Raw genomic sequence first — 57,045 nt, 5'->3', positions numbered from 1 at the left:
TCACGTCCTCGACGCGCGCCTGCCCGATGAGCACGGTGGTCAGTCCGGCATCCTGGACCAGACCGAAGCTCGCCGCCACGCACGGGCGGCGCAGGTCGCCGTCCACCAGACAGGTGGAGACGCCCGCCTCGGCGAGCGAGAGGGCGAGGTTCACCGCGGTGTTGGTCTTGCCCTCGCCGGGCACAGAACTCGTCACCACGATGATCCGGGGCCGCTCGTCGACCTGCGAGAACTGCAGGTTGGTGCGCAGCTTGCGGAACGCCTCGGCGCGCTTGGAGTGCCCGTCGGCGCTGACGAGCGGCTGCCTGGGGGCGTTGCGGTCGAACGGGATGGTGCCGAGTCCCGGCAGCGCGGTGAACTCGTCCAGCGCCTCGCTTGTCTTGAGCGTGGTGTCGAGGGTCTCCCGCAGGACGACGAGTCCGGCGCCGAGCATCAGCCCGGCGAGCACTCCCGCGGCCAGGTTGAGCAGCGGGCGGGGCGAGATCGGCCCGGCGGGCACGACGGCCTCCTGAGTGACTCCCAGGGAGACCGGCGACGTGACGTCGTCGTCCGCGCGGCTCGCCCTGGACCGCTTGGCCGAGTGCTTGGGCGTCTCCAGTCGCTCGACGACCGCGCTGAACCGCTTCGCCACGGCGTTGGCGATGCGCGCCGCACGCCTGGGCACGGTGTCCTTGACGGTGATGTCGATGAGCACGGTGTTGAGCGGGGCCTGCGCGGTGATCCGGGACGCCAGCTCCTCGGGCGTGGTGCGCAGCCGCAGCTCCTTCACCACGGGTCCGGTCACCTGACGGGACGTCACGATCTCTGCGTACGACTGCACGCGCGCCTGCGAGAAGCTCTGCCCCTGGTTGAGCTGGGCGGTGTCCTCACCGGTGCGGGTCGCGACGAAGAGCTGGGTCCTGGCCTCGTAGACGGGAGTACTCAAGCCCGTCACGGCGAGCGCCGCCCCGATCGCGAGAACCAGGCAGACCACGACGGTCGGCCAGCGTCTGACAAGGGCCTTCAGGAAACCGTGGAGATCCAAGTTGTACCCCTCATAGGACCGAGGGAACCACCCGAAAGGGGGCGTTCTGTTCCCTATGCACGGCGCCGACCATAGGGACTCGCCCGCCCCGATCCAGGGAGCCACCCCTGTGACAGCCCGTCAAACGACCCTGCTGCCCCATCCGATGGATCACCTGACCGGGATATCCGCTTGAGCCATCGAGGAGCGGGGCGCTCCCCCATCCGGTTCCTTTTGATCCGCTTCGCGTAGGTCGAGGTCGGTATTTCCCATTAATTCCATGTATCTAGTTCTTGTTGACGGCCGACGCTGCAGCCTGGCCCGGACTTGAGCCGAGGAGAGTGAAGACGATGACGACATCGCCCAAGTGGCGGGTTGCGCTGGCATCGGCGGCATCGACTGCCGTGTTCGTTGCGGCACCACTGGTGGGAGCGCAGACCGCCCACGCGCAGTACCCGCCAACGCCCCCCAGCCTGACCCTCAGTACGACCGCGGTGCCGGTCGGGGGATCACTGACCTTCCGTGGCACGGGCTTCGCCCCCAACCGCCTGGTCGTGCTGGAGTTCCACTCGCGTGAAGTCGTTTTGGGCAGGTACAGGACGAACGGACAGGGGACCGTCACCGGCAGGGTGACCATCCCCCGCCGCGCCGCGCTCGGGTACCACGTCCTTGAACTGGAACAACGTAACCCCCACCTGGAGGTGACCGCCGTAATCAAGGTGTTGCGTAGGCATGGCCACGACAACCGCCACGGCTGGCACGGCCACAACGCCGGATGGGAAGGGCCGGGGCGCTCCGAGCACCACCACCACGGCCTCGCCGACAGCGGCAGTGAGAAGGCCCTCGCCGTGGGCGGCACCGCGGCGGGTCTGATCGCGGCGGGCGGGGGCACCATGCTGGCCGTGCGCCGTCGCCGCAGTTCATGACGGAGCAGGACACCAGCACGGCGGTACCACGGCGTCCCGGCTCCGGCCGGGACGCCGTCCGCGTGCCCGGCTCCGGCCGCTCCCGCGACCGGGCGCCGCGCCGCCGCCGCACGCTCAGGGCAGCCCTGCTGGCCGCCCTTGCGCTCCCGTTGGCAGGCGCCGCCTGGATCGGTGTCACCGGACTGCTCGCCCGCTCCGAGCTGTTGGCGGCCCAGCGGGACCTCGATGCGCTGCGACGGTCGGTGACCTTCGCGTCTACGGCCGGCGCCGCCTCCGGTGTGGCGCCCGTGCCGGCCCGGCTACGGGAACAGGCGGTGCGGTCCGCGGCCGCGCACGCCGCGCGGGCGCACCGCCTCACCACCGGCCCGGCCTGGTACCCCGCCGCCGCCCTGCCCTTCCTCGGGGACCCGGTCAGGACCGTGCGCGGCGCCGCGTACGTGGCGGACCGGCTGGCCGGCGACGTGCTGTCCCCGCTGCTGCGCGCCCTCCCGCTGCCCGCCGCGGACGGCCGCGGGGGCGGGATGCCCGAGGCCCTCAGGGCGTTGCAGAAGCACGCGCCGGACGTCGTCCGGGCCGCACGCGTCACGGCCGAGGTGCGGGACGACGTGGACGGCCTGCCCCGGTCCACCTGGCTTCCCGCGGCCGACCAGGCCCGGGCCCGGCTCGTGCGGCAGGTCGACCGGCTCGCCCCGGTGATGACCGACGCCTCCGTCGCGGCCCGCGTCCTGCCTTCCATGCTCGGGGCGCAGGGGGAGCGGCGTTACTTCCTCGCGTTCCAGAACACCGCCGAGGCACGCGGCACCGGGGGCTTGCCAGGAGCCTTCGCCGTGCTGCGGGCCGACCGGGGCCACCTCTCCTTCGAGCGGTTCGGCAACAACACCGAGATGGAGAAGGTGAAGGCCGGTGTCGACCTGGGTGCTGATTTCACCACCCGCTACCAGGGCAGCGATCCCACCCACGTGTGGGCCAACTCCAACATGAGCCCGCACTTCCCGTACGCCGCCCGCATCTGGGCCGCGGCGTGGCGCGAGCACACCGGCGAGCGCGTGGACGGGGCGATCGCCGTCGACCCCGGCACGCTGAGCCGTCTGCTGCGGGCCACCGGCCCGACCCGCATGGCCGACGGCACCAGACTCACCGCCGACAATGTCGTGGACCTCACCGAGCGGGCCAGCTACGCGCGCTACGACGACACCACCCGCCGCAAGGCGTTCTTCGTGGACGCTGCCCGCGCCGCAGCCGGTCGGCTGACCGCCTCCGTCAGCGACGTCCACCTGCTGCCCGCCCTGCTCCTCGCCCTGCACGACGCCGAGCGGGACGACCGGCTGAAGGTGTGGAGCGCCCACGAGGCGGAGCAGAGTCTCCTGCAGTCGCGCCCCTACGCGGGCACACTCCCCAGCACCCCCGGCCCCTACGCGGGCCTGGTGGTGAACAACGCGGCCGGCTCCAAGCTGGACTACTACCTCGACCGGAGCCTGGTCTGGCAGGCGGGCGGCTGTCCGGGCGGCGAGCGCCCGGTCACCGTGACCGTGACCCTGGAGAACCGGGCCCCGGCCTCCGGACTGCCCGGTTACGTCACGCTGCGGGAGGACTTTCCGCCCTACGGCACCCGGCCTGGCGACAACCGGCTCCTCGTGTCGTACTACGCCGGGGTCGGCGCCGGCCTCACCGACGCCACCCTGGACGGCCGGCCGGTGCTGCTCTCGTCCGGCGTCGAACGCGGCCACTCCGTGTTCACGCTGGACCTGGAGCTGCCCGCCCGCTCCCGCCGCACCCTGGTGCTGCATCTGACGGAGCCGCACGCGGACGACGCCCCCACCGTGCTGCGGCAGCCCCTCGTGACTCCGCTGCGGGCCACGGTGAAGCCGGGCGGTGGCTGCGGTGCCTGAGCGCGTGCGCCGTGTCGCGGCAGCCTGGCTCGCGGGTGTGCTGCTGCTCGTGTCGTGCGCGGCGCAAGAGCGCGCTCTGGACGATCCGGCGGGCCGGGCCACGGGTGCCCGGTGGGCCGCGGCGCACCGGGTGGAGCGGCTGCGGGTCAAGGTGCTCGAAGTGCTTCCGCACGACCCGCGGGCGTTCACCCAGGGCCTGGAGATGGCCGGCGGAACGCTCTACGAAGGCACCGGCATCTCCGGCCGCTCCTCGGTGCGGGCGGGGCCCGCCGGCCGTCCCCCCACGGTCCGCGCGACGCTGCCCGCGCCGCTGTTCGGCGAGGGAATCACCGTGCTCGGGCGGACCCTGTGGCAGCTGACCTGGCGCAACCGGATCGCCGTCGAACGCGACGCCCGGACGCTCGCCCAGCTGCGTCGCGTCCCGTACCCGGACGACGGCTGGGGGGTGTGCCTCCAGCGTGCCCGGCGCCGACTGGTGACCAGCGACGGCTCGTCCCGGCTGGCGTTCCGCGACCCCCGCACGCTGGCGAGGACGGGCCAGGTCACCGTGACCGAAGGGGGCCGGCCGGTGACGGAACTCAACGAGCTGGAGTGCGTGGGGGCCGCCGTGTACGCCAACGTCCTGTTCACCGACCGGATCGTGCGCGTCGACCTGGCCACCGGCGCGGTGACGGCCGACATCGACGCCTCCGGTCTGCTGCGCGAGGACGAACTCGTTCCCGGCTCCGCGCTCAACGGCATCGCGGCCGTACCCGGAACGGACCAGTTCCTCATCACCGGGAAGTTCTGGCCCAAAATGTTCCGTGTGAGGTTCGTCCCGGCCTGAGTGAGGGCATCCGCGCCCGGCCCGGGGAGGAGGCACACAGCGACGCAGATCACCGCTCGCGCCACTACAGTGCGGCTGGATAAGTGGGTAGTCTCAGACGGACTGCATAAGTTACCGCCTAGTAATCACACCTTCGGTACACCTGAAGTACATCGAAGGAAACCCCTCGCAGGCCCGAGGAGCCCCCAAATGCAACTCGCCGCGATCATCGTGTCGCTGGTCACGATCGTGGTCGGCGTGGCACTGTTCGCCCGCGCCCTCCTGCAGATCTACGCCCACATGAGGCTCGGCCAGCCCGTGCCCGCCGGGTCCCGCACCAACGATCCCGTGCAGCGCACCATCACCGTGGTCAAGGAGTTCCTCGGCCACACCCGGATGAACCGCTGGGGCGTCGTCGGCGTGGCGCACTGGTTCGTGGCGATCGGCTTCTACACCCTGCTGCTGACCATCGTCAATGCGATCGGCCAGCTCTTCCAGGCCGACTGGATCCTGCCGATCATCGGCGACTGGGCACCGTACAACGTCTACGTCGAGTTCATCGGCACGATGACGGTGGTCGGCATCCTGGCCCTGATCGTGATCCGCCAGCTGAGCAAGCCGAACAAGCCAGGCCGCAAGTCCCGCTTCGCCGGCTCCAGCTTCGGCCAGGCGTACTTCGTCGAGGGCGTCATCCTCATCGTCGGCGTCTGCATCTTCATGCTGCACGCCCTGGAAGGCGCCCAGCACCACGTGGACGGCTACGAGGCCTCGTTCTTCATCTCCTACCCGGTCGTCTCGTGGTTCGAAGGCATGGACATCTCCACGCTCCAGAACCTCACCTACTTCTTCGCCGGCCTGAAGATCGCGACCTCCTTCATCTGGATGATCACGGTCTCCCTGAAGACCGACATGGGTGTGGCCTGGCACCGCTTCCTCGCCTTCCCCAACATCTGGTTCAAGCGCGAGGCCGACGGCGGTACGACTCTCGGCGCCCTGCAGCCGATGACGAGCGGCGGCAAGCCGATCGACTTCACCGACCCCGGCGAGGATGACGTCTTCGGCGTCTCCCAGATCGAGCACTTCTCCTGGAAGGGCCTGCTGGACTTCTCCACCTGCACCGAGTGCGGCCGCTGCCAGTCGCAGTGCCCGGCGTGGAACACCGGCAAGCCGCTGTCCCCGAAGCTGCTGATCATGTCGCTGCGGGACAACGCGCACGCCAAGGCCCCGTACCTGCTGGCCGGCGGCGGCAAGACGATGGAGGGCGAGGAGAAGGCCTCGGCCGAGGCTCTCAAGGACGTGCCCGCGTCCGCTCTCGCGGAGGCCGAGCGGCCGCTGATCGGCACCGTCGAGGAGAACGGCGTCATCGACCCGGACGTCCTGTGGTCCTGCACCACCTGCGGCGCCTGCGTCGAGCAGTGCCCGGTCGACATCGAGCACGTCGACCACATCGTCGACATGCGCCGCTACCAGGTCATGATCGAGTCCGCGTTCCCGTCCGAGGCGGGCACGATGCTCAAGAACCTGGAGAAGAAGGGCAACCCCTGGGGCCTGGCCAAGAAGCAGCGCCTGGAGTGGACCAAGGAGGTCGACTTCGAGGTCCCGGTCGTCGGCAAGGACATCGAGGACCTGTCCGAGGTCGAGTACCTGTACTGGGTCGGCTGCGCCGGTGCCCTCGAGGACCGCGCCAAGAAGACGACGAAGGCCTTCGCCGAACTCCTCCACATCGCGGGCGTCAAGTTCGCGATCATGGGCGGCGACGAGAAGTGCACCGGCGACTCCGCCCGCCGCCTGGGCAACGAGCCCCTGTTCCAGGAGCTCGGCATGGAAAACGTGGCCGCGCTGAACACGGCCTTCGGCGAGGAGCTGGACGACGAGGGCAACGTCACGCCGGAGTCGAAGAAGCCGAAGTCCGCGAAGAAGATCGTCGCCACCTGCCCGCACTGTCTGAACACGCTCGGCAACGAGTACCCGCAGCTCGGCGGCGACTACGAGGTCATCCACCACACCCAGCTGCTCCAGCACCTGGTCGACGAGGGCAAGCTGATCCCGGTCACCCCGGTCGAGGGCATCATCACGTACCACGACCCGTGCTACCTGGGCCGCCACAACAAGATCTACACGCCCCCGCGCGAGATCATCGGCAAGGTCCCGGGCCTGCGCAACGAGGAGATGCACCGCCACAAGGAGCGCGGCTTCTGCTGCGGCGCCGGCGGCGCCCGGATGTGGATGGAGGAGCGGATCGGCAAGCGCATCAACAACGAGCGCGTCGACGAGGCCCTGTCCCTGAACCCCGACATCATCTCCACCGCCTGCCCGTTCTGCCTGGTCATGCTGACCGACTCGGTCAATGGCAAGAAGAACGAGGGGGCGGCGAAGGAGTCCATCCAGGTCGTGGACGTCGCCCAGCTGCTCCTCGACTCCGTCAAGACGCCGGCCGACCCTGCGGGCGAGGCGGAAACGGCGAGCGAGCCGGAGCCGGAGCCCGTGAAGTAGCCGGAACCCGTGAGCGGGTGGCGTTCGCACGCCGCGAAGGGGCCGGGGTCGCCGAGCGCGACCCCGGCCCCGCTCGTATGCACATGCACTGGTCATGGGGATCTGCTCATCGGGTGAGAGTTCTCGTACGACTCAGCGTCGTGCCCGCTTCCCCGTGGACAGCCATACACACTCAGTTAGTCCCTTTTTGTTCAGCTTGGAGGGCGAATGTGGCTGTTCGGGGAGATCATGCCCCACGCGCCAGTAACAGGACCTGTCCAGACCCAGGTCGCCCGGAAACAGCCATCTGCCGGGCGTGGCACCGGCAAGCCCCTCTGGTACGCGCCGGCCGCCGTCCTCGGCGACGCGGCCGGCGCCGCCGTGCCGGTGGGCCTCGCCTTCCTGCTGGTCGACGGGGGGAAGGCCGTGGCATGCGCGGCGGTGGCGGTCGTGACCTGGCTGCTCGTCCGCGCCTCACGGGCCCGCTACGCCGCCGGCCGACTGGGAGAGGGCGACACCATCCGCCCCGCGCTGCGGGACTGGCTGGTGCTGGTCGGCCTGCTCGCGGTGGTGCGGGCGGCGACGGGCGAGGAGTCCCCCTTTCTCCTCGCCCTGACCGCCCTGGTGCCCTGCGCCCCGATCAGCGCCGCCGGACACGCGCTGATCCACCGTCATCTGTCCGCCCGGCGCCGCGACGGCCTGGCCGTGCGCCGGAGCCTGATGATCGGGGAAGCGAACGCCGTCGACGCCCTGGTGAGCCATCTCGCACGGCGGACCGACCACGAGTTCGTCGTCGTCGGGGTGTGCCCTATCGGGGACGAGGAACCGCAGGCACTGGCCCCGGTCGCCGCCCGACTCGACCGGCAGCCGCCGCAGCGCCTGTCGGGCGACTCCGCCCCGGTACTCGGGGCGGCCCGGCGGCTCGACGTGGACGTCGTCCTCGTCGTGCCGGGGCCGTCCATGAACGGCACGCGTCTGCGGCGGCTGTCCTGGGCCCTGCACGGTGACGGATGCCCGCTCGTGGTGGTGCCGGGTCTGACCGAGGTGGCAGGGCGACGGGTGGGAGTCTCCTCCGTGGCCGGGCTCACCCTGCTGAACGTGGCCCCGCCCCTGGGCCGGGGGCTCGCCGCCCTGCTGAAGTCGGTGACGGACCGGCTGGGCGCCGCGCTGCTGCTCGTGCTGCTCGCCCCGGTGTTCGTGGCGGTGGCCCTCGCCGTACGGCTGGACTCAGCGGGCCCCGTCTTTCACCGGCAGCCCCGCATCGGCCGCGGCGGAGAGCCCTTCACCATGGTGAAGTTCCGCACCATGGTCGCCGACGCGGAGCGGCTGAGGCACCAGCTGGCCGGGACGAACGAGCAGGACGGCCGGATGTTCAAGATCCGCCGCGATCCGCGGATCACCCGCGTGGGCAGGGTGCTGCGCCGCTACTCCCTGGACGAGCTGCCCCAGCTGTACAACGTGATGCGGGGACACATGTCCCTGGTCGGTCCGCGGCCACCACTGCCCGACGAGGTCGCCAGGTACAACGAGGTGGAGCTGCGCAGGCTGGCCGTCAAGCCGGGACTGACCGGCCTGTGGCAGGTCAGCGGGCGCTCCGACCTCTCCTGGGAGGAGACGGTCGCCCTGGACCTCAGGTACGTGGACAACTGGTCGCCGTCCGTGGACCTCGGGCTGCTGTGCCGGACGGTGCGGGCCGTCGTCACCGGCACCGGCGCGTACTGACCGCACCACACGGAGTTCCTGGCGCCCCGGCCGCCCTCCGGGACGACCGGTGTCCCGACGTCAGGACCTACGAGGTGAACCGGAGTGAGGAGTACAGCTGAACCGTCCGCGCGTAGAGCGGCTTCAGACGGTGGCGCATACGGTCCGTGGTCAGTTTCTCCACGGCACCGCCCACGGCGTTCAGGATTGCGCGCTGGGGAGTGACGGGCCCCAGGGCTGACATCAGCGCACCGGCTCGCTCGCGGAATTCGCCCTCCGGCGCCGTCCAGAACCAGGAGCGGGGGTCGACGGCGGCCCCGTACATCCGCTGGAAGCCCAGGTCCTTCTCATGGGTGAGGTTCCACAGGGTCAGACCCCGGATGGTCTCCCTATCGGTCAGATAACGCCGCCACGGGGTGGTGGGGATGACACGCGTATGACTGCTCATCTCCGCCACCGGCACTCCTCGCAGTGCATAGTTCATGAACTGCTCGTCGGTGGAGAACCCCAGCCTGCCCCGCCGGTGCCGCTCCAGGCTCAGCTGCCAGGCCCGCTCGATGCGTTCGAGCAGCACCGGGCCGTGCTGCTCGGGAACGACGTAGAAGGATCCGCTGTACGGCTGGTGCCTTCCGGTCTTCTCACCGAGTTCCACGTGCATCTCGTCGCACAGGTCCCAGTACCAGCCCCATCCCTTCGTCTCCGGTCGCATCAGCTCGGGCTCGAACTGGGCCCCGACCCGGTCTCCGAGGGTGGCGAGCATGTCGTCCAGCGGGCGGACACACAGCAGGTCCGGTTCGATGAAGACCTGTGTCCCGCCGCGCCCGCGCAGCGCCTCCATCGCGTCCAGGTGGTACAGCGAACTGACCCACCCCTTGCCGAGGCCCTTCGGCGGGCGGTGCGCGAACGGCGCCAGCACAGTCTCCACGCCGATACGGGCCAACTGCCCCGCGTACGGCTCTGGCAGCGGCCGCGTAGTGACCAGTACCAGGCCGGCGTCCGGATTCCAGCGACGGACGGAACCGTACGCCGAGGCCATGCAGCGGAAATACGCCAGCGCCGGCTCCTCACCGAGCCGGCCCCGGCACTGGGTGCTCTCGGCACGCGCCATACGGACGAAGGCCATCGCCACCGTCACACGATTCATCGCGGAAACCGTCATCCTGCCTCATTTCGTCGAGCATCTCCGGGCGCTCCGTGTCGTCGAAAGCCCCGCTACGCCGTGCCACCCGCCTCTCGTCCGCATCCTTTTGTGCGGACCCCCGCGCCGAGCACGATCCGGGCCGCGGCGGCGCACCACCCGCAGGCGAATGCCAAGTCCTCGATCCCCCCGGCCGCCCGCGCGGGATCGCGCACGACGCCGCTCATCACGATCCGCGCCAGCCCACGCGGCACCCTCGCCATGCGACGCATGGTCAGACTCGCTCCCCACCGGCCCCGCAGTGTCCGCTCCGCGGCCGCGGAGGCGGCACCGTGACGGTGCCACCTTTCCACCAGCCCCCTCAGCGTGAGCCGATCGAGGTCCTGACTCTCCGTCACCAGGGCCGCCCCGATCCACACCATGCGAGCCCCAGCTGCGGCCAGCCGTGAGAAGAACACGGTGTCCTCACCGCCGGACCTGTCGAACTCCTCCTCGAAGGACAGCCCCGTCCTGTGCACCGCTTCCATGCGTAGCAGGGTGTTGTTCGACGCCGCCACACCGATCAGGGGCCCGTCCGGCTGGGTCCACTCCGGTCGCAGTGTCCTGCCTCCGGCGAGCCAGCGAGGAGCGTCGGCCGGGACCACGGCACGGACGGGCCCCCACACGACGTCCGCTCGATGGGTGCCCGCACCGTCCAGCAGTGCCCGCAGCCAGCCGGACGCCGGCATCTCGTCGTCGTCGACGAAGACGAGAGCGTCATGGTCGGCGGCCGTCTCCAGCGCCGCGTTGCGTACCTGGGCGAAGCCACGGCGCGCCACGCGGCGGTAACGGACGCCGTGCCGCGCAGCGCAGTCGCGCACGCCGGAGTGCCCATCGGCCGAGTTGTCCAGCACCACGACCTCGACCACGTACCCCGCAGAGCGCGCTTCCGCCGCTTGACGTACTAGTTCCGCCATCAGCGGGCCCAGGGGGCGGCGTCCCAGAGTCGGCAGGGCGATCAGAACAGTGTGCATGTAACGACTCCGAAGCAGTTGCAGGACCTCGAGCCGGGCGGGGACGGGGGGCGCATGTCCTTCGGGTGCGTTCCGCCGCCGGTCATACGCGCGTCGTGGCGCCCACAAGGTCCGCGTACAGCGCATTCACGCGCCGCACCCAGCCCTGCTCGGTGAAGTGATCGGCGTACGCCCTACGGCAGTGCTCCCGCAGGTCCGGGAAGACGGCGGCTGCCTGTCCGAGGACGGGGGCGAGGGGCTCCTGCCAGGTCGTGACCAGGCCGGTGCCCAGTTCCCTCACGGACTCTGCGGCTGACGAACCCTCGAAGGCGATGACGGGCAGGCCGGCCGCCAGGGACTCGATGCAGACGAGCGGCACCGCCCCCTCGAACACGCGGCTGGAGAAGACCAGACCCCGCCAGGACGGCAGCCGTCGGCGGAGTTCGCCGCGGTCGAGGTGGTGGAGGAACCTGACCGACGGCGGGGCGGCGGCTCGGCAGGAGGCCATCAACTCGCCGTCGCCCACGATGTCCAGGGGCTCGTCGTCCGGCCAGCGGCGGAGCAACTCCAGGACGCCCTTCTCCGCTGTGAGCCGGGCCGCGACCAGCCAAGGCCCCTTGTCGTCGGGTGCCGCCTCACCGGCCGGCGGTGCACCGACGAAGTTCGGGATGAGTTCCAGGCGTTCGGCGGGCACGCCGGCCCGCCGGTAGATCCGCCCGGCCAGGGGGGACAGCACCACGATCCGGTCCGCACGCGCCAACACCGGGTCGGCCGCCGCACCCCGCCTGCCCGCCCAGGCGAGCGGCAGCGTCGCGGTGCGCGAGTTCCGGTAGCAGCCGTGCCGCAGTCCCGCCCAGCGGTCGCCGTCCAGGCAACTGGTGCATTCCGTCCCCTGCCGGTAGAGGGTCGCCGTCGCGCACATGGGCCGGTAGTTGTGCACCGTCGCGACGACGGGACCGTCCCAGGCGCGCAGCCAGGCCCGCCCGAAGTTGGGGAAGAGGTTGTGCACATGCACGATGTCCGGGCCGTACGTCCTGATGTCGGCCAGGGGATGGCAGCCGTGCCCGGTCGCCACGCGGGCGGCGGCCCGCAGCGCGTACAGCGGAGCTCCGGCCAGTTCGTCGGTGTGCGCGGCGAACATCCGCACCTCGTGGCCGGCCGCGCGCAGCGCGCGCACCTGGTCGAGCACGGCCTCGTTCTCGCCGCTGGGGCGGCCCGACGCGTAGAAGCTGTGAACGACTGCGACCTTCATGACCGAACGGATCCGCCCGTCAGTCGTGGCGGGTGCAGTGCCACACGGGCCAAGTAGGCGGGATTGTTGCGCAGGTAACGTCGCCACAGCCGACGGGGCTCTTTCACGAGGCGGTACGACCATTCGAGACCGTGGCGCTGCAGCCAACCGGGCGCCTGTGGTTTCAGCCCCGCATGGAAGTCGAAAGCGGCGCCCACCCCGAGCAGCGCCGGAGCGGTCAGCCGGGCCCGGTGCTCGGCCATCCAGCGCTCCTGCTTCGGTGTCGACAGACCGACCCAGACGAGGTCGGCCCCGCTGTCGTTGATGCGGCGCACGACGTCCTCGTCCTCCTCGGGTGTGAGCTGCCGGAAGGGAGGGGACCAGCAGCCCGCGATCCGCAGCTCGGGGATGCGGCGCCTCAGGTTCCGGGCGAGCAGCTCGGGAACTCCCTCCGCACCGCCGTACAGGTAGGACGACCAGCCGCGGTGCCGTGCCCGCTCGAGCACCGACACCATCAGGTCGGCGCCCCGGACCTGTCGCATCCACGGAGCGCCGGCCCGGTGCCCGGCCCAGACCATCGGCATGCCGTCGGGCACGGTCAGTCCCGAGGCGTTGTGGATACGGCGCAGCGCGGGGTCACGCTGGGCCTCCATGACTCCGTGCACCCCGGTGACGCACACATAGGCGCGCTCACCTGCGTCGACCCACCGTTCGATCTCGTGCACGGCCGCGTCCCGGTCGACCGTGCTGATGCCCACGCCGAGCACGTCGACACGTTGCAACGGTCTCGTTCCCTGTGTCAGCACTGGTGGGGGCGGCCTTCCAGCTGTGCCTTGACCTGGTCGTAGATCCAGCGGTAGGTGGTCTCCAGGCCGTCGACCAGTGAGTGCTGTGGTTCCCAGCCGAGTTCCTTACGGATACGGGCGTTGTCGCTGTTGCGGCCGCGCACGCCCAGCGGGCCCGGGATGTGACGGTGCCTCAGCGTGGTGCCCGCGATCTGTTGGACGATCGCATACAGCTGGTTGACGGAGATCAGACGGTCCGAGCCGATGTTGATCGGGTCGGCGTGCTCGCTGCGGGTCAGACGCAGTGTGCCCTCGACACAGTCGTCGATGTAGGTGAAGCTGCGGGTCTGTTCGCCGTCACCCCAGATCTCCACGTCGCGGCCGCCCGTGAGGACGGCCAGGGCCACCTTGCGGCAGGCAGCCGCCGGGGCCTTCTCGCGGCCGCCCGTCCACGTTCCGTGCGGGCCGTACACGTTGTGGTACCGGGCGACGCGGGTGGCCAGCCCGTAATCCTCGCGGAAATGGCGTGCCATCCGCTCGCTGAAGAGCTTCTCCCAGCCGTAGCCGTCCTCGGGCATGGCCGGGTACGCGTCTTCCTCGCGCAGGGGGCTGACATCGGTGTCCGTCTGCCGGTCCGCGGCGTACACACAGGCGGACGAGGAGTAGAAGTAGCGGCTTGCTCCCGCGTCCCGGGCGGCGAGGAGCATGTGCGTGCTGGACAGGACGGACAGCATGCAGGCGGTCTTGTTGTTCTCGATGAAGCCCATGCCCCCCATGTCCGCGGCGAGGTGGTAGACCTCTGCCGCCCCGCCGTCCAGGACCCGGTGGCAGCAGTCGAGCAGCGAGACATCACCGACGATGTTCTCGGCCCGGTCGTGACGTTGGTACCACTCGTGAAGCGGCTTGCGATCGACCGCCCGCACGGTCATTCCCTCCGCAAGCAGACGCTTCACGAGATGCCCGGCGATGAAACCGCCGGCCCCTGTCACCACGGCCATGTTCTCAGCCACGACTTGTCTCCCTGGCGTTGGCAGACTGTTTCGGTCGGCACATACGCTGCCGCTGCACATACGGAATTCCAGGCATATGTCACACGGCCCGCCGTTATCTCACCCCCATGGATGAGCGCTGCGGGACACGGTTTTCCCGCCACTGTTCCGGCGCGGGCCCGGCAATCGTTGGTTTTTTCTGCGCTGCGCCCGTTGGAGCCGCTGCATTCCCAACAGCACACCACTCGCCCAGAAGAACGGTGCCGCGCCGAAGGGCGACTCCAGCACCACTCCCATCAACGAGACAATGAGAATGGAAATCACCAGAAATACGCACAACGATGTCAGTTCGTCGGGCCTGCGGGATCGCAGAGTACGGGCCGCCGCGCCCAGGATGGCCACCAGGAGGGCGGTGACCATGGAGAGACCGACCAGGCCGAGCCGCGCGAAACAGGTCAGGAGGTAGTTGTGCGGAGAACGCACTCCCATCCCCCGCCCGAGGGGCAGGTCGGCGTCGGACAGACGCAGGAAATCCGTTCCGAAACCGACACCGATCACCGTCCGGCCGGGATCGTCGAGCGTGTAGTCGATCAACCTGTGCCATGAGATCAGCCGCGCCCGGGTGGTCCCCTCGGCGCTGAGCGCCGCCTTCTGGGACGTCGACGCGCTGCCCGTCGTCGCAACGAGGCGCTGGCCCGCGGGACTGCCCGGGAGCAGCACCAGCACCCCGAGGACGACGGCGCATCCCAGCAGTGCACTGCGCAGCGGTCTGCGCCCGGTCTCTCTCGGCCTGAGCACGAAAGCGGCCACCACACAGGCAAGGCAGGCCAGAAGTCCGGCCCGGGAATGCATCGCCAGGGTCAGCACCAGCGCGGCCCCCGCCACCACCGCGTTCAGCCCTGCCTTTCCCGCGCGCATCCGCAGGATCGACAGTCCGCCGAGAACGCCCAGCATCGCGGCGTCGAAGTCGGGCCGCAGTTCGAAGATCCGCGTCTCCGCGTCCAGCGCCGGCATGGCCCGGATGACGTCTCCCGCCATCACCGCTGCGGCCACCCAGGCCAAGTGGGCCACGAGGGCGCCGTGCAGCAGCCGAACCGTGCGCTTCCTGGTTTCCTCACCGGCCCGCTGGTATGCACCCGCGGACAGGTAGGCGACACAGCCGTAGATGAACGGGGCGGCGTCCCGGGCCGCCGTCCGCATGTCCCCCTCGGCGCCGAACAGTCGGAAGACCGCGTACAGGACCACCAGCGTCAGCAGCACGCCGGGGCCGTAGGTCCGGCCGGCCGCCTTCCGCGTCACCGCGGAGAAGACAGCGTGCAGAACCGAGGCGGCCAACAGGACGTCGCCGATGTAGACGGATCCGATCGGCACATGGGAGATCCAGCGGCCCCCGGCCATCAGGGCGGCGGCAACCAGGCTTCCGGCCAGCCACCTTCCGTGGCAGTCCACCGCCGTGGTCTGCGGGAAAGAAGATGACAACTCGTTGGTGGCCGGGCGCCCGAATTCGGACGCATTCCGGCGAAGCATCCGCACTCCCGTTTCCATCCGCACTGGAACCATGGCGTACATTCTGGCGGCCGGAAGATGCCGTCATCATTCAACGCCGAACAGCGTGTCGAGATCATTCAGCGGATTTCGCCGGCCACCTGATCAGCATATTTAAGGACGGGGGTTTCGGTCGCCTCTGGAAAATCAGCGGAAAATTTCACGCAGATGCACGCCGTCGAATTGCTTTCTCTATTGATAACGTCTTCCGTATGCCCTGCCTCAGGAGGTGAAGGGATTGTCGCTCTCATGGCGGTCACGAGGTCGGGAGAAAGCCGCCCAAGGTACTGAAGCCCGTTTCCGGACAGGGAGCACATTCCGCCTGCGTCCGTTCGGGAGCGGTCGTTGAGTGCTTCGTCCTCGGTGTGGTCGGCGCTGGTCGAGGCGGACGGGGGACCGGGGCCGAGTGTGCGGTCGGGGCGTTGGCGGGGGATTCTGACCAGCGGTCTGGCCACGGCGGCCGCGCAGGGCATCTCGCTGCTGGCGGGCCTGATCGGAGTCCCGATCATCGCGCACCGTGTGGGTACGGCGGAGTTCGGACTGTGGCTGAACCTGACGGCCGCTTCGCTGGCGGTGCGGGGAGCGCTGGACTTCGGTCTCGGCTCCGCAGTGATGGCGCTGGTGTCGGAGGCACGGGGGCGGAAGGATGCCCGGGCGTTGCGTCGGGTGGTGGCGACCGCGCTGGTGTCGCTGGTCGCGATCGCGGTGCTGGTGCTGGTGTGTTCGGGGATCGTGGCCTTCGCGGTCGACTGGGACCGGATGCTCGGCGTGGGCGGGCAGGTGCCGGCGACGCGGGTGCGCCTGATGGTGTTCGCGGTCGCCGCCGGCGTAGCGGTGAGCCTGCCCCTGCTGGTCGCCCGTCGGGTGTACCAGGCGTTCCAGCGTGGTCATGTGGTGGCGCTGTACGCGTCGTTGGCGGCGGTGGTCCAGACGGCGGGGCTGTGGGGGGTGGCCTCGGCCACGCGGGGCCTCGGCTGGTTTCTCGCCGTATACCTGGTGACGTGCGTCCTCGCTGACGGAGCGCTGACGTTCTTGTTGCTGGGGCGGGCGGCCCACGGCCCGCGTCCCCGGCTGGCGGACGCCGACCGGCGTACCGCGCGCCGGCTGGGGACCGAGGGACTGCAGTTGCTGCTGCTGGGCGGCATCAACGTGGTGGCGTTCCAGTCGGACACGTTCGTCATCGGGCACTACCTGGGTGTTTCCCGTGTGCCGGAGTATGCGCTGCCGTTCAAGGCGTTCGTCATCGTCCACGGGATGTCGTCGATGTTCCTCACCCCGCTGTGGGCCGCCTACCGGGAGGCGTGGGCGCGGGAGGACCACGCGTGGATGCGAGCGGCGTACGCCCGGTCGCTGATGACGACGGCGGTCGCGGCGGCGCTGATCGCCGGCGCACTGGCCTTCGCCCTTCCCGTGCTCCTGCGCCTGTGGATGGGCGAGGGGACCCTCGCGCCCTCCGCTGGTCTCCTCGTGGCGCTCGCCTGTTTCTCCCTCATCATGTGCACGAACGACGCCGTCAAGGTGCTGCTCATGGGAATGGGCGTGGTGCGCCCCCAGTTGTGGCTCGGAGCGGCCATGGCCGTGCTGAACGTCGCCGCCTCCATCGCCGCGGTCACCCGCATCGGCGTTGCCGGACCGCTGTGGGCAACGGTCGTCACCCAGACCGTCGTGGTCTTCGTGCCCTCCCTGCTCCTTGCCCGCCGCGGACTGAAGCCGAAGGCCGCGCAGGCCACGGCGCCCCCGCCGCACGTCCCGGTGGGCCCATCCCACCCTCATCACCTCGACTAGGAAGGGACGACACCGTGCGCAAACGGCGCCAGGTCATCTACCTGGGCTGGCAAGGCTTCAAGAACTTCGGCGACGACTTGATGCACCGGACATGGCAATCGGCCCTCGCCGACCCACTTGCCGTCTCCGCTCCCGCGGGCCGACGGGACTTCGTCGCGGCGACCCCCCGGTTCGCGGTGGACTTGGTGCGGCGGATGGACACCGAACGCATCCTGCTGCTGGGAGGCGGTACGACGATCGGATTCGCGGACTGGGCCAGGCGCACCCGCCTGGCCATGACGTGCTTCGGCACGCACGCCCTGGTGATCGCCGGCGCAGGTGCCGCCGCCTCGTACGACCGGTTCGCCCTGAGCCTGCAGGCCGCCGACTGGGCGGCCTGGCGCGGCATGCGCAACGTCGCCCTCTTCGGCGTCCGGGGACCGATGACCCAGGAAGAGTGCGCACGGCACTGGCACAACACGCCCGTCATCGGCGATCCGGCCCTGCTGTACCCGGTTTACGCACCGCTGAGGCCGCCCCCCGTGCCCCGGCCCGTGCTCGGGGTGTGCCTCGGCGCATCTCCGACGAGCCGGTTCGACATCCCGGCGGTCGCGGAGGCCGTCAGCGCTTATGTGTCGCAGCACCCGAACCACGGCGTCCGGGTGCTGCAACTTTCCGGCCATGACGCCGCCACGTCCCAGGCGCTGGCTTCCCGCCTCACCGCGCCCGTCGTCGCGTTCGACGGAGACGTCTCGGCGATGATGCGGGCCATCGCGGAGTGTTCACTGCTCGTCTCGGAACGCCTGCACGGCGTGGTCGCAGCCGTGGCCTGCGGTGTGCCCACCGTCCCGCTCGCCTACGCGACCAAGTGCGACGACTTCTGGCTGAGCGCGACCGGGCAGCGGCCGGCTCTCAGGTCGGGGGCAACCCGGGACCTGATCCTCGAAGAGATGGAGAGGGCGACCGACCCACTCCGGGCCCGGACCGTGACCCACAGAATCGGCACTCTTCAGGAGAGCTTCCGTGGTGTGGTCGACCTCCTGCGCGACTGGAAGGACCACCGCATCGGGACGCGGGAACTGGTCGCCCACTCCCAGCAGTTCATGATTGCCCACGCATGAGTGTGTTTTCGGGGCAGGTGATTTCCAGAGTCCTTAAAGGACGTGTTTTGATTTCCCTACTGGTTCGGCGTGCTTCCGTAACTTCCGATCCGCATCGGCTACGTTCCCTCCGAGTGGCGGTCCCGTCCGAAAATCTCCGTAGTGGGGAGACGTCAGTGATTACTCCGCTTCCCCCTCTTCCCCCCAGGCTCCGCAGCGTGCTCTACAGTCACGTGCGCAAGTCGCCCGAATCCGTCGGCGGGCGCCATTCCGCGACGCAGTGGCTGAACGACGTGATGGTACGGGCCTTGAGCAGGGACCTCCGGGACCGCCCGGTCTCCGCTACCGCGGAGACCCGTTTCGGGGCCGTGTTCTCCGTCAACACCCACGACGTCATCCAGAGGTACCTGTATCTCTTCGGAGTGTGGGAACCGAACCTCACTTCCTGGATCCAGGGAAGGCTGCGGCCCGGGGACACCTTCGTCGATGTGGGGGCCAACATCGGCTACTTCACGGTGCTCGCGTCCCGTCAGGTCGGGCCCACCGGGCGGGTCGTCGCCATCGAGGCGTCCCCTGAGTTCCATGCGGCCCTCAGGGGAAATCTGAGCGCCAATGAATGCCCTAATGTCCGGAGCGTGAACACCGCGGTCTCCCACACCACGGAAAGCCTCACCTTTTATCTCGAGCAATCCACGAACCTCGGCGCGACCAGCATCGTCCCCCCGGCGAGATCGCCCCAGTCGACCTTCGAGATGACCGCTCAGCCCCTTCCGGCGATCCTGACCTACGACGAACTGCGCAGCGCGAGGATCGTCAAGATCGATGTCGAGGGTGCCGAAGCCTCCGTGGTCCAGGGGCTGAGCCCGGCGCTCGGCGACCTCCGGCCCGATGCGGAACTCGTGATCGAGGTGTGTCCGCAAAGGCTGAGCAGTCAGGGCCGCCGAGTCGAAGAGATCATCGACCCGCTGCGGCAGCACGGCTTCCACCTGTACCGGCTGACCAACGAGTACGGCCCCCACACCTATCCGCACGCCCTGCGGAGCCCCGCTGTACCGGTGCGCTGGCGCGGGCCGGTCACCGACACCAGCGACCTGGTGTTCTCACGGGTGGACGCCGAGCAGCTGACATAGCCCTCTCCGGTTGGCCCGTGCCTCGCGCGGTCCATCTCCCGGGCCGGCGGGGGCACGCTCCATCCAGCTCTTCCACAACGGGGTGATCGGCGCCCCCGACGAGCGAGGTGGCGGCCCGATGACGCACGGCCAAACCCGAAAGGTCACCGAAACTCCCCTGATTCTCCGCTTCAGGGTCCCTTAGGTGATGTCACAGCTCGGCAGCAAAGCCGCCCCATTGCCCCGGGTCCGGTACGCCACCCTCCGGGACCAGGTACGTTCGAGAACGTGGCTGGATTCAGGAACGGGCGCGGCCGGCCGGACCGCGCCCCTCAAGCGCGACCGCAGCATTCCCCGTACGGACAGCAGGCGCCGCAGGGCCCGTCGTACGGCTACCCCTCCGCGCCGCAGCAGCAGTACGGCGGGGCGCAGCCCTACGGTGGCCAGCAGCGGTGGCAGCCGCCGCAGGACCACGGCGAGCCGGAGTACTTCGGCGACGCCGGCCAGGGCCACCCGCACACCCCGGACCCGTACGCGGCCAACAATCCGGGCCACACCCAGGCGTTCTCCCTCGGCGAGGACCCCTACAACGAGGGGGAGACGTATCGCGCGGGCCAGGCCGCCGCTCCGCCGATCGGGCCGCGGCTGCACTGGAAGGACCTGCTGCGGGGCATCGTGACGTCCCCGTCCCAGACGTTCCTGCGCATGCGTGACTACACGATGTGGGTCCCGGCCCTCATCGTCACCTTCCTCTACGGCCTGCTCGCCGTCTTCGGCTTCGACGGCGCCCGCCAGGACGCGATCAACGCCACGCTCTCCAACGCGGTGCCGATCGTCCTGGTGACGGCGGTCGCGATGGTGATCAGCTCCTTCATCCTGGGCGTGGTCACCCACACCCTCGCCCGCCAGCTCGGCGGTGACGGGGCCTGGCAGCCAACGGTCGGCCTCTCCATGCTGATCATGTCGCTCACGGACGCCCCCCGTCTGTTCGTCGCGATGTTCTTCGGCGGCGACGCGTCCTTCGTCCAACTCCTGGGCTGGGCGACCTGGATCGCGGCCGGCGCACTGCTGACCCTGATGGTCTCCAAGTCCCACGACCTGCCCTGGCCCAAGGCGCTGGGCGCGTCGGCGATCCAGCTGATCGCAATCCTGTCGATCATCAAGCTGGGGACGTTCTAGAGCGAACGCCACCACCGCCATCGAGGCCCTCCCCAACCGGAGGGCCTCACGCGTTCGCGCGGGCGAGGTTGGTTACGTCGAGTGCCGGGCGGATGGCTTTGGCGAGGCGTGTGCCATCGCCGGTGGCCCAGAAATGTAGGTAGAACAGGCGTGGTTGCTCGTTGAGCATGTGATTGTGCAGCTCGACGATGTCGATGCCGCCGCGCCGCAGGGCACGGATCACCTTGTTCACCTCGTTGGCGGTCATGACGAAGTCGCCGTTGATGGCGGCCTTGTTGTTGCCCAGGGGCTGGAAGTTGACCGCGGTGGTGATGCCCAGGGCGGAGGGAAGGATGTGCCCGCCGTCGGTGACCGTTTCCCGCCGGGGGATGGAGTATTTGTAGACGCCTCCGTCGGCGGTGCCCTTGCGACCCATGGCGTTGTCGATGGCGGTGGTATTCAGGTCGATACGCGGCGGGCTCGGCTTTGTCGGCGACGCGGCCGGGATGCTCGTGGCCGCGAGGGCCTTCTTGAGGCCGCGGGCAAGGGTGACGGGATCGCCCATCCCGTGGATGTGGGTCCACCAGATGGCGGGAGACTGCTGCAAGAGGTGTTTGTGGAGCGCTGTCTGCTCGATGCCGGCCTTCTGCAGGGCATCCGTCACCCTGGGCTGTTCGTCCTCGGTGACCACAAGATCGCCCATCATCATGGCGCCGTCGCGGTACTTGGCGAAGTTCGCGTACCCGCCGAGCGCGAAACCCGCCTTGATCGGCACGCCCTTGCTGGTGACTTTGAGGTCTGTACGGGCCAGTGCGACGTGGTAGACGGTCCCACCCATCAACGAGCCGGTACGACCGAGCGCGGCTGCGATCGGCTTCCAGTCGGATTCCTTCGTGGGCAACGGGGCGGCAGACCGCGAGGGGGGATCGGTGCCGAGGTCGGATATGGAGGTCGGCGGGGCCGCCCCTGTGGCCGCCGATGCTCCGCCGAGGCCAGAACCGGCCACGACCAGTGCGGATGTCGTCAGCAGGGTCAATGCCAGCGCGCCGAGGTTCGATGCATTCCGTCTGCGAGACATGGAGCCTCCTCTGTGCCGAGAAACTCCCCCTTACGCAAGGAAACTGCGTCGGCACGCATGGTTCGCAGTGGGCGTGGCGCTCGGGTGAACCGGGTGAGGTCCCCACCGACCTCAGCCACAGCGCAGAAACAGCCGGCTCCGCAGGACCGCCGCCGCCGAGGCCGGGACGCACCAGACCGAGCCGGCCCCACTCCTGCTACGACGTGAACAGTTGTCGCCCCCGCCGCCGAGCCCTCCGCGCAACCCACTGTCACCGTCGCGGAGGCCAAGGCCGCCCCAGGCTGTGGCCGCGCACAGCGCCGGGCCGTGGGGCCCGATCACGTTCGTACCAGGCCGCCGTAATGGCTCAGAGAGCGTCTTTCGACGGCGTGATCGGCGTGCCGGACTTACGGCATGGAGGCAACACGGACCACGGGAAGTTGATCCACTCATCCGTCCGCTTCCAGACGTACTCGCACTTCACGAGGGAGTGGGACTTCTCATAGATCACCGCGGAGCGGACCTCGGCGACGGTCTCCAGGCAGAAGTCGTGCACCAGCTTCAGGGTCTTGCCGGTGTCCGCCACGTCGTCGGCGATCAGCACCTTCTTGTCGGTGAAGTCGATCGCGTTCGGGACGGGAGCGAGCATGACGGGCATCTCCAGCGTGGTGCCCACACCCGTGTAGAACTCGACGTTGACCAGGTGGATGTTCTTGCAGTCCAGCGCATACGCCAGGCCGCCCGCGACGAACACTCCGCCGCGCGCGATGCTGAGCACTATGTCGGGCTCGTATCCGTCATCGGCGATGGTCTGGGCGAGCTCCCGGATGGCGCGGCCGAACGTCTCGTAGGTCAGGTTCTCTCGTATCTCGGTCATGTCTCGCTCACACCTGGGTCCGATGGAAGTTGAGGAAGGAGCGGGAGGGAGTGGGCCCGCGCTGCCCCTGGTAGCGCGAACCGTACCGCTCGCTGCCGTACGGGTACTCGGACGGCGAACTGAGCCGGAACATGCACAGCTGTCCGATCTTCATGCCCGGCCAGAGCTTGATGGGGAGGGTCGCGAGATTGGACAGCTCGAGGGTCACGTGCCCGGAGAAGCCGGGGTCGATGAACCCGGCGGTGGAGTGGGTGACGAGCCCGAGCCGCCCGAGGGAACTCTTTCCCTCCAGCCGCGACGCGAGGTCGTCGGGCAGGGTGATGACCTCGTACGTACTGGCGAGGACGAACTCCCCGGGGTGGAGGATGAAGGGTTCGTCGCCCTCGGGCTCGACGAGCCGCGTGAGGTCGGCCTGCTCGATGGAGGGGTCGATGTGGGGGTACTTGTGGTTCTCGAACACCCGGAAGTAGCGGTCGAGCCGCACGTCGATGCTCGAGGGCTGCACCATGGTCGGATCGAACGGATCGATCACGACCCGGCCCTTGTCGATCTCGGTCCGAATGTCCTTGTCTGAGAGAAGCACCCCCCGAGAATACGCAAGGCGCGCGGAGCCACCACAATCGTGACGACCCCGCGCGCCCGTACCGCTAAACCGCTACCGCTTCTCCAGCGCCACCGGCACCGCACTGCGGAGCCGGGCGCAGCGTGGACACCGGACGAGCCGGCCGGGGCCGAGGCGCTCGGCCTGCTGCATCGGGAACGAAGCGGTGCTGAACACGTGCCCTTCGGCACAACGGACGACGGTGCGCTCCATCAAGTCCTCAGAGTCCCTTCCCCAAGAGCCTTCGTCTCACTGGCGTGACGGACGACGAAAGCCACATTACGGGACTAAAGAGACGACTCTCCAGGGGGCACTCCGACGGCGCACGACCCCTCTCCCGGACCCCCACCGTACGCCCCAACTCCGGCCCTCCGCAGGCACATCCACCCCCTTGAACGGCTTCGGACCCCACGGCTTCAACACCGGGGGTCCGACATGAGGTACAGTGAGCGAGCGTTCACCGACACCGTGTTTCACGGCGTCTTACGCGGGTGTAGTTTAATGGTAGAACATCAGCTTCCCAAGCTGAGAGCGCGAGTTCGATTCTCGTCACCCGCTCCATGATGAAGGCCCAGGTCAGAGACCCGGGCCTTTTTGCTGTCCTCGGCGATCATTCGCCGCGTGCCAGATTCGTGCCAGAAGGCTTCTCGGCCGCCTTCTTGGCCGCCTCAGCGCGAGCCTTGCGGACGGTGGCGTCGAGGCCGGCGGCGACCTCTTCCTGGCGCTCCTCGTCGGAGTGCTGGTAGATCAGGGCCGCCTTCTCGGAGGACTGCCCGGCGCGGACCATGGTGTCCTTGAGGGTGGCACCGGACCGTGTGGACAGCGTGTGCCCCGTGTGGCGGAGGTCGTAGAAACGGAAGCCCTCGGGCATGCCGACGATCTCCCGCGCCCTGCGCCACTTGCGCCCGAAGGTACTGCGCCGGAACGGAGCCCCTTTCTCGCCGACGAAGATCAGCCCATCCGGCCCCGGCTCGGCGTAGCTCTCCAGGTGCCAACGGAGCTCCCGACGGAGGAACGCGGGAAGAATCACAGTCCGGGTTCCGGCCTCGGACTTGGTGTCGCCCTGGACGCGCCGCCCGTTCATGCGCTCCGGCTCGGCGAGGCGGACCCGGATGCGCAGGTTGTCGACGTCGACGTCCCTGCGCCGGAGGCCAGCCAGCTCTTCCGGCCGGAGCGGACCGTAGGCGCCGAGGTACACCATCAGCCGCCACCGCATCCCTACGGCGGTAGCAAGAGCGTCGACCTGGGCGACGGTGGCGATGCGCCGCTCGGCCGCCTTCTCCTTACCGGCGCCCCTGATCCGGCACGGGTTGCGCTGAATCAGCTCGTCGTCGACGGCGGTTTCCATGATGGCTTTCAGGAGCCGGTACGCCTTGGCTGTGATCGTCTTGGCGCCTGTGACCCGCAGCCGTTCGGCCCGCCACTCACGGACGCGAGGTGCGGTGATCTCGTCCAGGTCCAAGTCCGCGAAGGCGGTCAGGTGCTTGTCGAGGAGATAGCGGTAGAGGTCCCGGGTCAGCGGAGCCAACTCGCGCTCCTCCACCCACTTGTCGGCGTAGGCCCGGAAGCTCACCGCGCCGGCCTCGGGATCTCTCCACTCGCCCCGGCGGATCTCGGTCTGCTTTTCAGCGAGCCAGTCATCCGCGTCGGCCGTCGTCTCGAAGGTGAGGGGAGCCGGACGCATCACGCCGTCAGGGCCTGGATAGCGCGCCTGGTACCGGCCGGAAGGCAGCCGCCTGATCGCCCCGAAGCGGCGCCGCCTGCCCTTGCTGTTGGCCATCAGGCAGCCCTCCCGTAGCGAGCACGGGGTCGCCTGCGCGGCTCCACCGTGTGGGACGTGATGAACTCTTCGACCGCGCTCGCCGGGATACGGACGTGACGGCCGACCTTGACGTACCGGATGCGCCGCTCCTCGATGAGCCGCCGGGGGAAACGGGCAGTCGTTCCAAGCAGTTCGGCGACCTGGTCCACGGAGAGATAGCGGTCGTTCATGTGGTCGGCTGTCCTTCCGTTCCGGGGGCGGGTTCGAGGGACGCGGTGAGCCAGGATTCAGCGGCGCTGAGACCCGTGCCGGCGAACACCCAGTGGGCGAGAACGAGTGTGGTTTCGCCTTCCTTCGGGACCGCTGAGACCGCTTGGGCACGGCGCCATTCGGCGCGGGCGTCGCGGAGAGCGCCGAGGGTGGTTGAGTAGCGGCGGGACTTGGTGGAGAAGTGGCCGCGGAAGCCGAGCATGTGAGCCCAGGCCCTCAAGCGGAGGTCTGCCAGCTCGGGGCGTGCGCCGAGGGTCCAGGCGGTGCGGATCATTCGCCGGGCGTGTTCGGTGATCCTGGCCTGCGCCAGCTCGGCGAGGAACCTGATCGGTCGGTCCAGGGTGCCTGTTCGCCGTCTCGGCGCCCTTGGTGGCGTACTTGGCGATGTACGAAGCTACGGCGCGCTCGGTCAGCTCCTGACCGTCGTCGAAGTCGGCGGAGCGGATCGTGCGGACGTCGAGCTGGCGGCCGAAGACGAAGGCATGTGCACGGTTGTCGACTTGTCAAGTGACTGACGATGCGAACTCCCCTGGCTGGCCTAGTCAGTTGTGACTGGGCTCCCTCGGCCCTGTCCCGCGGATCGCGTGAAAAGCGTGCTGACGACGCGCACCGCAAGTGGTTAAGGTCCAGCCATGGGATCAGTGCGCTCGAGTGAGCCTCCGGGCAGACAGAGCATTGGGAGCCGATTGGCCGCGATCGGCGGCGAAGTGATCAAACGGCCATGGCTGCTGTTCAGCTGGCTCGCTCTCGCTGCTTTGGTGGTAGGAGCTCAGCACTGGGTGCCGCAACCGTGGTCGGCGGCCGTCTATCCGATTGCGTGGATCATTGCGCTCTGGCTCTTCAATCGGGCAACGTCACATCAGTTCAGACGGTAGACGGCTTCAAGTTCCTGCCTATCGGCAGGAAGCAGCACGTCAGAGACCTGCAACGCCCGCCCCGAGGCGTCACACGCGACGACCAGGACACTGAGGACGGGAACACCGTCCGACAGATCCAGAAGCTCTACTTCATCACTTTTGGGCAGTCGAGCCGAGACTCGCTCCGTAACGTGATCGAAGCGAACTCTCTTCCGCGTCTCCAGGTGTTCACGGACGCTGCCACTCAGGGACTCGGGGCGCTCCAGATCGGTTCCCTCGACCATGCCGGCGGGGAAGTAGGACGAGACCAGCTAGGCCGCTTCGCCATCCTCTTCGACAAGGAAACGGCGCATGAGGACGTCGGCCCGCTTCGGCAGCCCGAGGGCCGAGGCAACGCGAGCCGGAACAGGCACGCGCTTGACCTGAACCAGACGTCCGGGCGCCTGCGATTCGTCGCGCTCCAGCGCCTCGCGACCCCTCTGGTCCTTCTGTTCGACGACTTCCGGACGGCCGCGGACGATCGTGCCGTATCCCTGCCGGGACTCCAGCCAGCCATCCCGTTTCAGCAGCTCCAGCGCCCGGACGACCGTGGGGCGGGACATCCCGAACGCCTGGACCAGCTGGTTCTCGCTCGGAACCCGGGTCCCGGGCGGGTAGGTGCCATCCTCAATACGGCGCTGAATCGTCTGCGCGAGGCGCACGTACTTCGGTGCCGCCACTTCATACGCCATGGACGCCGCCTGTCGGTATTGGCCAAGTCAACTGGTCAACCAGACTAGCGACATTTCTCCTGCCCCAGTAGAAGCGGGGTACTCCTCCCTCAGGACGGCCAGGCATCGGCCACCACGAAGGAGACCACAGTTCCACCGAAGCGACTGGGCCCCGAGTGCCAGGAGTCGGCGATGGAGTCGACCAGGAGCAGTCCGCGCCCGTGGGCATCGTTCGCTTCTGGGTGCCGCATGCGTACGCTCGCGGGAAACCCGGGGTTGTGCACCTCGACCCGCAGCGAGCTTCCGTCCCGGTACCACTCCACGCGGACCATCCAAGCCTCGTGCGACCGTCCGTAGAGGATGGCGTTCGTGACCAGTTCCGAGATCATCAATGTGCAGTCATCCACCGAACAGGCCAGGTTGTGGGGAGCGATGAACCTCCGGAACCAGCGTCGGGCCCGTGGCACGGAATCCGGTGCCGGCTGCAGGGTCATCGCTCCGAGCCGTGCTGAGCCTTGGCCGCTGTAGCGATCGATGATGTAGGCCATCCGCGCTCACTCCTTGCCGCTGCCGTCGCAGTCGAGGCAGCGCCGCTTCGACGTGGCACGGCTTCGGTCATTGGCCGCGGAGAGCGCCAGCGCCGTACGGGAACTGACGCTCTTCCAGCCACGCCCCAGACATCCCCGGCATAAGCGAGCACCCTGATCCGGCCGCCGACTCGTCACGTCGTGCCCCTTCCATCCAAGTGGCCTTAGCCACTTTGTGGATAGTGGCATTAGCCACTTCGGCTGTGCAAGCATTTCGACGCAACTGTCGCACTGTCAGGTGAGGGGATAGCCCTGCTCGAAGGCCCAGCGGTGCGGAGGGTAGGTGGCTTCGGCGAACTCCAGCGGCCGATCCTGCAAGTCAAAGACGACGTGATGAACGATCAGGACTGCGGACCCTGGCGCCAGCGCGAGGTCGGTCGCTTCTTCATCTGTAGCGGCCCGAGCGCACATGCGGTCCTCCGCGTAGCTCCCTTGACGCCCAGTCATGGTCTCGACGTACATGAGCGTCCCCTCCTGGATCCGCTCGGGGTCCAGGAGCTTCGGAGCACGCTGACCGACGTCCGGAGCAAACCACGAGGTAGACAGGGTGATCGGGCCGCTCTGGTTGTTCGTCACACGCCGGCGGTGCACAGCTCGACGGTCCTTGCCCAGGCCCAGCGCCTCAGCAACGTGATCCGGCGCCTCCAACCATCCGGCTGACGTGATCACCGCGTACTCGCCGGCCGTGTAGATCTTCCCGGTCTGCCGGGCCCGTCCGTACAACTCACGTGCACGCCGATTGACTTCCAGACTCCGCACGTACGTGCCCGAACCCTGCCGCTTCTCGACCAGGCCCTGATGACTCAACGCTTCGAGCGACCGCGCGGCCGTAGGCCGGGACACCTTCCAGTCAGCCGCGAGCTGCCGCTCCGAGGGAACTTCGTCTCCCGGTCGCAGGTCGCCCCGAAGGATCTGATCGCGGATGTAGTGCGCGATCTGGAGGTACTTCGGCTGAGCCTCCTCAATCTGAGGCATCCACCCTCCTTGTCCAAGTGGCTATGGCCTCTGGCCACTATAGGGTGAATGGCCGATCCGTGACCCCGTACCCTGAGCGCATGACGCGGTTGATCGTCGCAGCAGGAGGAGGGGGCGACGCGGTCGCCTCCGCAATGCTTCACGCCGCCCTGTACGGCGACGAGGACCAGGCGGTGATCCTCACGTACGCGTGGGACCGCCTGCTGGTCGACCCGCTACCGGGCCCACGGGGAGCAGCCGACTTCACCGGCCTTGGGCAGATCATCCCGGCCGTACGAGCAGTGCCGGCGGACGCCCGCCCCATCGCTCCCGCAGGCTCCACCCTCCCCCGTCTGGCAGCGGAGCTCCCGCACACCTTCGCACTGATCGACCCCTACCAGGGCGCCGAAGGCATCACGCGTCAACTTGAAGCTCTGGTAGACCACTTGGAGCCCGCGTCGATCGATCTCCTCGACGTGGGCGGAGACATCCTCGCTCGCGGCGATGAGCCGACTCTCAAGAGCCCTCTCGCCGACGCCCTCACGCTCGCCGCGTGCTGCCAGGTGAACGCCCCCATCCGGCTCCTGGTCGCAGGCCCGGGGTTGGACGGCGAACTGCCCCCCGACAACTTGCGCGGCATGCTCGGCCCCGTCGTCCACACCTTCACCGCGAACAATGTGCAGCCGATCAGCTCTGTCCTGGAGTGGCACCCGTCAGAGGCAACCGGGATGCTCGCGGCCACGGCACGGGGCGTACGAGGCACCTGCGAGATCCGTGACTCGGGGGTTCCCGTGCCGCTCACGGATGAGAGCCCGAGGGTCCATGAAGTCGACCTTGACGACGCCGTCAGCCGAAACCAGCTGGCCCGCGCCATCATGCCGACTGAGAGCCTCGACCAGGTCGAGCAGTACAGCCGCGAAGTCTGCGGTTACTCGGAGATCGACTATGAGCGCAACAAGGCAGCCTGGCTGAAGGAACAGCCTCAGGTGGAGTTGAACCCTGCTGCAGTCCTGGCCGAGCTCGACCGGTTCGAGGCGGAGGTTCGCAGGCGCGGAGTCAGTCACACGACGTTCCGCCGCATCACCGAGGCCCTGAACCTCAGCGGCTCGCAACGCGACCAGCTTCGCCAACTCCTCATCGACAGCCGACCGGAGCAGTACGTCGCGCCCCTGTGGCACATCCCTGCCGAAGCCTGAGTAACAACTTTCTCTACTGCTTCAAGGCCCGCGCACGGCGCGGGCGCGCGCCGCCTCTGCGGCGCGGCCTGCCTCCTGTCTCCGCCCCGGCTGGCCGCGCCCGGCGGCGCGCTACGTGCAGCGGGCAGAGCAGAGAAAACCCTCTGTGGCTGAGGCCGGTCGGCTCCACGGCTTTAGGCAGCCAATTTGGCGCGAGCCTCGAAGATCATGGCCCAAAATCGGGCACTAATGGGCAGGCTCACAAACCTGCCCGATCCGCGGGCCGGCGTAATGGGCCATGATCACTCGCGCCAAATCAGCTCCAGCCCAAAGCCGTTCCGCCGACCTCAGCGCGGAATACCAGGGTCGAATGTAGATCAAAGTCTCTCGGCTGCCTGCGCCAGATTCTTCACGACGGGACAATTACCCTCCCTATCTCCCCACGCAGCATTGAGATAATTCGTCGCAGCCCTCTCGGCGACAACTAGGTCGGCATAACCTGCAGCACAGGATAGGTACAACATGTCTATCAGGTCGTTAGATTGCCACTTAGTGTTCCCCTGCGAAAGCCTAAAATTCAGGGCGTCGGCGTACAGGCCCCAAAAGGGCATCGATGGAACGTTGGCATGGAGGTGCTGAGCAAATTCCGGCACCTTATCTCCAGCTATGCCAAACTCAGAGAATATTCGTGCAACTTCTGTCGACATATCCAATATGACCAAGCCGTGAGACGCACCCCTACGCCTCGCCTTAGAAAGTGAGCGAAACTCTGGATCGTTCATCACCTTGGTGTAGGTACTCTCCCAGATTCCAATCTTCTCGGATTCAATCTGGTAGGGCTCCATTAGGGTGTCGTAATCTGCCGCTATACAGGTGAGCTGATCAAGCAATCGAGCAACCTCTGCCGGGAAACCATTAGCCCCCTCTTGCGGTAGCCGCTCGTCGAACATTCCTGCCGCATCTAGGGTAAAGATAGGGGGAGGCGTCCACGGAACCTCTCGGGCTCTCGCTGAAACGAGACTACGCACCTCATCCTTTCGCACCTGTATGGGATACCTCATCCTCCACCCGCGCGACAGGCTTAGAATCGTTGAAGCCAGCCCGACTCTCTTCTCTCCGTAGGTCGCGGTGGTTTCGAGGAAGTGCCCCGCAGACATAGGAAGGATCAGGTCACGACTTTTGGCAAGGTGAATGAATTTGTCGGCCGCAGAGGCCTCCGAAGGGGCCACGTTCCCGCCATTCAATCGCTTGGCAAGCGTGCTCCAATGACATTGGTCCAGATAGATCACCTTCCTGCCATCGACGGGCGAAGCGTCGCCTCCCTCACTCATGTCAACTTCAAACGAATGCCCACTCTTCGTTACCACTTGAACTGTACGGGTGTCGAAATAGTAGGAGATTGCTTCCAGCGAAGAATCACCCTCCTGCATTGCCTGAATAGGGATACTTAGGCACGGGCCTCCTTTCAACTCGATTTCTCCGGTCTTGGCGGCGAGCTTCAACGTGATCCTGTTGAAGCGTCGCGAGAGCCTTTCCAGGACACCTTCGCCTGATTCGACCACGAGCCCCCCCCTGTGTCAGTGGCTGCGTGAGTAGCCCGTGACTAAGTGAACGGGCTAACGCAGGTTCACATCCGATCCGTGGCCGAGCGCATCTTGCGACGCACATCAACCAGCCTCTTTTCTGCGTTGTCAGAGTCTGCCTGAACACGGGCCATCATTTCTTCGGTAAACGTCCGCCCTCCATATTTCTTCTTCACTTCAATGAAAAGATGATCCACTCTATCGAGACACAAAAGGGCTGCCTGCGCTGCTATCGCAGAGATACGCAACCGCCCTTCGACGCTTGATTCACTCAAGGCCATATTTCGGAGTTCCTCGTCTTCGCTCGCAATCAAAGAAAGCTGCAGGCCAAGTAGGTTGAGATGTGAGCTTAGAACATACAACTCAAGCCGCTGATCAATAGACAACCCCGCATGCCCCTGGATTCCTTCTACCCTTTCACACAGCTGCTCAACGCCATAATAAAGATGTGCGATCTCCTTCAGCGGAGCGTCCGCTTTCAGGTTTACGAGAGTGTCGCGGATATCAGTAGCTTGCGTGCGCGTTCCGTGCAGTTCCGGCAACAGAGCCGACGCTAGAGACTTTTTTCGGTCACGCCATTCGCGAAATTGCCCGACGGCCGGTATGACACCTGCACCAAACAGCAGAAGGGTGGCAACTACCAATCCCCACGTGGCCAGAACGATCGGATCTTCCATCCTGGACTCCTTCTCCGAAGACGCCAAGCAAATGAGGTGACCTTTGAAGCGATGCTCATCCCCAAGCCAGTTCAGAACGAGGAAGAGAAGCCGGCGGACTGGCCGAGGTGAAATGGTGAGCCCGCACGAGTGGGAACCCAACCCTGTCGTAGGGCGGCCTGGATGGCGTCGGCAACATCGGAGGGCAGTACCGGATTACCCGAGTGTCCGAGCCAGTTCCCGGTGTGAGGCTGGTTCGTGGTGACGACGAGAGTCGTCCCAGGATGATCCGCATGCTCCACGGCGTAAGTACACGGCGACCAGCAGAGGGCCTGACTGTAGGTGGGCCTGCGTCGCAGCCGCCAACGGTAGGTCGTGCCGTCGACGACTATGCGCCGCGCTCCCTTACGGCCCAGTGCCATGTCTGCCCCCTCGATGCCGGGATGCTAGCGGACCCAGCCCACAGCGGAGGCCCAATGCGATGTCCGGGCCGTCCCTGGGCCGTGCGAGGGCACCCAACGCCGACCGACAACGACAGAAGCCCACGGCATCTGGACTGGTCAGAGCCGTGGGCTTCTTCTGTCTCGCTGGTCAGCGGGACCGGTGATCAGTAGACCGGCTACTGACCGCAGTTGCCGGCGCTTGCCACGCCCATTGAGACTCCGCCAACCTCGACGTGAACTCCGCCACTCCTGAAGGCCTTTATAAAAGTTCGTAGGGGCGATCCTTTAATTATTGGATCACCCCTACGACTGAAAGTTTCGCGTACGCAGTTCCTCACCTACCGAGCTACAGCGTGACAGAGAACCTCCATGGACCGGGTTGCCCGCTTCACGGCTACTTGCGATTGGTGCGTTATCCGCTCCCTAGGTTTCCCCGACCTCTCTAAGGCGATGATGAGGCCTTTGACAGTGGTCTTCAACCTGCGCAGGACGCGATCGAGCCGGTACAGCATTAGCCTCGATCGCACGTCGAGCGGGCCAAGAGCCTCTCGCGCCGCCTCCAGTGCCAGGTCCAGTGACCCATCTGCATACTGCAGATACGCACGCAGGAATGCCACGGCCGCTTCACGGTGCTTCTTTTTTTCCTCTGGATCCTCTACCCGCGATGCAGCTTCCAGATTCCCTATAGCGTAGAAGAACTGCTCGAATCCCTCTAACAGTGCACCGTCTAAATCCTTCGTCTTCCGTCGCTTCAGTTCGGTGATTTCAGCCACCTCTGCCACGGACGGCAGCGTGTAGCCCGGACCGCTGTGAGTTACCGCATCCAGGAATCGGCTGACGCCCGCACGCGGTTCTGTCCAAGCGTCATCCTGAGCTAATTCATACCCTGGACCGCTGTGGGTCAGGGCGTCTAAGAAGCGAGTTCCCATACCTACACGCCACCTTCCTCAGCAGTTGAACGACCTACGACCATTCTCGTTACGCCAGGCTCATTCTCTACTGATGGCCGAGATGGTTCCGTTACTGCCGCATGCTGAGTCATCGCGAGCCCGGGCGCCGCTCGCTGCCACTTGTCAAGGATGGCAGGTGCCCCCGCACCAACCACTATTGCCCCAAAGACGCCTAGTTGATCCGTTGCAGCAAGCCCCCATGCAACGCCAGCGCCTAATAAGATCCGTATGACCTCACCAGTGAAGTACATCGACTTCGTCGGCCCGTTCTTGACTTTCCAGGGCCATTGGTTCCGCAGTTGCAAGTGCTTATAGAGGGTCCCCAACGACACCAACACTCCACCGGCAGCGCCATAGCAGAGCATCTGCCCATGCAGCATAGGACTCCCCCCAGGTGTCACAACACAAGCCTGCGATCTACAAGGGTAGCTGCGGCCCCCTACGACTGTCATACGCCTGGTGTATCCTTCCGGCCGCCACAGCACGGCCCGTCGGAACGCAGACCTCCATCACTCGGCGTAAGCCCAGGTGAACAGGGCGCATCGCAACCTTGACCGTCGGGTCTCGGTCACGTGCGTGACCGAAAATCGTCTCTGCTGCGCGTGCCTCAGCTATCCCAAGCTCTTCAGACTCGGCAGTCACGAACGAGGGTGCGTAGGGCCTGGTGACGTTGTTCGTTAGTTGCGCCGGCTGATTTGATCCCGGCAGGGTGAGTGTCTAACTGCGTGACAACGCCGACGGACAGCAGCGGACAACCGCGCACATCTGCGGACCATCGCAGCAGGTGAGAGGCACACCAGCCCCAGGTCGAGCGCTCAGGCAAGTTGCTTCGGGACGAAGAGGTCATGCCAGACGCGTGCCAGAACGTGCGGGGAACCGCGGGGAATACCGGGGAAACCAGAGGACCCGCCTACCAGCCGCCAGCACCTTCCACCGCGGGTCAGGTCAACGACAGGTCCCAGATCACCTCAGCTTCCCAAGCTGAGAGCGCGAGTTCGATTCTCGTCACCCGCTCCATGCGAAACCCCCAGGTCAGAGGCCCGGGGGTTCTTTGTTGTCTAGGCCAATTTGCCGGTGGCGTGCCCTCTGCGTGCCCTAACCGGCCTCGGGCTCTCGTCCGGGGCGGTTTGCTTGAGCGGACGGGGAGTTGATCTCCCGAATGTCGCCCGACGGGTCAGCATCAACCGGCACTGGCTCCGGGCCGGGACCCTCCGCGCCGTGCGGCAACCCGGCGAGCAGTCCTCCGGGGAGTGCGGCGGTCAGGTCGTAGGACCTCGGCCACCGGGCCCCGTCGATACGCCTGGCCGAGCCGTCATGGAAGGACTGCTCCCCCAACCGGAGAGTCTTGGGGCGGTAGGGGCGGAGGACTCGCCACGGTCGGGGGTTCGGCGGGCGACGGCCCGCCCGGCGGCCACACGCATTGCGCCGTCTCGCCCGGATGTGTCCGGTCGACCGGCGGTCTGCTGGTCTCCAGCCAGGGGCGGATCTGGTCGGCGCCCCGCTCGGCGTCGAGCGTGAGGTGCAGACGCGTCCCTCTCCCCGACGGGAGCGCCGGATAGCTGCGTTGCTCGCCCCCGGCGAACAGCATTCGGAGAGCGTCCGCGACGTGGCGGGCCGCTTCGGCATCCATGGAGACGATGCGCACCTCTACCCTGCCCTCGGCAGGAGGGGCATCTGGAACGTCCACGGTCAGGGATGAGTACGGTGAGTGCAGGGATTCGTTGGTCATCGGACGAACCTGTCCCGGGCCCTGGGAACGGCCCGTAGGTGTCACGCGGCTCCTACCGTGCCGCGCGCCGAGGACGAGACCAGCCCGGTCACCGGTGTACGAAGTACCCTCGACTCTCCCCACCGTACTCCTCGCAGCCTCGGCGCAGCCGCTTCCGGTCGCAGGCGACGTACGGTTGACGTACCGAGGGCACCACGCACTCCGGCCGCCACGCCGGGTCGTCCTCGGCGAGAGAGGAACCCCGGGCCGCCCCAGTGGTCGGCGCGGAGACGGGTCGGCATCATGTCCGCCGCGGTCGAAGCAACTACGCAAGCTCATCATGGATGGGACCGCGCTGAGCACCCGCGCCGGTCCACGCCCCGGCCGAGGGGAAGCGGAATGGCCCTTTCCCGGCTGGACATCCGTCGGCGGAATCGAGGGGAGCGGACGCTCGTCACGCTCGCCGGTGACATCGGACCGGCCACGACGCCGCTGCTGCGGGCCGCATTGGAGCGGTGTCTGCTGGACGGTGTCACCGTGATCGACGTCGACCTGACCACGGTCGGCTCCTGCGACGCCAGGGGCTTGGACGTCCTCCTGTCGGCATCACGGCGCGCCGGCCGGGTTCACGCCTCCCTGCGGCTGCACCACCCGTGCGCGCAGATCACCCGACTCCTTGCTGTCACCGGATCTGCTTCCCTCCTCCTTCCGGCTCCCGTGAGCCCCGTGCCGCCCGCCACACCCGGCGACCTCATGAGTACCGCGACGCGGGCGCCCGAGGACCTCGCTCGTCGGCCGCATCAGCCGGTCCTCAAGGACGCGATCCGCCTTCGCCGGCTGACCCGCTGGCAGGCCGAAGACATCCGCGAGGACATCGCGGACCTGGCTGCGGAGTCTGTCGCGGGCACCCCCGGCGAGGCGTACCACGACCGTGGAGACTTCCTGCACCGCTTGGCGGCCATGGCCCAACGCCCCGGCTTCGCGCTGCTGGTCGCCGAGACCACGGTGCTGGTCGGTTGCGCCTTCGGATTTCCGGTGGGCCCTGACGGCTCCGGCCGCCGGGGGTTCGACGGAACGCTCCAGCAGATCATCCAGCGGCTCGCCTCCCGCACGCGGTTCGTCGTCCTCACCCAGGTCGTGGCCCATCCGCACGCTCAGCGCCGCGATATCGCCCGCCGCCTGCAACAGCGTCTGCTCACAGACCTGCACTCCACCCTCGGGGTCACCCTGCTGCATCCTGCCGACCAGGCAGGACAAGCCGCCTTCTCGTCCTGGGGCTGGCAGAACATGGGTGAGGTCGTCGGGCTGCCCGGCCCCGTCGCCCCCTGCGTGTTGAGTCTGCCTGTCGAAGGGCTGTCCCCGGCACGCCGATGATGTGGCAGAGGGGCGATGAGCCGGCGTTCGTACCGGCCGCGGCGGTCACGCCACCCGTCGTCTGCCGTACGGACGTATGTCCGCGCGACCGCTGCGCGCGGCGCCGTCCGCCGCGGCCGGAGTAGCCTGGCACCAACCGAGAGCTTTTCGGGCGAACGACGACGGCGGCGCCATTCCCGGCGAGTGACGAACGCGGGCAGCCGGAAGTCGCCCGGGACGGGATCGCACGATGGACGACATCTCCAAGCCCGCCGAAGGTCCGGCACCCGCCGGACACACCTACCGGATGCCCTTGCCCCGGCTGCGCCTCACGCGAGATGCCAGCCACGGCCCGCTGGACGGAGCGTGGTGGCCGCGCTGCGACGAACTGGAACTGGAACTGCCCGCGCTGGTCGCCTTCTTGGATCCGAGCGTCGGCACCGTCACCCACGTCACCGTGGGGACCGCCGCCTGGCCCGATGCCCCGCAGAAGGTGATGGCGCCCGGGCATGTGATCGAGGTGGTCCTGACCGACCTCGCCGCCGAGGCGCATGCCATCACCGTGGACTGCGGCACCGTGGGACGCTGGGAACTGCTGGTGATCCCACCGGACGAGCCGGCCGGAACGGCTGCCCAGCTGCTGACCGCTGCCGCCGCCCCAGGGAACTCGCTGTCGGCTCCGCTCCTGCTGGCACTCGCCGAGTGCGGCCCCGACGGACAGGACACATGGGAGTCGGAAGGAGGAGCCGGGCTCAGGTGAGCAGCCCCCGGTCGGGCCCACGTGCCCGGGCCGACCCGGGCGTCTACGACCCCTCGATGGAGCGATGCCACCGGCAGACCCTGCGTCGTCCCAGCCCGCCGCCCTGACCGGCCCGGTCCGTGGCGGGTGAGTGGATGACGACCGGACGGCGCGCGGACCGCTCCGAGAGCTTCGGGGAAGCTCTGCTGGGCGAGGTACTCGATCGCGCGCATGAACTGCCGCCCCATCTCATCGGGCCCTTGGTCGCCGACGTTGTGGAGCGGCTCGGGGGCCGCCGGCCGCAGGTGCTGCTGCAGGACTACGGACAACTGCTGCTGGTACCTCTGCCCGGCGAGGGCCTCACGGAAGGCGAACCGCAGGTGATCGACGACTCCGAGGCGGGCCGCTGCTTTCTCGACGCTCATCCCGTCGAGCTGCCCGAAGACGACGGCGTGCGGGTCCACCTGCCGCTGCTGGACGGCGGCGACCAGGTCGGGGTCATGGCAGTGACGTTGGACAGCGTCGATGACCACGACCGCCGCATACTGCGTAGGATCGCCGCCCTGGTGGCCGACCTACTGGTGACCAAGCACGGCTACTCCGACCTTTTCTTCGGTGTCCGACGCGGTGAACCAATGAGCGTCGCCGCAGAGATCCAGTGGTCCCTGCTGCCACCGCTGGCGATGATCATGCCTCGGGTCGCCGTTGCCGGAATCCTGGAACCCGCCTATGACGTGGCGGGGGACAGCTTCGACTACGCCCTCAACGGAGACGTCCTCCACGTGGCCATGATCGACGCGATGGGCCACGGCCTGGACGCGGCCACGATGGCCACCGTGGCCATCGGTGCCTACCGCCACGCCCGCCGCGCCGGCACCGGGCTTCCGGAGATCTACGACTTCATGGACCGCGCTGTGGCGGACCAGTTCGGCCCCGAGCACTTCGTCACCGCGCAGATGCTGCAGCTGGACACCACGACGGGACATCTTCAGTGGGTCAACGCCGGGCACCCGTCACCGATGCTCGTCCGTGATCATCGTGTAGCCCTCCGGCTGACCGGTCCGACGACCCTCCCTGTCGGCTTCGGCGGTCCGGAGCCGCAGATGTGCGAGATGAAGCTGGAGCCGGGGGACCGCCTCCTCTGCTTCACCGACGGACTGATCGAGGAACACGCGATGGGTGAAGAGCAGTTCGGAGAGGGCCAGCTGATCGACTGGGTGAACCAGTTGGAGAGAACCGGCCGCGGGATCCGGACGGTGGCGCGCTCCTTGTCCCACACGCTCAAGCGGGCGCGGGGCGGACACACCACGGACGACGCGACGCTGCTCCTGGTGGAGTGGAGCGGATGACCTCACCGGTGTCGTCCAGCGCCGCTCCGCCGCCCACGGCTCACTCGTCACTCCGGCGACGCCTGTGCGCTTCCGGTGTCGATGAGAATCTGTTCCGCCTGGGCGACGTTGTCGGCCCGGACGGCCTGAGCCATCGCGGCGCGGGCGGCCTCGGGGGCCGCGTCCGGCGGAACCACCAGCAGCGAGAAGACGTCCTGATCACCGCGAGTGATCAGGACGGTGTCGTCGCCCACCGGAAAGGAGTCGATGCGCACCACCCGGTCCTCGACGACGATCCGCGTCGGAAGCCCTTCCCAGGCCGCGGCGTCCAACCCGACGCGCGTGACGGGGCCGAGGTGGCCGATGAGGGCGCTCAGCAGCGCGGGCAGCTCGGCACCGATGTCGCGCGACCGCGGCCACCACGCACCATCGAGGACGCCTTCGCGCGCCTCCGTGGTCTCCAACCGGAGCAGCGCACACCCCGGCTGCACGGCCTCGTGAACACCACTGGGCAGATGCCGGGAAACAGGCCGTGCATCGGAGCCGGTCATGAGGATCACCCGTCTTCAGGATTCGGTGCGATCACGGGACTCATCTCGCCTTTTCCACGCTACTCCTCGTGCCGCGGGCGTCGATGTCCCCGGAATCGCCCTGTCCCGGGCAGCCGGTCGGCCAGAACGGATTCGGCACACATGAGGCCGGGAAGCCCCGTGAACACACGAGAACTACTAAGGGGTGCTTTCCGAGGCCAGACACCGTTCGGCTGCTGTTTCCGCAGGTCACAGCCCTGTCTGGGGGGAACTCCTAAAGCGGGTGTCGCCGGTTCGAAGGCGTCCCCGCCGATTCCGCGGACGACGTCCTGCGCGTGGAACAGGCCGCGACCGAGTTGGTCGACGATGCCCTGTGCACGACTCCGAACGCCGACCATCAGCGGCATTGAGGTCCTCCGCACGGAGCGGGTACGGGACATCCGCGCGGCGCACGGTCCCGAATCAGGAAGGCCGGGCGGTGACAGCGACGTCAGCACTCCCGCAGCGGATCCGGCGTCATCTTGACTACATCGCCTGGCTGGTCGACAGATGCAACACCGGCTCCGGATTCAACCCAGCTCACATCCGTTTCCCGGTTGGGGGTTGGACAAGCCCGACTCGGTCTCGGTTCTCGCCTGTCCGAAGACATACGAGGCTGCTGCCCACCCCCGCCAGCCCCATTCGGGAAAGCGTGCGGCAGCCGCTGGTTTCCGGGCGCCGCGTCACGTCAGCCGACGAAGCGTGTGCGTGCGCAAGGCCCTTCGCTGGAGCAGCAAGGGCGAGGAAGCGTGGGCGTCACCCCTGCACTGACGGGAGGCTTCGGACAGGCCGTGCCCAGAGCGTGCCCGTAAGAACGGACAACCACGGTCAACAGAGGTCTCCAGACGCCCCTGGCAGGCATAGCCCGAGCTGCGAAAGCGCAGGTCAGGAGGCATTCGGCGCTGAAGCGCCGTCGCTTCCCAAGCTGAGAGCGCGAGTTCGATTCTCGTCACCCGCTCCATTTCGAACCCCCAGGTCATCGACCCGGGGGTTGTTCGTCGTCTAGTCCAATTCGAGGGTGAGGTGTCCTTGGCGTGCCCTAAGTGCCGATGGGGCGCCCGTGCTGTCCTCCGACGACTGACCTCCCGAGCCTCGTAGGCTGCTGGACTCACCGCCCCGAGGCTGAAGGGAACCGAACCGTCCGTGTTCCTGCACGTGACTCGTCATGGGCGGTGCGCAAGCCGCTTGCGGAAGTGGGCACTTGACCGCTGAGGGACCTGCGTCAGAGCGGGAGATCATCAGGGAGTACCCGGAACGCCTTGTAGCGGCCCAACGGACGTACGGCCCGGAAATCTCGTCGGTCGAGGGTGAGAATCGCGTCCGTGTCGTAGTCGGCGGCAAGCGCCACGTTCACCGCGTCGGCGAGGTCGAGGTCGAGCGCGCGGTAGCGGACACGGACAGACTGGGCGGCGCCCAGGTGGTCCTCCGTGATCTCCGGCATGACGACACGACCCCGGCTCATCCAGCGCCGCAGGTCGTCGACCGCGCTGAGGGCAGCCTCCCTGCCGAGCTCACGCGTCGCCACGTGATCCAGTTCGGCCAACAGGAGCGGGGACATGACCAGCAGGCCCGCCGCCATGATCGCTTCGTTCGCCGCCCGGTGTTCCGGATGAGCCGAGTCCAGGGCTGCCAGAAGGCCGGACGTATCGGCGATGACAATGATCACGCGGCGGATCCGGAACCCGAGCCGGTCTCACGCCGGACGGCTTCCGCGACCGTGTCGCGGACATCCGACTTGGACAGCGTGCGCCCCGGCCCCTCGAAGGTGCGCGAGAACAGCGGCTCGTCCCAGACCCGGTTCGCCATGGCCGCAAGGTGGATGCCCTGGCGGATGATCTCGGCCTCGCTTATGCCTCGGCGCTTGGCAGCCTCCTTGATGATGGCCAGGTCCTCGGGGTCGGCGTAGACGTTGGTGCGCTTCATGGACATGTACCAAGAGTAGTCCATGTACCGGATTGATGTATTGGGCGCACGTCCCCATGGCCTGTTGCCGAGGACGGCTTTCCAGCCCTCCGCAGACCCGGATATCCGAGCCATGGTCATCACCGAGCTGTATCGACACACCGCCGACGGGCCCTCGGCCAGGGAAGGGCGGACGGACTCGACGGCCTCGCCCGCGCCTCCGGAGTCGACGTCGAATGACAACCGGAAGCCGACCCCACCTATGCATCCGCAACCACACATGTCACGGGCATGAGGCACCTGGACGCGGAATCCTCCCAAGGTCCGTCGCGGTCGCGTCCCGCCTCGTGGTGTAAGGGATCAAGGGTTACGCGTTCCGGTACGAGGCACCTGACGGTCTCCGCGGGTGCGGCAGTCCACGAGGCGCCCAGCCGAGGCGAGTTGAACCCTCGACTCGGCGGAACCACCGTCCCCGACCTGCGGATTCCGGCGCATGATCGGCTACACCACCCGGCGGGACGCCACCATCTCAAGGGCCGAGTATCTGCGCTGGTCAGAGCCCATGGGGGCCACCCAGGCGCCGTCGCTTCCCAAGCTGAGAGCGCGAGTTCGATTCTCGTCACCCGCTCCATGATGAAGGTCCAGGTCATCGACCTGGACCTCAGTCGTTTCCGGGCCGCGTCATGCCAGGCCGCTTAGCAGGCGCCCTACGACCTCCCTCGTTCCGGCCCTGGTGTCAACAGTGGGGGCGCCGCTACTCGGACGTGACACGCCCCTGCCCGATGCCGACCGCGCTATCGTTCAGCCCTATCCGAGCAGGTCGAGAGGGTGTCCCCCAGCCGGCCTGCCGCCTGGGCAGGAGACCGCTGAGCCAGAGCCGCGTCCGCACGGCGAGCACCGCTTCTACAAGGCGTCGCGGCTCAGACCTTCTCGGCACTCAGGCGCGGATGCTCGGCGGTGAGCAGCCCGATGTCTTCCACGTCCGAAGTCAGAATCGTCACCCGGCCAGGATGCTGCAAGGCGGTCGCGCACAGCATGGCGTCGATGGCGTACTTGTGGCCGTGCAGCCCCGCTGCCCGCAGCAAGGCGGCAGCGGATTGCGCGACGGCTTGGGTCACGGGCTCGGCACTCAGGCGGGACAGGGTCCATTTCAGTGCGGCGTCGTTGATCTTCGGATGGATCACCTCGACCAACATGGCCGCCGAGGTGATCACGGGCAAGTCCGCGTCGCGAGCCGCCGTCAGCCACTCGTGGATCTCCCGATCCCGCTGTACGGCCTTTGCCAGGCCCTCGCTGTCCAGAACCAGGACACCGCTCACGCGGCCACCCCTGCGTTCGTGGCGCCTCCAGTCAGCCGGGCACGCTTGGCCGCCACGGCCTCGGGGTCGGCCGGACCGTGCACCTTGTCGAAGTCCGCGATCAGCTCGTCCAGATTGTCGCGCTCGATCTGCCGCTGGGCCGCCTTCTCCAGGTAAGCCGAGACACCTCGCTTGCCGACCCGCTCACGGATGGCCTGCAGGGTTCCGGCGGTCAAGGTGACGGAGATACCGCTCGTGGGGCCGTCGCCGGGCGGGAAGTCAACGTCGTCGTCAGTCACACTCCGAGTATGCCATTCGAAATGGCACAGCGGGCGGCGAGTGCACCGCGCGGCTCCGATCGAATGACGGAGGACCCGGCGCCAGGCTCTCGTGGAAGCAGTGCGGCCGCAGCGCCCCGTTCAACAGCTGATCCCCGCACCAGGCGGACCGCGTGCAGCCGTCTCCTCGGTGGCGTCGGCCTGCCGTCTTCCGAGGTCCCGTGCCCTCCGCATGCCCGTAAGGACGGAAACCCACGGTCGACTTCGGTGCGATCCGACACGCACGATCACCTCGAGGGTCAGGTATTCATGCTGGTCAGAGCCATGGAGCCTGTGCGAGCGCTGTCGCTTCCCAAGCTGAGAGCGTGAGTTCGATTCTCGTCACCCGCTCCAGCAGAAACCCCAGGTCAGCGACCTGGGTTTGTTTGTCGTCCAGGCCAAGACGTTGCTCGCCGACTGATCACACAGGCCTGGGTCTTGCTTCCCGGACTGGTGAGTCGTGGACCAGCCAGGACAACGACAGGCGCTGTAATACTTCCTGTCGTACATTGGTTACATGGCAACCCAGCGTGCGGGACGTACCGAGAACGTCTCCGTCTCCCTGCCGGCCGACCTGGTAGCCGTGCTGCGGGAGCGGACCGGGAAGCGGGGACTGTCCTCCTACATCACCGAGGCGGTCAGGCACCAGCTCGAGATGGACGGCCTGGCCGAGATCGTCGCCGCCCAGGAAGCGGAGCACGGCCCGCTGACCGAGGCGGAGATCGAAGCCGCCTCCCGAGAGCTCTTCGGCAACCCCAGGAGCGAGGGCGACGAGGGGAAGCACGCGGCGTGAAGGAGGAGACCGTCCGCTCGGTCGTCCTCGACTCGGAGGCGCTCTCACTGCTCCTACGCAACGACCGTGCACTGACGGCCCGCATCGAAGCGACCCGCAGGGCGGGCCTTCCGGTCCGCGTCTCCGCACTCACCGTCGTCGAGGCCGTGCACGGCAAGACCGACATGGCGCGCCTGAGGCGGTACCTCTCCCGGCTCCGCCTGGAGCCCGTGACCCCGGAGGACTCGCTCGAAGCCGTGAACCTGCTGCGAGAGGCCGGCGGACTGCACGGGCACAAGTACGCGATCGACGCCCTCGTCGCCGCCATGGCTCTGCGCTCGCCGTCCCCCGCCCTGGTCCTCACCTCCGACCGCGACGACTGGGCCCGGCTCTGCGGCAACCGCGTGATCATCCGGGAGGTCTGACACCGCAGGACGTCTCGACGCGTGCATCCGGTCCAGGCCGCAGGTGGGACGCGGACGCGCACCGCATTCGCACCACGAGGCTGCGGGCGGTTGGGACCGGCACCCACGGATGTCGAGTGCCGACTACGTGGCCTCAGCCACGGGGTTGGCGAGACCGTCGCGGGGTGTACGCCGTGACCTTGCCGTGCGCAGCCCCAGGAACGCCAGCAGTCCGAACGGTGACAGAAGGATCGTGAGGATCAGCAGCGGCCCCATCAGGAGGGCGGAGATCCCCAGCCGTCTGGCCTCCCGGTACATCCACTGCCCGATCAGCAGATCCCAGGCGATGACCTGCGCCCAGACGGCCCCCGCGCCGTCCGCGAGGGCCGTCAGATCGCGGAAAGTGTCGAGGTCCGGACTGCGGACCGCGATCCAGAGTTCGGGGAACACCGGGGCCGCCAGAGCGAGATAGACGAGCAGAACGGGCACCGCGGTCCACGGTGAACTGGCGATGCGGAAGGTCGGGCCCCACCCCGGCACGAAGATCATGAGAAGCCATACGGGTGCGGCCAGCCAGAAGGAGAGCTCGAAGAGGAATCCGGTCATGCCACAAGGTCCTTGGCAGCGGAGGCGTCTTCAGCGTCGGTCGCATCCGTCGCCTTGTGCGAAGAGGGAGTCGGAACCCACAGGGATCCACACGTCCCGAGAACCACCGCCACCAGGATCAGGCCGGCCGCCCCCAGCGTCACGCCGTCCGGGTGTATCAGCGGCTGGCCCCGCAGGGCCTGCCAGAGAACCAGGGCGAAGACGGCGGCGTACGTTCCCGAGCCGAGCAGCACCAGGCGCAGCCGTATCCGGTCGTCGGCGAGGCGGGCGAAGCGGGGCGCGAGGGCGGTCATCACCATGACCAGCAGCGGCAGGAGTTGCAGCGCGTGCATGCCGACGAAGTGCGGGATCCGTAGATCGCCTCCGGTCGTCGACCAGCCGGTCAGCGGCATCGAAGGACCGCCGTCCGGTACCCCCACACTGTGCGCGCCGACCACCTTGGAGACGCCACGCCGCTGCCCCCGTACGGGTTGGGTCATCAGGAAGCCGACGCCGGTCCCGGCCAGTGCCAGGACAATGCCGGAGCGCATCGCCCAGGCGGAAGGACGGTCGGTGATTCGGGCGCGGAGCAGCAGCACGGCGACGACGAGCGTGCCGAGCCACAGGATGGCGACCGCGACGGCCATCACGTTGTAGAGCGCCTCGTCGAAGGGTGTCGCGTAGTTGAAGTGGCTGCGTTTCCCGCGCACCACCTGCCCGGTGATGATCACCATCTCGACGAGGCTCGCCAGAGCGACGACTGTCCCCGCCCACCAGCCGACGCGTCGTCCGCTGGGGAGGAGCGACAGCATCCAGGCCAAGGAGAGGCCGTACGCCACGAACGACACCGAGAACTTGAACGGCTTGAACCAGATCGGCGCGCCCGCCAACACACGGTCGTCGACGGCGAGTCCCACTGCGGACACGACCGCCATCAACGCCATCGCCCCCGCGAACAGCACCAGCGGCCGGTGCCATGACCGCCAGGGCGCCGACGGAGACGACTGCAGTGCAGGCCGGTGTGACGGACGTAAAGAAGACAATGGATCCCCCAAGTAGGTAGCAGCACTATCCGCTATCCGATAGCCCAACTATCTATCATGGGAGACTGGTCGGCAAGGGCCGGCTCGGCCTCAGGGCGAAGGTCAAGGAGGGAACCGGCAGTGCGTATCGGGGAGTTGAGTCGCAGGACCGGGGTGTCGGTACCGACGATCAAGTACTACGTCCGAGAGGGCCTACTGCCTCCGGGTGAGCTGACCAGCCCGAACCAGGCGGCCTACGGCGACGCGCACGAGCGTCGGCTGCGGCTGATCCGGGCACTGCTCGATGTGGGCGGCATGAAGGTGGCCGAAATCGCGGATGTACTGGCGGCCGTCGACGACCCGGAGCGTCCGCTGCACAAAGTGCTCGGCACTGCCGCGGACCGCCTCGGGAACGGGGACACCGAGTACGACGATGCCGAGTCGACAGCCGCTCAGGCCGTCGTCGCCGACCTCATCTCCCGGCGTGGCTGGCGGACGCACGAGTCGAACACCGCAGCCGCCGACCTGTCCAAGGCCCTTGCCGCCATGGACCGCTTGGGCCACAGGGCGTTCGTCGAAGTGCTCGACGACTACGCCGACGCGGCCGAGCAGGTCGCCCGCGCCGACCTCGAATACGTGGACCGGCGGGTGGCGGCCGAGGACATGGTGGAGGCCGTGGTGGTCGGGACCGTACTGGGTGAGGCGGCGTTCAGCGCGCTGCGAAGACTGGCCCACGTGGACGCCTCCGCGAAGCTGTACGGCACGGATCGGCCGCAGGAGCGGAAGACGAGTTGAACCAACCGCAGAGCACACTCCCCGGCGAGCAGTTGCCAACCCCTCTACGGTCTGTGCGCTGCTGTTCTTCGAGCGCGCGCTCGGGCGTCACCAGTTGATGGCGTCGTCCATCGACTGCTGCCAGTACGTGACCTTGAGCGAGTCGTCGACGTAGACGCCCTTCGCGGGGAGCGACGGGTGAGCGCCCGTGCCGACGCTCTCGTTGCCCGAGGGGCCGTGGAAGTAGACGGTCAGGGACTTCACGGTCTGGCCGTTCGAGCCGCTGCCGTCGGTGGCGGACAGGTTCACGGAGGCGTAGCCGGACTCGCCCGGCTTGAGCGTGACGACTGCCTGCGGATGCGAGTCCTCGATGACCGGAGGCACGGCCTGGGCCTCGCCGAAGCGGACGGCGGGATACCCGTAGAGGTAGCAGCTCTTGCCACCGGTGTTGGTCACCGTGAGCAGCATGTGGTTCACGGGGCGGTTCAGCGGGGCCGCGACCGTTCTGGTGTTGGCCCCCTCGCAGGTGACGGGCTTGCCGGAGGATGCGGGCGCCTTCGGTGCGGAGGTGTGCGTGGCACGCCCGGCAGTGGGGGTGGCGGGCTTGGCATCCGAAGAGGAGGACGAGGCAGAGGAAGAAGAAGGAGAGGAGTCGGCGTCGGGGCCGGAAGAAGGAGCACTGGGCGAGGAGTTCGCGGTCGTGTTGGTGGCCTGCGAGGCCCCCTCGTCGTGAGACGCCTTTCCGTCGTTGCACGCGGTCAGGGAGAGCGCGGCGAGAACGACGGCGGAGGCCGCGCCGACGAGACGAGTGCGGGAGGTGCGGAGGTTGGTCATGCTGCCGTGCCCCTTCGGTGTTCGGGTGGCGGTGGTGATTGGATGATCCGAGTTTGCGAAGTGATCCGTCCCAACCGCCATGCATTGTGGGCAGTTGGGGACGCTGGAACACCGAAATGCGCTCTGACCAGGGTGAACGCGGTGTCCCTGGAACGCGAGACTGGAATACGGGTGTGGGGGAACGGGTGTCAGGGGCGACAGGGCGCGAGGAAACCAAGGCGTTCGCGCGGCTGCTGCGCGAGTTCAAGGACCGCTCGGGACTGAGTTACGGGGCGCTTGCCAAGCGGCTGCACATGAGCACGTCGACGCTGCACCGCTACTGCAACGGCACCGCGGTGCCGATCGAGTACGCACCGGTGGAGCGCCTCGCGAGGGTCTGCCGGGCCACGCCGCAGGAGCTGGTGGAGCTGCACCGGCGCTGGATCCTGGCGGACGCGGCGCGAGGGCACAGGGCGGATCAGGCCGCGGCGACGGGTTCGGCTCCTGGAGCCGGTTCAGCCGGTTCAGCCGGTTCGGCGGATGCCGCTGATGCTGCCGGTTCTGCTGATGCGGCTGATGGGCCGGAAACCGTTGAAACGGTGGATCCCGGCTCAGCGGCATCGAACCGGCAGGGCGAGGGCGAGAACGGTGATCCGGTCGTCGTCGACGTGCGGCGCGAGCCCGCGCCGCCGCGTCGTCCCCGCCGTCGCCGCACCGTGTTGATCGCCTGCGTCGCGGTGGCCGCCGTGCTGGGGGTCGTGGTGCTCACCGTGCGTCCGCTGTTCGGTGGCGGGACCGACACAGGGAACCAGCAGACGGCCGGTGCCGCCGCCACGATCACCGGCACGGCGGGCGCCGGGAAGCCGTCCGCCGCCCCGTCTCCGAGCGTGAAGGGACACAAGCCGTCCGCATCGGCCTCCGTCTCCCCCACCACCCAGTCCAAGGGGGCCGAGTCCGGCCCTTCGAAGGGTGGCAGCAAGCAGGGTCCGGTCCAGCCCACCGGCGACAGCAACGTCGGCGCTGTTCCGCTCGCTGTCGGCACCCGCCCCTACGTCTACGACACCCCGTGCAGTCAGCACTTCCTCGTCAACAGCGAACCGGAGCAGGTCGGCCCGCCGGCGAACGAGCAGGACGCTCCGCGCTGGGCCGCCGCATACGGGGCGGTGTCCTCGGGTGAACAGCGGATCGCCCTCACCGTCCAGGGCACCGGCAAGGACACGGTCGTACTGGAGGCGTTGCACGTACGCGTCCTCACCAAGGGCGCGCCGCTCGCCTGGAACGACTACGTGATGGGCGTCGGGTGCGGCGGTGGCGTCGACACCAAGTCGTTCGACATCAGCCTCGACAACGGCAGTCCCACGGTCACCGTCAAGAACGGCCAGCGCGACTTCCCGTACAAGGTCAGCGAGTCCGACCCGGAGGTCTTCTACGTCACCGCCCGCACCAAGGCGCACGACGTCCGCTGGGACCTCACCCTGGACTGGTCGAGCGGCAGCCGCCGCGGCACCGTCCACATCGACGACAACGGCACCCCGTTCCACACCAGCGCCGACGTGGGCCGCCCGGGCTACGACTACCCACTGGGCGGCGGCGAGTGGATCACACGGGCGCGCTGACGGAATCCGGGCCGCCACCGCCCCGCTCTATCACCGTCTCTTCATCACCGGCGAGCCCCTCGACGAACGAGCCACCTCCCGTGCGGCCGCAGCCGCCCTGCTCGCCGCCCGCGCCGGCCTGTTCGACACGACAGCACCCTGATCTTCTCCACCGGAATCCGGAAGGAGACCGACCTCAGACACACCGAAGCATGACGGACCGTACTCAAGCGAATACTCTGTGCATGTGATCGGACTGCGAGGCTGGGCATCGAGGCGCGGGTGCGTCGCGGTGCGTGTCGGGCTGTTGCTCGGCCTCGTCGTATTCGTCACCGCGCATCTTGCGGGCACGGTGCACTGTTCCGCCTTCGCCGGTCCCCACGTGGGCGGCATCGTCGACTGCTCTCAGCTCGATGCGGACGACGACAGGGACGGCCCCGCGCGGCCCCCCGGGCACGAGCACAAGGCGGACGGTCACAGCGACCACGTGGTGGACCGGCCCCGGGCCGCTTGCGACGACGCGGTCGCCGAGCCCGACCACGACGTACCTTCACCCGTCCCGGTCGCCGCCGCTGTAGGGCCTCTCGCCAGGCCCGGCACACGGTGTGGCGCGGCCGGCACCGCCCGCGCACCGGACGGCCCGTCCACCCTCGCGCTGCACTGCGTCCGGCGTCAGTAGGCGCATCCGCACGTCCCCCGGCCGACAACCGGCCCGGGGCGTGCCCGCGCGCCCATGCCCCCCACCACGCACTCCGCGCACCGGCGCGGGGCGCGAAGGAGCCGTACGCTCATGCACCTCTCGCTGCTCGAACCCCTCGGGGCCCATGCCCCGCTGCCCGTGATCGCCCGTCGTCCCGCCCAACTCGTGGGCAACACACCCGTCCTGTGGATCGACGAGCCCTTCGCCCCGCCCGGCCGGGGTTTCTACGCCAAGCTGGAAGGCACCAACCCTGGCGGCATCAAGGACCGCCCCGGCCTGCACATGGTCGCCGAAGCGCGCAGGCGCGGTGAGCTCGCGCCGGGCGCGCCGATCGTCGAGTCCTCCAGCGGCACCCTGGGCCTCGGGCTCGCCCTGGCCGCGCTGACCTACGGTCACCCGGTCACCGTCGTCACCGACCCCGGTATGGAACCCTCCGTGGTCCGTCTCCTCACCGCTCTGGGCGCACGCGTCGACCAGGTCACCGCCCCGCATCCGGAGGGCGGCTGGCAGGAAGCCCGCCGCGAGCGCGTGGCCGAACGGCTGGCGCGTACCCCGGGAGCGTACTGCCCGGACCAGTACCGCAACCCGGACAACGTGGCCGCCTACCGGCCGCTGGCCGCCGAACTCCTCGCTCAGCTCGGCCGTGTCGACGTCCTGGTCGCGGCGGTGGGCACGGGCGGTCACTCGGCCGGTGTCACGGCCGCACTGCGCGAATCCCTTCCCGAACTGAGGCTGATCGGGGTGGACGCGGTCGGCTCGACCATCTTCGGGCAGCCCGCCGCTCCCCGGCTCATGCGCGGCCTCGGCTCCAGCATCCACCCGGAGAACGTCGACTACGGCGCCTTCACCGAGGTCCACTGGGTGGCCCCGGCCGAGGCGGTGTGGGCCTGCCGCCGGCTGGCGCGGCGCCACTACGCGTCCGGCGGATGGAGCGTCGGCGCAGTGGCGCTCGTCGCCGGATGGGCCGCTCGTACGTTCCCGGTCGGCACCCGGATCGCCGCGGTCTTCCCCGACGGTCCGTACCGCTATCTGGAGACCGTCTACAACGACGCCTGGTGCCGCGAGCACCAACTCCTCGGCCAGGAACCGCCGGAGGAACCCGACGAGATCGCGGAGCCGGACGCGTGCGTGGTCACCAGTTGGACCCGGTGCGGTCAGGTCCGTGACCCACTGGGGCGTGACCTGGTGAAGGCGGGCCTGTGACGAGGGGACTGCGGGCCCAGCTCGCCTCCTTCGACCGGCCTGCGCGGCTGCTGATGGTCAACCAGTTCGCCATCAACCTCGGCTTCTACATGCTCATGCCCTATCTGGCCGACCACCTCGCTCACGGGCTCGGGCTCGCGGCCTGGGCGGTGGGCCTGGTGCTCGGCGTCCGGAACTTCTCCCAGCAGGGCATGTTCCTGATCGGCGGCACGCTCGCCGACCGGTACGGCTACAAGCCCATGATCCTCACCGGTTGCGTGCTGCGCACCGTGGCCTTCGGGCTGCTGGCGGTGGCCGGTTCGCTGCCCGCCCTGATCGGCGCGTCGGCGCTGACGGGGCTGGCCGGGGCGCTGTTCAACCCGGCCGTCCGCGCCTACCTTGCCGCGGACGCGGGCGAAGAGCGGCGGGTGGAGGCCTTCGCCGCCTTCAACGTCTTCTACCAGGCGGGCATCCTCGTCGGCCCGCTCGCCGGACTCGCCCTGTTGACCTGGGACTTCGCCGCCGTGTGCACGGTCGCGGCGACCGTCTTCGGCATCCTGGCCGCGCTTCAGGCCCGCGCCCTGCCCGCACGTGCCCCGGCCGACCGGGGCGCCGAGCCGGCCTGGCGTGCGGTGGCCGCCGACTGGCGCACCGTCGTCTCCAACCGGCCCTTCCTGCTCTTCACCGCCGCGATGACCGGCTCGTACGTCCTGGCCTTCCAGGTCTACCTCGCGCTGCCGCTGAGGGCCCGTGACCTCTTCGGTGACCGGACCGGGCTGGTCACCGGCGCGGTCTTCGCCATCTCCGCGCTGGCCGCGCTGTCCGGCCAGCTGAAGCTGACCACATGGGCGAAACGGACCCTGGCCGGACCACAGGCCATCGCCTACGGCCTCATGGTGATGGGGGCCGCGTTCGTGCCGCTGCTGCCCGGCCCGTACCCGGGAAGTCTCGGCCTCACGGCGAGCGTCCTCGCACTCGTCCTGTGTGCCGCCCTGCTGGCCTGGGGCGGTGCCCTGCTCTACCCGTTCGAGATGGACACCGTGGTCCGGCTTTCCGGCGATCGGCTCGTCGCGACGTACTACGGCGCCTACAACACCGCCTCCGGCATCGCCGTCTCCGTGGGCAACCTGGCCGTCGGAGCGCTGTTCGACACCGGGGTGCGCTGGCTGCCGTGGGCCGCGCTGGCCACCACCGGGCTGATGTGCGCGGGGCTGGTGGCCCGACTGCACCGAGCCGGACACCTGGCGACGCGACCGGTTCCCGTACCGGGCTGAAGCCGACATGCCGGGGCCGGACCGCACGGATCCGGCCCCGGCCGCGCAAGGGCGTCTGCCGGCGTCAGTGTTCGTGCGGTCCGGGCCGGTGGACGGGTCCGTGGGCGTCGTCGCAGTGAGCGGCCGCGGTTCCCGCGAGCGTGGTGATGTGCAGCCGGTTCTCCGCGGCCGGTACGTCCTCCGCGAGGTGGTCGACCTGGAGCGTGGCGTGGCTGATGCCGTGCTTGTCGCGCAGCATCTGCTGCAGATGGCGGCGTACGGCGTGGCAGTCTCCGTCCGGCTCGACCAGCACGTGGGCGGAGAGGGCGGGCTCGCCGGAGGTGATGGTCCACACGTGCAGGTCGTGGATCTCCACGACGGAGGGACGCGTGGCGAGTTCGTCCCCGATGGCGTCGGGGTCGAAGCCCACCGGGGCGGCTTCCAGGAAGATCCGCCCGGAGTCGCGGACCAGCCCGTATCCGGCCTTGAACATCAGGGCGACCACGACGAGCGTGGCGATGGCGTCGGCACGCGCAAAGCCTGTCAGGACGACGATCAGCGCGGCCACGGCGGTGCCGATGAAGGCGAAGAGGTCGTTGAGGATGTGCTGGTAGGCGCCCTCGACGTTCAGGGAGCTGCGGTTGGCCTTGGAGATGCACAAGGTGGCCACGACGTTCACCACGATCCCGACGAGCGCGGTCGCCAGCATCAACCCGCCCTCGACCTCGGGCGGGCTGATCAGCCGGTGCACCGCCTCGTACGCCAGCCAGGTGCCCAGCAGGAGCAGCGTGAGGCCGTTGGCCTGCGCGGAGAGGATCTCCGCACGCTTGAGTCCGTAGGTGAAGCCGCCGCGGGCCGGGCGCGCCGACAGCCGCATCGCGATCAGGGCGAGGACGATCGAGGCGGCGTCGGTGAGCATGTGCGCCGCGTCGGAGATCAGGGCCAGCGAGCCGGCGATGACGCCGATGACGACCTCGGCGGCCATGAACACCGTGATCAGGGTGAGCGCGACGGTCAACCAGCGACGGTCGGCGTCCGCCGAAACGCCGTGAGAGTGGCCCGCGTGCCCGTCGGCGCCGTGACCGTGCCCGTGGCTCTCGTGCCCCGACCCCACCCCACGGTCGTGATCATGATCGCGCATGTCGTACGCCTTCCCCCTCGTGTCGGACGCGTTCCCGGCAGTGAAACGCATGGTGGAGGCAAACGCCAAAGGCTGCATCGGTGACCGTTGTCATCTCCGTTAACACGCCCCTGACCTGCGGATATCTGCTGGATCTCTGCTTCGCGGCGGAGAAGGTGGGATCGGTTTTCAGGTCGGTCACCCCGCGTTCGGGGGCAAGGGCACACTCCGCGACGGGCCGTCGTGCAGCCTTGCGGCGAGTCACCCGCCCGACCGGGGTGCGCGGAATCGCGTGGCGACGTCGTGCAGGGCTGTCGCCAGCGCGTCGACATGGTGGGTGAGGGTGAAGAGTGCCGGGGTGACACGTACGCAGTCGCCCTTGGCCGGTCCGCCGCGTTGGACGGTGAAGATGCGGTGGTGGTCGAGCAGGTGTTTCGCGCTGGCGGTGTTGTCGCGTTCGGAGGTGCGTCCGGTCACGCGGAACGAGGTGATGGCGCCGTAGGTCTCGGGGTCGTCGGGGGTGAGGATCTCCAGGTTGTCGATGTGCCTCACCTGGTTGACCCAGCGGTTGCGGAGGTAGCGCAGGCGGGCCTGTTTGACGGCGCTGCCGCCCAGCGCACGGTGGAAGTCCAGCGCCGCGGGTACGGACAGGACGGGGGCGACATCCATCGTGCCGAGCTGGACGCGGGAGCGGATGTCGTCGAGGGGATAGGTCTCGTCGTCGTAGGCGCGGTCGATGTCGGCCAGGCGGCCGTGACGGATGTGGAGGAAGCCGGTACCGAGCGGTGCGTTCATCCATTTGTGCAGGGAGAAGACCGCGAAGTCCGCTCCGAGGTCGGGGATGGTGAAGTCGAGTTGTCCCCAGGAGTGAGCGGCGTCCACGATCGTGTCCACGCCTTTGCCGCGCGCCAGTCGGGTGAGGTCGCGGACCGGGAGGACGAGGCCGGTCCGGTTGTTCAGGTGCGTGAGCAGCAGCAACCGGACCCGTGGGTGGTCCCTGAGGGCCTTGGCGTAGGTGTCGAGAACCGCCTGCCGGGTGGCTGGTTCGGGGATCGTGATGCGCACGACGTCGACGCCGCGTCGTTCGCGTAGCCAGTTCATGGCGTACTGCGCGCTGTGGTAGTCGAGGTCGGCGTACAGCACGGCGTCGCCGGGGCGGAGTCGGTTGTACCCGCCGATCAGGTTGTGCAGCGCTTCGGTGCCGTTGCGGGTGAGCGCGATCTCCTCTTTGGTCACGCCCGCCAGCGCGGCGATCCGGGCGCGGACGGCGTCGGCTTCCGGCTTGTAAGTGGTGCGCAGCAGATAGGAGTTCGACCGGTTGAGGCGGTCGACATTGCGGTGGTAGGCGCGGCGAACCGGATCCGGCATGATCCCGTAATAGCCGTTCTCGAGGTTGGTGTACGCGTCGCTGACGCGGTACTGCCGGGCGCATCTACGCCAGAACGACTCGTCGCGCGCGAGCGCCTCGGGGTCGGAGGCCGAAGGCGCCGAGAGGGGCGGCGGGGTGTCGGGTGCCGTCAACGGGGCGGTGAGGGCAGAGCTGAGTCCGGTGACGACGTGGCGCCTGGACAGGACCATGAGGCTCTCCGCGGTGAATCGGGGCTCGTACCGGTGCGAACAGGCGGAGAAGGTGCGCGAGGCCCGCGCGTCGCCGGGGCGTCTGCTCGGCGCGGTGCCCGTCGAGGGTGCGCCTTCACACCGGGCGTCGCGCCGCACACCCTACAGACACGCTGTGTGCTCGATCCATCACCGACAGGTGGGTGTCCGGCGGCCGGCACGGGCGATGGGTACCCCGTACGGGTATATTGACGGCACCCGACGTCACCGAAACGCGGATGGAAGCATGACGACAGCCGAGGATCGCCGAAGCGCCTGGCGCGTCGTCCTCCGCTGCACGCGTGCCGTCGTCATCGCGCTGGTCGTGGTGCTCGCCGTTCTCGTGCACCACGAGACGGTCGCACCGATGACTCACGTCCCGTCGTCCCGGACGGTCGAGGCGGTCGGTATGACGGGCATGGATCACGGATCCGTCCCGCCCGCGCGATCCCACTCCGCCGCGCCTGCCCCGCTCGCCAATGCGGCGGCTCCGGTTTCCCTCGGCTCTGACGGCGCCTGCACGGGCGCGGGGATGCAGCACTGCTCCGCGGCCGGCGTTGACACGGTGAAGCTGGTACCTCCGTCCGAGCCCGCCGTCAACCACGCTCTGGCCGTGCCTTCCCGTGCTGCCGCCGGGCGGGACGTCCCAGGAACCGTGGGCCGGGCACCGCCCGATCTCTCACTCCTCTCCCGGTTGCTGCTGTAGGCCGCGCCCACGGCCGCGCGTGTCCTCGTACACGCGCTGCCGTGCTCGCACGCGACCCAGCGGACACCACCGTGAGAAGAGGACCATTCGTGAACACCTTGAACCGTCGATCCGTGCTCCTGGCCGGACTCGGCATCGCAGGCGTGGGCGCACTCGCCGCCTGCAGCACCGACTCCGGCGCCACTTCCGACCTGGTCAGCCCGTCCGGCTCGGCGGTCGCCGCGGCCGAGAAGAAGCGCACCAGGACCGGCAGAACGCATGAGGTGACCTTGGTCGCCGCCCCGGCCACGGTGGAGCTGGGCGCGGGAATCAAGGCCAGGACATGGGCCTTCGACGGCCAGGCCCCCGGCAAGGAGTTGCGCGTCTCGGCCGGCGACCGACTCGCCGCCACCCTGTCCAACCAACTTCCGGGCAAGACCGCCACATCCGTGCACTGGCACGGCCTCGCCCTGCGCAACGACATGGACGGCGTCCCACCGGCCACCCAGACCCACGTCAGGGCCGGAAGCAACTTCACCTACCGGTTCGTCACCGACGCCCCCGGCACCTACTTCTTCCACCCGCACGTCGGGGCCCAGATCGACCGTGGCCTGTACGCCCCGCTGATCGTGGAGGACCCGAAGGAGCCGCTGTCGTACGACGAGGAGTGGGTCGTCGTGCTCGACGACTGGCTGGACGGTGTCACGGGCACTCCGGACGAGGCCCTCGCCGAGCTGAGTCAGGGGATGGGCGGCATGCACGGGGGTGGTGATTCGAGCGGTTCGTCCGGCCAGTCGGGCCACGGTGGTCACGGTGGCCACGACATGGGGGACATGGGCGGCATGGACATGGGGGACATGGACATGAGCGGGTCCCCGTCCGGCTCGCCCTCCGGTGGCGGTATGTCGATGAGGTTCATGCTGATGGGCGCCGAGAGCGCGCTGCTCGGCGGGGACGCCGGCGACGTGAAGTACCCGCACCACCTGGTCAACGGACGCGTCGCGGCCGACCCGCAGGTGTTCCGGAGCAAGCCCGGCAAACGGATCCGGATCCGTCTGATCAACGCCGGAGGTGACACCGCCTACCGCGTCGCCCTCGGCGGGCACCGGCTGACCGTCACCCACACCGACGGCTTCCCCGTCCGGCACCAGCAGGTCGACGCCCTGCTGATCGGCATGGGGGAACGCTATGACGTCCTGGTCACCCTCGACGACGGCGTGTTCCCGCTGGTCGCACAGGCCGAGGGAAAGAACGCGGGCGGCATGGCCCTGGTCCGCACCGGCTCCGGAGGCAGCCCCAAGGCGAACGTCCGCCCGAAGGAACTGCACGGCATGATCATGTCCGCGTCGCAGCTGAAGGCGGCGGACGACGTTCGCCTGGCGTCGAAGAAGACGGACCGGGTCCACCGCATCGAGCTGACCGGCGGCATGGCGAAGTACGACTGGGCCATCAACGGCAGGCGCTTCGACATGAGCGACCCGGCCGCCCATCCGATCACGGTGGAGCAGGGTCAGCGCGTCCGGCTGGACTTCGTCAACAACACCACCATGTGGCACCCGATGCACCTGCACGGCCACACCTACCAACTCGGCAGTGACGGGCCCCGCAAGGACACCACGATCGTGCTGCCGAAGAAGACGGTGTCGGTCTTCTTCGACGCGGACAACCCCGGCCAGTGGATGCTGCACTGCCACAACGCGTACCACGGCGAGGTCGGAATGATGGCGCTGGTGGCCTACCAGCGCTGAGCCCCCGGGCACGGGCCCAGGGGCTGCCGCTCCTGCGGACCGGTCCCAGGTTCCGAAAAAACACGCGGGTACGGCCGAAGCCGTACCCGCGTGCTCATTGGGAGTGCGGTCAGCGACAGGCGCACGGACCCGTCCGGCCCTGGGAAGCGGCCGCCTGACCGAGATGCGTGGCCACGGCTTGCAACAGTGCGGCGGCGGCCGCCCGGGTCACCGGGTGTGCGGCCCCCTTACGGACCATCGTCCATGAGGTCGCTCGTACTCCTTGCGGTCGTACGTGGTTCGACGGTGCCGGTCGATACGTCATCGCCGTCCTCCCTTCCGTGTGGCTGGTCCCCCGAGGCCCGGCGGCTTGCGGAGCCGTCGGGCCTCGGGGGCGATCTGGTTGGCGGAGCGCTTACCGGTCGGCCGGTTGGAATCCGCGCAGTCGCAGGCTGTTGCCGACGACGAAGACGGAGGAGAAGGCCATGGCGGCTCCGGCGAGCATGGGGTTGAG

General features: G+C 68.3%; 51 protein-coding genes, 2 tRNA genes and 2 pseudogenes (1 of these 55 only partly in view). 24 read left to right on the top strand and 31 right to left on the bottom strand.

The genetic code is table 11. The annotated features are described in order from the left end of the window. Positions 1-1,024: the 5' portion of a polysaccharide biosynthesis tyrosine autokinase gene (locus ACWDEX_RS31150; RefSeq protein ID WP_450467809.1), read on the bottom strand. The gene continues 440 nt to the left of window position 1, outside the view; only the first 1,024 of its 1,464 coding nucleotides appear in the window; the start codon lies at positions 1,022-1,024; its stop codon lies off the left edge, out of view. Positions 1,025-1,353: 329 nt separating this feature from the next. On the opposite strand from ACWDEX_RS31150, the gene ACWDEX_RS31145 reads away from it, so the two are divergent. From ACWDEX_RS31145 to ACWDEX_RS31125, 5 genes are all read left to right on the top strand, one after another. Continuing rightward, on the top strand, positions 1,354-1,929 hold the full coding sequence (locus ACWDEX_RS31145; protein ID WP_450467808.1) for a hypothetical protein: 576 nt from the start codon (positions 1,354-1,356) through the stop codon (positions 1,927-1,929). Further along, positions 1,926-3,818: a DUF4012 domain-containing protein gene (locus tag ACWDEX_RS31140; protein WP_450467807.1), complete on the top strand. Its 1,893-nt coding sequence runs from the start codon at positions 1,926-1,928 to the stop codon at positions 3,816-3,818. The genes ACWDEX_RS31145 and ACWDEX_RS31140 overlap by 4 nt, the downstream gene beginning before the upstream one ends. Beyond that, complete coding sequence (locus ACWDEX_RS31135; RefSeq protein WP_450467806.1) at positions 3,811-4,644, top strand: glutaminyl-peptide cyclotransferase; 834 nt, start codon at positions 3,811-3,813, stop codon at positions 4,642-4,644. Before ACWDEX_RS31140 ends, ACWDEX_RS31135 begins: the two co-directional genes overlap by 8 nt. A gap of 189 nt (positions 4,645-4,833) precedes the next feature. Continuing rightward, complete coding sequence (locus ACWDEX_RS31130; RefSeq protein ID WP_450467805.1) at positions 4,834-7,116, top strand: (Fe-S)-binding protein; 2,283 nt, start codon at positions 4,834-4,836, stop codon at positions 7,114-7,116. Between the two features lie 207 nt (positions 7,117-7,323). Next, a complete protein-coding gene (locus ACWDEX_RS31125; RefSeq protein ID WP_450467804.1) occupies positions 7,324-8,817 on the top strand; it encodes a sugar transferase in 1,494 nt (497 codons plus the stop codon). 67 nt (positions 8,818-8,884) lie between these two features. Here ACWDEX_RS31125 and ACWDEX_RS31120 read toward each other — a convergent pair whose 3' ends face one another. From ACWDEX_RS31120 to ACWDEX_RS31095, 6 genes are all read right to left on the bottom strand, one after another. Further along, complete coding sequence (locus ACWDEX_RS31120; protein WP_450467803.1) at positions 8,885-9,940, bottom strand: hypothetical protein; 1,056 nt, start codon at positions 9,938-9,940, stop codon at positions 8,885-8,887. 68 nt (positions 9,941-10,008) lie between these two features. Continuing rightward, the gene (locus ACWDEX_RS31115; protein ID WP_450467802.1) at positions 10,009-10,947 is read right to left on the bottom strand and encodes a glycosyltransferase family 2 protein; all 939 of its coding nucleotides are present in this window, start codon (positions 10,945-10,947) and stop codon (positions 10,009-10,011) included. Between the two features lie 82 nt (positions 10,948-11,029). Then, positions 11,030-12,178: a glycosyltransferase family 4 protein gene (locus ACWDEX_RS31110; protein WP_450467801.1), complete on the bottom strand. Its 1,149-nt coding sequence runs from the start codon at positions 12,176-12,178 to the stop codon at positions 11,030-11,032. Further along, entirely contained in the window at positions 12,175-12,939 is a 765-nt protein-coding gene (locus tag ACWDEX_RS31105) for a WecB/TagA/CpsF family glycosyltransferase (RefSeq protein ID WP_450467800.1), read from the bottom strand. Before ACWDEX_RS31105 ends, ACWDEX_RS31110 begins: the two co-directional genes overlap by 4 nt. 17 nt (positions 12,940-12,956) lie before the next feature. Further along, a complete protein-coding gene (locus tag ACWDEX_RS31100; RefSeq protein WP_450467799.1) occupies positions 12,957-13,952 on the bottom strand; it encodes an NAD-dependent epimerase/dehydratase family protein in 996 nt (331 codons plus the stop codon). Between the two features lie 99 nt (positions 13,953-14,051). Further along, positions 14,052-15,458, bottom strand: coding sequence for an O-antigen ligase family protein (locus ACWDEX_RS31095; RefSeq protein WP_450467798.1), 1,407 nt, complete (start codon positions 15,456-15,458; stop codon positions 14,052-14,054). Between the two features lie 363 nt (positions 15,459-15,821). Here ACWDEX_RS31095 and ACWDEX_RS31090 point away from each other — a divergent pair, with 363 nt between their 5' ends. The 4 genes from ACWDEX_RS31090 to ACWDEX_RS31075 all read left to right on the top strand — a co-directional run bounded on the left by ACWDEX_RS31090 (position 15,822) and on the right by ACWDEX_RS31075 (position 20,628). Beyond that, positions 15,822-17,261, top strand: coding sequence for a lipopolysaccharide biosynthesis protein (locus ACWDEX_RS31090; RefSeq protein ID WP_450467797.1), 1,440 nt, complete (start codon positions 15,822-15,824; stop codon positions 17,259-17,261). Positions 17,262-17,275: 14 nt separating this feature from the next. Next, the gene (locus ACWDEX_RS31085) at positions 17,276-18,361 is read left to right on the top strand and encodes a polysaccharide pyruvyl transferase family protein (protein ID WP_450467796.1); all 1,086 of its coding nucleotides are present in this window, start codon (positions 17,276-17,278) and stop codon (positions 18,359-18,361) included. A 197-nt stretch (positions 18,362-18,558) separates the two neighbouring features. Continuing rightward, the gene (locus tag ACWDEX_RS31080; RefSeq protein WP_450467795.1) at positions 18,559-19,470 is read left to right on the top strand and encodes an FkbM family methyltransferase; all 912 of its coding nucleotides are present in this window, start codon (positions 18,559-18,561) and stop codon (positions 19,468-19,470) included. A 267-nt stretch (positions 19,471-19,737) separates the two neighbouring features. Next, positions 19,738-20,628: a YIP1 family protein gene (locus ACWDEX_RS31075; protein ID WP_450467794.1), complete on the top strand. Its 891-nt coding sequence runs from the start codon at positions 19,738-19,740 to the stop codon at positions 20,626-20,628. Between the two features lie 46 nt (positions 20,629-20,674). Here the strand turns inward: ACWDEX_RS31075 and ACWDEX_RS31070 are convergent, their stop codons facing one another. The 4 genes from ACWDEX_RS31070 to ACWDEX_RS31055 form a co-directional block, all read right to left on the bottom strand. Beyond that, positions 20,675-21,685: a DUF1259 domain-containing protein gene (locus tag ACWDEX_RS31070; RefSeq protein ID WP_450467793.1), complete on the bottom strand. Its 1,011-nt coding sequence runs from the start codon at positions 21,683-21,685 to the stop codon at positions 20,675-20,677. Between the two features lie 346 nt (positions 21,686-22,031). Further along, complete coding sequence (locus ACWDEX_RS31065; protein ID WP_450467792.1) at positions 22,032-22,541, bottom strand: phosphoribosyltransferase; 510 nt, start codon at positions 22,539-22,541, stop codon at positions 22,032-22,034. Between the two features lie 7 nt (positions 22,542-22,548). Next, on the bottom strand, positions 22,549-23,124 hold the full coding sequence (gene dcd / locus ACWDEX_RS31060) for a dCTP deaminase (protein WP_450467791.1): 576 nt from the start codon (positions 23,122-23,124) through the stop codon (positions 22,549-22,551). 72 nt (positions 23,125-23,196) lie between these two features. Then, entirely contained in the window at positions 23,197-23,358 is a 162-nt protein-coding gene (locus tag ACWDEX_RS31055; protein ID WP_310781403.1) for a hypothetical protein, read from the bottom strand. 271 nt (positions 23,359-23,629) lie between these two features. On the opposite strand from ACWDEX_RS31055, the gene ACWDEX_RS31050 reads away from it, so the two are divergent. After that, a tRNA-Gly gene (locus ACWDEX_RS31050) sits at positions 23,630-23,703 on the top strand. A 49-nt stretch (positions 23,704-23,752) separates the two neighbouring features. Here ACWDEX_RS31050 and ACWDEX_RS31045 read toward each other — a convergent pair. The 6 genes and pseudogenes from ACWDEX_RS31045 to ACWDEX_RS31020 all read right to left on the bottom strand — a co-directional run bounded on the left by ACWDEX_RS31045 (position 23,753) and on the right by ACWDEX_RS31020 (position 28,303). After that, the gene (locus ACWDEX_RS31045) at positions 23,753-24,922 is read right to left on the bottom strand and encodes a tyrosine-type recombinase/integrase (RefSeq protein ID WP_450467790.1); all 1,170 of its coding nucleotides are present in this window, start codon (positions 24,920-24,922) and stop codon (positions 23,753-23,755) included. After that, positions 24,922-25,134: an excisionase family DNA-binding protein gene (locus ACWDEX_RS31040; protein WP_058916388.1), complete on the bottom strand. Its 213-nt coding sequence runs from the start codon at positions 25,132-25,134 to the stop codon at positions 24,922-24,924. The genes ACWDEX_RS31045 and ACWDEX_RS31040 overlap by 1 nt, the downstream gene beginning before the upstream one ends. Continuing rightward, positions 25,131-25,674: pseudogene (locus ACWDEX_RS31035) on the bottom strand (replication initiator); the annotation flags it as partial. The gene ACWDEX_RS31040 and the pseudogene ACWDEX_RS31035, both read right to left, overlap by 4 nt. Before the next feature lie 359 nt (positions 25,675-26,033). Further along, positions 26,034-26,762 (bottom strand): annotated as a pseudogene (locus ACWDEX_RS31030) (GntR family transcriptional regulator). A gap of 89 nt (positions 26,763-26,851) precedes the next feature. Further along, on the bottom strand, positions 26,852-27,289 hold the full coding sequence (locus ACWDEX_RS31025; protein ID WP_450467789.1) for an ATP-binding protein: 438 nt from the start codon (positions 27,287-27,289) through the stop codon (positions 26,852-26,854). Between the two features lie 273 nt (positions 27,290-27,562). Further along, complete coding sequence (locus ACWDEX_RS31020) at positions 27,563-28,303, bottom strand: GntR family transcriptional regulator (RefSeq protein WP_450467788.1); 741 nt, start codon at positions 28,301-28,303, stop codon at positions 27,563-27,565. Positions 28,304-28,383: 80 nt separating this feature from the next. On the opposite strand from ACWDEX_RS31020, the gene ACWDEX_RS31015 reads away from it, so the two are divergent. After that, complete coding sequence (locus ACWDEX_RS31015) at positions 28,384-29,478, top strand: DUF1152 domain-containing protein (RefSeq protein ID WP_450467787.1); 1,095 nt, start codon at positions 28,384-28,386, stop codon at positions 29,476-29,478. Positions 29,479-29,834: 356 nt separating this feature from the next. Here the strand turns inward: ACWDEX_RS31015 and ACWDEX_RS31010 are convergent, their stop codons facing one another. The 4 genes from ACWDEX_RS31010 to ACWDEX_RS30995 form a co-directional block, all read right to left on the bottom strand. After that, a complete protein-coding gene (locus tag ACWDEX_RS31010; protein WP_450467786.1) occupies positions 29,835-31,019 on the bottom strand; it encodes a hypothetical protein in 1,185 nt (394 codons plus the stop codon). A 65-nt stretch (positions 31,020-31,084) separates the two neighbouring features. Then, positions 31,085-31,717, bottom strand: a complete 633-nt coding sequence (locus ACWDEX_RS31005) for a hypothetical protein (protein WP_450467785.1) — start codon at positions 31,715-31,717, stop codon at positions 31,085-31,087. A gap of 71 nt (positions 31,718-31,788) precedes the next feature. Beyond that, a complete protein-coding gene (locus ACWDEX_RS31000; RefSeq protein ID WP_450467784.1) occupies positions 31,789-32,118 on the bottom strand; it encodes a hypothetical protein in 330 nt (109 codons plus the stop codon). Positions 32,119-32,477: 359 nt separating this feature from the next. Beyond that, positions 32,478-32,921 carry a hypothetical protein gene (locus ACWDEX_RS30995; RefSeq protein WP_450467783.1) on the bottom strand — a complete coding sequence of 148 codons (444 nt, stop codon included), beginning with the start codon at positions 32,919-32,921 and terminating at the stop codon, positions 32,478-32,480. Positions 32,922-34,024: 1,103 nt separating this feature from the next. On the opposite strand from ACWDEX_RS30995, the gene ACWDEX_RS30990 reads away from it, so the two are divergent. The 4 genes from ACWDEX_RS30990 (at position 34,025) to ACWDEX_RS30975 (ending at position 38,238) form a co-directional block, all read left to right on the top strand. Further along, positions 34,025-34,106 (top strand) — tRNA-Gly (locus ACWDEX_RS30990). Positions 34,107-35,196: 1,090 nt separating this feature from the next. Continuing rightward, entirely contained in the window at positions 35,197-36,171 is a 975-nt protein-coding gene (locus ACWDEX_RS30985) for an STAS domain-containing protein (protein ID WP_450467782.1), read from the top strand. Between the two features lie 229 nt (positions 36,172-36,400). Beyond that, on the top strand, positions 36,401-36,910 hold the full coding sequence (locus tag ACWDEX_RS30980) for a DUF5994 family protein (RefSeq protein ID WP_450467781.1): 510 nt from the start codon (positions 36,401-36,403) through the stop codon (positions 36,908-36,910). Positions 36,911-37,044: 134 nt separating this feature from the next. Then, positions 37,045-38,238 carry a PP2C family protein-serine/threonine phosphatase gene (locus ACWDEX_RS30975; protein ID WP_450467780.1) on the top strand — a complete coding sequence of 398 codons (1,194 nt, stop codon included), beginning with the start codon at positions 37,045-37,047 and terminating at the stop codon, positions 38,236-38,238. A 47-nt stretch (positions 38,239-38,285) separates the two neighbouring features. Here ACWDEX_RS30975 and ACWDEX_RS30970 read toward each other — a convergent pair whose 3' ends face one another. The 5 genes from ACWDEX_RS30970 to ACWDEX_RS30950 form a co-directional block, all read right to left on the bottom strand. Beyond that, positions 38,286-38,768, bottom strand: a complete 483-nt coding sequence (locus ACWDEX_RS30970) for a DUF5994 family protein (protein ID WP_450467779.1) — start codon at positions 38,766-38,768, stop codon at positions 38,286-38,288. A gap of 1,240 nt (positions 38,769-40,008) precedes the next feature. After that, positions 40,009-40,452, bottom strand: coding sequence for a PIN domain-containing protein (locus tag ACWDEX_RS30965; RefSeq protein ID WP_079661261.1), 444 nt, complete (start codon positions 40,450-40,452; stop codon positions 40,009-40,011). Next, positions 40,449-40,715, bottom strand: a complete 267-nt coding sequence (locus ACWDEX_RS30960) for a ribbon-helix-helix domain-containing protein (RefSeq protein ID WP_450467778.1) — start codon at positions 40,713-40,715, stop codon at positions 40,449-40,451. Before ACWDEX_RS30960 ends, ACWDEX_RS30965 begins: the two co-directional genes overlap by 4 nt. A gap of 893 nt (positions 40,716-41,608) precedes the next feature. Next, a complete protein-coding gene (locus ACWDEX_RS30955) occupies positions 41,609-42,007 on the bottom strand; it encodes a PIN domain-containing protein (RefSeq protein WP_450467777.1) in 399 nt (132 codons plus the stop codon). Then, positions 42,004-42,285, bottom strand: coding sequence for a hypothetical protein (locus tag ACWDEX_RS30950; RefSeq protein WP_450467776.1), 282 nt, complete (start codon positions 42,283-42,285; stop codon positions 42,004-42,006). Before ACWDEX_RS30950 ends, ACWDEX_RS30955 begins: the two co-directional genes overlap by 4 nt. Positions 42,286-42,820: 535 nt before the next feature. Here ACWDEX_RS30950 and ACWDEX_RS30945 point away from each other — a divergent pair. Beyond that, positions 42,821-43,096, top strand: a complete 276-nt coding sequence (locus tag ACWDEX_RS30945; RefSeq protein ID WP_450467775.1) for a hypothetical protein — start codon at positions 42,821-42,823, stop codon at positions 43,094-43,096. Next, a complete protein-coding gene (locus ACWDEX_RS30940; protein WP_450467774.1) occupies positions 43,093-43,500 on the top strand; it encodes a PIN domain-containing protein in 408 nt (135 codons plus the stop codon). Before ACWDEX_RS30945 ends, ACWDEX_RS30940 begins: the two co-directional genes overlap by 4 nt. Positions 43,501-43,623: 123 nt before the next feature. On the opposite strand, the gene ACWDEX_RS30935 is transcribed toward ACWDEX_RS30940, so the two are convergent. Together ACWDEX_RS30935 and ACWDEX_RS30930 are read right to left on the bottom strand one after the other, a co-directional pair. Beyond that, on the bottom strand, positions 43,624-44,085 hold the full coding sequence (locus ACWDEX_RS30935) for an ABA4-like family protein (RefSeq protein ID WP_450467773.1): 462 nt from the start codon (positions 44,083-44,085) through the stop codon (positions 43,624-43,626). Beyond that, positions 44,082-45,008, bottom strand: a complete 927-nt coding sequence (locus ACWDEX_RS30930) for a hypothetical protein (protein ID WP_450467813.1) — start codon at positions 45,006-45,008, stop codon at positions 44,082-44,084. The genes ACWDEX_RS30935 and ACWDEX_RS30930 overlap by 4 nt, the downstream gene beginning before the upstream one ends. A gap of 219 nt (positions 45,009-45,227) precedes the next feature. Here ACWDEX_RS30930 and ACWDEX_RS30925 point away from each other — a divergent pair, with 219 nt between their 5' ends. Beyond that, positions 45,228-45,881: a MerR family transcriptional regulator gene (locus ACWDEX_RS30925; RefSeq protein ID WP_450467772.1), complete on the top strand. Its 654-nt coding sequence runs from the start codon at positions 45,228-45,230 to the stop codon at positions 45,879-45,881. 87 nt (positions 45,882-45,968) lie between these two features. Here ACWDEX_RS30925 and ACWDEX_RS30920 read toward each other — a convergent pair whose 3' ends face one another. After that, the gene (locus ACWDEX_RS30920; RefSeq protein ID WP_450467771.1) at positions 45,969-46,694 is read right to left on the bottom strand and encodes a DUF4232 domain-containing protein; all 726 of its coding nucleotides are present in this window, start codon (positions 46,692-46,694) and stop codon (positions 45,969-45,971) included. A 185-nt stretch (positions 46,695-46,879) separates the two neighbouring features. On the opposite strand from ACWDEX_RS30920, the gene ACWDEX_RS30915 reads away from it, so the two are divergent. The 4 genes from ACWDEX_RS30915 to ACWDEX_RS30900 all read left to right on the top strand — a co-directional run bounded on the left by ACWDEX_RS30915 (position 46,880) and on the right by ACWDEX_RS30900 (position 51,424). After that, positions 46,880-48,289, top strand: coding sequence for a helix-turn-helix domain-containing protein (locus ACWDEX_RS30915; RefSeq protein WP_450467770.1), 1,410 nt, complete (start codon positions 46,880-46,882; stop codon positions 48,287-48,289). 226 nt (positions 48,290-48,515) lie between these two features. Beyond that, entirely contained in the window at positions 48,516-48,947 is a 432-nt protein-coding gene (locus tag ACWDEX_RS30910; protein ID WP_450467769.1) for a hypothetical protein, read from the top strand. Between the two features lie 111 nt (positions 48,948-49,058). Continuing rightward, positions 49,059-50,171: a PLP-dependent cysteine synthase family protein gene (locus ACWDEX_RS30905; RefSeq protein WP_450467768.1), complete on the top strand. Its 1,113-nt coding sequence runs from the start codon at positions 49,059-49,061 to the stop codon at positions 50,169-50,171. 53 nt (positions 50,172-50,224) lie between these two features. Continuing rightward, the gene (locus tag ACWDEX_RS30900; RefSeq protein ID WP_450467812.1) at positions 50,225-51,424 is read left to right on the top strand and encodes an MFS transporter; all 1,200 of its coding nucleotides are present in this window, start codon (positions 50,225-50,227) and stop codon (positions 51,422-51,424) included. 64 nt (positions 51,425-51,488) lie between these two features. On the opposite strand, the gene ACWDEX_RS30895 is transcribed toward ACWDEX_RS30900, so the two are convergent. Both ACWDEX_RS30895 and ACWDEX_RS30890 read right to left on the bottom strand, forming a co-directional pair. Next, positions 51,489-52,544, bottom strand: a complete 1,056-nt coding sequence (locus tag ACWDEX_RS30895; RefSeq protein WP_450467767.1) for a cation diffusion facilitator family transporter — start codon at positions 52,542-52,544, stop codon at positions 51,489-51,491. A gap of 240 nt (positions 52,545-52,784) precedes the next feature. Further along, positions 52,785-54,101 carry an aminotransferase class V-fold PLP-dependent enzyme gene (locus tag ACWDEX_RS30890; RefSeq protein WP_450467766.1) on the bottom strand — a complete coding sequence of 439 codons (1,317 nt, stop codon included), beginning with the start codon at positions 54,099-54,101 and terminating at the stop codon, positions 52,785-52,787. Between the two features lie 265 nt (positions 54,102-54,366). Between ACWDEX_RS30890 and ACWDEX_RS30885 the strand changes: the two genes are divergently transcribed. Next, on the top strand, positions 54,367-54,825 hold the full coding sequence (locus ACWDEX_RS30885; protein WP_450467765.1) for a hypothetical protein: 459 nt from the start codon (positions 54,367-54,369) through the stop codon (positions 54,823-54,825). Positions 54,826-54,914: 89 nt separating this feature from the next. Then, on the top strand, positions 54,915-56,552 hold the full coding sequence (locus tag ACWDEX_RS30880) for a multicopper oxidase family protein (RefSeq protein ID WP_450467764.1): 1,638 nt from the start codon (positions 54,915-54,917) through the stop codon (positions 56,550-56,552). Positions 56,553-57,045 lie beyond the last annotated feature (493 nt).

It is taken from the genome of Streptomyces sp. NPDC001020, from assembly GCF_053599115.1.
Note: the sequence above shows the minus strand (reverse complement) of the source record. Positions and strands in the feature narration are given on the sequence as shown.

Excerpts from the sequence above, each read along its gene's own strand:
- ACWDEX_RS31005 (WP_450467785.1), bottom strand. The coding sequence starts at position 31,717 with ATGGAAGATCCGATCGTTCTGGCCACGTGGGGATTGGTAGTTGCCACC.
- ACWDEX_RS31045 (WP_450467790.1), bottom strand. The coding sequence starts at position 24,922 with ATGGCCAACAGCAAGGGCAGGCGGCGCCGCTTCGGGGCGATCAGGCGG.
- ACWDEX_RS30930 (WP_450467813.1), bottom strand. The coding sequence starts at position 45,008 with ATGGCGTTGATGGCGGTCGTGTCCGCAGTGGGACTCGCCGTCGACGAC.
- ACWDEX_RS30980 (WP_450467781.1), top strand. The coding sequence starts at position 36,401 with ATGGACGACATCTCCAAGCCCGCCGAAGGTCCGGCACCCGCCGGACAC.
- ACWDEX_RS30920 (WP_450467771.1), bottom strand. The coding sequence starts at position 46,694 with ATGACCAACCTCCGCACCTCCCGCACTCGTCTCGTCGGCGCGGCCTCC.
- ACWDEX_RS30935 (WP_450467773.1), bottom strand. The coding sequence starts at position 44,085 with ATGACCGGATTCCTCTTCGAGCTCTCCTTCTGGCTGGCCGCACCCGTA.
- ACWDEX_RS31040 (WP_058916388.1), bottom strand. The coding sequence starts at position 25,134 with ATGAACGACCGCTATCTCTCCGTGGACCAGGTCGCCGAACTGCTTGGA.
- ACWDEX_RS30900 (WP_450467812.1), top strand. The coding sequence starts at position 50,225 with ATGGTCAACCAGTTCGCCATCAACCTCGGCTTCTACATGCTCATGCCC.
- ACWDEX_RS31000 (WP_450467784.1), bottom strand. The coding sequence starts at position 32,118 with ATGGCACTGGGCCGTAAGGGAGCGCGGCGCATAGTCGTCGACGGCACG.
- ACWDEX_RS31025 (WP_450467789.1), bottom strand. The coding sequence starts at position 27,289 with ATGGCCTACATCATCGATCGCTACAGCGGCCAAGGCTCAGCACGGCTC.
- ACWDEX_RS31065 (WP_450467792.1), bottom strand. The coding sequence starts at position 22,541 with ATGACCGAGATACGAGAGAACCTGACCTACGAGACGTTCGGCCGCGCC.
- ACWDEX_RS31095 (WP_450467798.1), bottom strand. The coding sequence starts at position 15,458 with ATGCTTCGCCGGAATGCGTCCGAATTCGGGCGCCCGGCCACCAACGAG.
- ACWDEX_RS30895 (WP_450467767.1), bottom strand. The coding sequence starts at position 52,544 with ATGCGCGATCATGATCACGACCGTGGGGTGGGGTCGGGGCACGAGAGC.
- ACWDEX_RS31130 (WP_450467805.1), top strand. The coding sequence starts at position 4,834 with ATGCAACTCGCCGCGATCATCGTGTCGCTGGTCACGATCGTGGTCGGC.
- ACWDEX_RS30985 (WP_450467782.1), top strand. The coding sequence starts at position 35,197 with ATGGCCCTTTCCCGGCTGGACATCCGTCGGCGGAATCGAGGGGAGCGG.
- ACWDEX_RS31020 (WP_450467788.1), bottom strand. The coding sequence starts at position 28,303 with ATGCCTCAGATTGAGGAGGCTCAGCCGAAGTACCTCCAGATCGCGCAC.
- ACWDEX_RS31140 (WP_450467807.1), top strand. The coding sequence starts at position 1,926 with ATGACGGAGCAGGACACCAGCACGGCGGTACCACGGCGTCCCGGCTCC.
- ACWDEX_RS31115 (WP_450467802.1), bottom strand. The coding sequence starts at position 10,947 with ATGCACACTGTTCTGATCGCCCTGCCGACTCTGGGACGCCGCCCCCTG.
- ACWDEX_RS30905 (WP_450467768.1), top strand. The coding sequence starts at position 49,059 with ATGCACCTCTCGCTGCTCGAACCCCTCGGGGCCCATGCCCCGCTGCCC.
- ACWDEX_RS31145 (WP_450467808.1), top strand. The coding sequence starts at position 1,354 with ATGACGACATCGCCCAAGTGGCGGGTTGCGCTGGCATCGGCGGCATCG.
- ACWDEX_RS30945 (WP_450467775.1), top strand. The coding sequence starts at position 42,821 with ATGGCAACCCAGCGTGCGGGACGTACCGAGAACGTCTCCGTCTCCCTG.
- ACWDEX_RS30885 (WP_450467765.1), top strand. The coding sequence starts at position 54,367 with ATGACGACAGCCGAGGATCGCCGAAGCGCCTGGCGCGTCGTCCTCCGC.
- ACWDEX_RS31110 (WP_450467801.1), bottom strand. The coding sequence starts at position 12,178 with ATGAAGGTCGCAGTCGTTCACAGCTTCTACGCGTCGGGCCGCCCCAGC.
- ACWDEX_RS30970 (WP_450467779.1), bottom strand. The coding sequence starts at position 38,768 with ATGACCGGCTCCGATGCACGGCCTGTTTCCCGGCATCTGCCCAGTGGT.
- ACWDEX_RS31070 (WP_450467793.1), bottom strand. The coding sequence starts at position 21,685 with ATGTCTCGCAGACGGAATGCATCGAACCTCGGCGCGCTGGCATTGACC.
- ACWDEX_RS31015 (WP_450467787.1), top strand. The coding sequence starts at position 28,384 with ATGACGCGGTTGATCGTCGCAGCAGGAGGAGGGGGCGACGCGGTCGCC.
- ACWDEX_RS31120 (WP_450467803.1), bottom strand. The coding sequence starts at position 9,940 with ATGAATCGTGTGACGGTGGCGATGGCCTTCGTCCGTATGGCGCGTGCC.
- ACWDEX_RS31125 (WP_450467804.1), top strand. The coding sequence starts at position 7,324 with ATGTGGCTGTTCGGGGAGATCATGCCCCACGCGCCAGTAACAGGACCT.
- ACWDEX_RS30975 (WP_450467780.1), top strand. The coding sequence starts at position 37,045 with ATGACGACCGGACGGCGCGCGGACCGCTCCGAGAGCTTCGGGGAAGCT.
- ACWDEX_RS30890 (WP_450467766.1), bottom strand. The coding sequence starts at position 54,101 with ATGGTCCTGTCCAGGCGCCACGTCGTCACCGGACTCAGCTCTGCCCTC.
- ACWDEX_RS30960 (WP_450467778.1), bottom strand. The coding sequence starts at position 40,715 with ATGTCCATGAAGCGCACCAACGTCTACGCCGACCCCGAGGACCTGGCC.